This is a genomic window from Kitasatospora sp. NPDC056184, from assembly GCF_042268405.1.
Taxonomy (GTDB): Bacteria; Actinomycetota; Actinomycetes; order Streptomycetales; family Streptomycetaceae; genus Kitasatospora.
In genome coordinates, this window is record NZ_JBHJUI010000001.1 from 414036 (window position 1) to 471487 (window position 57452).

44 protein-coding genes (1 of these 44 only partly in view) are annotated in these 57452 nt (G+C 74.3%); 16 read left to right on the plus strand and 28 right to left on the minus strand.

Going from position 1 to position 57452, the window contains the following annotated elements; all coding sequences use genetic code 11:
• Positions 1-237 precede the first annotated feature (237 nt).
• Entirely contained in the window at positions 238-1167 is a 930-nt protein-coding gene (locus ACFC0B_RS01310; RefSeq protein ID WP_376080464.1) for a Gfo/Idh/MocA family protein, read from the plus strand.
• Positions 1168-1679: 512 nt separating this feature from the next.
• Here ACFC0B_RS01310 and ACFC0B_RS01315 read toward each other — a convergent pair.
• From ACFC0B_RS01315 to ACFC0B_RS01340, 6 genes are all read right to left on the minus strand, one after another.
• Positions 1680-2180 carry a hypothetical protein gene (locus ACFC0B_RS01315; protein ID WP_376080467.1) on the minus strand — a complete coding sequence of 167 codons (501 nt, stop codon included), beginning with the start codon at positions 2178-2180 and terminating at the stop codon, positions 1680-1682.
• 483 nt (positions 2181-2663) lie between these two features.
• Positions 2664-3134 carry a hypothetical protein gene (locus ACFC0B_RS01320; protein WP_376080470.1) on the minus strand — a complete coding sequence of 157 codons (471 nt, stop codon included), beginning with the start codon at positions 3132-3134 and terminating at the stop codon, positions 2664-2666.
• A gap of 3 nt (positions 3135-3137) precedes the next feature.
• On the minus strand, positions 3138-11417 hold the full coding sequence (locus ACFC0B_RS01325; RefSeq protein WP_376080472.1) for a ricin-type beta-trefoil lectin domain protein: 8280 nt from the start codon (positions 11415-11417) through the stop codon (positions 3138-3140).
• A gap of 533 nt (positions 11418-11950) precedes the next feature.
• Entirely contained in the window at positions 11951-12406 is a 456-nt protein-coding gene (locus tag ACFC0B_RS01330; RefSeq protein WP_376080474.1) for a hypothetical protein, read from the minus strand.
• Positions 12407-12662: 256 nt separating this feature from the next.
• The gene (locus ACFC0B_RS01335; RefSeq protein ID WP_376080477.1) at positions 12663-14009 is read right to left on the minus strand and encodes a M14 family metallopeptidase; all 1347 of its coding nucleotides are present in this window, start codon (positions 14007-14009) and stop codon (positions 12663-12665) included.
• Positions 14010-14152: 143 nt separating this feature from the next.
• Positions 14153-15514: a BTAD domain-containing putative transcriptional regulator gene (locus ACFC0B_RS01340; RefSeq protein WP_376080480.1), complete on the minus strand. Its 1362-nt coding sequence runs from the start codon at positions 15512-15514 to the stop codon at positions 14153-14155.
• 153 nt (positions 15515-15667) lie between these two features.
• Here ACFC0B_RS01340 and ACFC0B_RS01345 point away from each other — a divergent pair, with 153 nt between their 5' ends.
• Positions 15668-16201: a hypothetical protein gene (locus tag ACFC0B_RS01345; protein WP_376080482.1), complete on the plus strand. Its 534-nt coding sequence runs from the start codon at positions 15668-15670 to the stop codon at positions 16199-16201.
• 27 nt (positions 16202-16228) lie between these two features.
• Here the strand turns inward: ACFC0B_RS01345 and ACFC0B_RS01350 are convergent, their stop codons facing one another.
• The 4 genes from ACFC0B_RS01350 to ACFC0B_RS01365 all read right to left on the minus strand — a co-directional run bounded on the left by ACFC0B_RS01350 (position 16229) and on the right by ACFC0B_RS01365 (position 20980).
• Positions 16229-17515, minus strand: a complete 1287-nt coding sequence (locus tag ACFC0B_RS01350) for a VWA-like domain-containing protein (protein ID WP_376080484.1) — start codon at positions 17513-17515, stop codon at positions 16229-16231.
• Positions 17512-18753, minus strand: coding sequence for an AAA family ATPase (locus tag ACFC0B_RS01355; protein WP_376080487.1), 1242 nt, complete (start codon positions 18751-18753; stop codon positions 17512-17514). Before ACFC0B_RS01355 ends, ACFC0B_RS01350 begins: the two co-directional genes overlap by 4 nt.
• A 41-nt stretch (positions 18754-18794) precedes the next feature.
• Entirely contained in the window at positions 18795-20078 is a 1284-nt protein-coding gene (locus ACFC0B_RS01360) for a hypothetical protein (protein WP_376080490.1), read from the minus strand.
• A gap of 194 nt (positions 20079-20272) precedes the next feature.
• Entirely contained in the window at positions 20273-20980 is a 708-nt protein-coding gene (locus tag ACFC0B_RS01365) for a Tat pathway signal sequence domain protein (protein ID WP_376080492.1), read from the minus strand.
• Between the two features lie 275 nt (positions 20981-21255).
• Between ACFC0B_RS01365 and ACFC0B_RS01370 the strand changes: the two genes are divergently transcribed.
• On the plus strand, positions 21256-22539 hold the full coding sequence (locus tag ACFC0B_RS01370) for a YncE family protein (protein ID WP_376080495.1): 1284 nt from the start codon (positions 21256-21258) through the stop codon (positions 22537-22539).
• A gap of 9 nt (positions 22540-22548) precedes the next feature.
• Here the strand turns inward: ACFC0B_RS01370 and ACFC0B_RS01375 are convergent, their stop codons facing one another.
• From ACFC0B_RS01375 to ddaH, 3 genes are all read right to left on the minus strand, one after another.
• Entirely contained in the window at positions 22549-23727 is a 1179-nt protein-coding gene (locus tag ACFC0B_RS01375; RefSeq protein WP_376080497.1) for a hypothetical protein, read from the minus strand.
• Entirely contained in the window at positions 23724-25172 is a 1449-nt protein-coding gene (locus ACFC0B_RS01380; RefSeq protein WP_376080500.1) for a hypothetical protein, read from the minus strand. Before ACFC0B_RS01380 ends, ACFC0B_RS01375 begins: the two co-directional genes overlap by 4 nt.
• 189 nt (positions 25173-25361) lie before the next feature.
• The gene (gene ddaH / locus ACFC0B_RS01385) at positions 25362-26180 is read right to left on the minus strand and encodes a dimethylargininase (protein ID WP_376080502.1); all 819 of its coding nucleotides are present in this window, start codon (positions 26178-26180) and stop codon (positions 25362-25364) included.
• A 397-nt stretch (positions 26181-26577) separates the two neighbouring features.
• Between ddaH and ACFC0B_RS01390 the strand changes: the two genes are divergently transcribed.
• Entirely contained in the window at positions 26578-27399 is an 822-nt protein-coding gene (locus ACFC0B_RS01390; protein ID WP_376080505.1) for a class I SAM-dependent methyltransferase, read from the plus strand.
• A gap of 33 nt (positions 27400-27432) precedes the next feature.
• Here ACFC0B_RS01390 and ACFC0B_RS01395 read toward each other — a convergent pair whose 3' ends face one another.
• On the minus strand, positions 27433-28431 hold the full coding sequence (locus ACFC0B_RS01395) for an aldo/keto reductase (protein WP_376080507.1): 999 nt from the start codon (positions 28429-28431) through the stop codon (positions 27433-27435).
• 280 nt (positions 28432-28711) lie between these two features.
• Here ACFC0B_RS01395 and ACFC0B_RS01400 point away from each other — a divergent pair, with 280 nt between their 5' ends.
• Positions 28712-29221 carry a GNAT family N-acetyltransferase gene (locus ACFC0B_RS01400; protein WP_376080510.1) on the plus strand — a complete coding sequence of 170 codons (510 nt, stop codon included), beginning with the start codon at positions 28712-28714 and terminating at the stop codon, positions 29219-29221.
• 29 nt (positions 29222-29250) lie between these two features.
• On the opposite strand, the gene ACFC0B_RS01405 is transcribed toward ACFC0B_RS01400, so the two are convergent.
• From ACFC0B_RS01405 to ACFC0B_RS01420, 4 genes are read right to left on the minus strand one after another with little or no spacing between them, the layout of a single operon-like run.
• Positions 29251-30318, minus strand: a complete 1068-nt coding sequence (locus tag ACFC0B_RS01405; RefSeq protein WP_376080512.1) for a hypothetical protein — start codon at positions 30316-30318, stop codon at positions 29251-29253.
• A 9-nt stretch (positions 30319-30327) separates the two neighbouring features.
• Entirely contained in the window at positions 30328-30810 is a 483-nt protein-coding gene (locus ACFC0B_RS01410; RefSeq protein WP_376080515.1) for a DUF3291 domain-containing protein, read from the minus strand.
• A gap of 33 nt (positions 30811-30843) precedes the next feature.
• Positions 30844-31515, minus strand: coding sequence for a helix-turn-helix transcriptional regulator (locus ACFC0B_RS01415; protein WP_376080518.1), 672 nt, complete (start codon positions 31513-31515; stop codon positions 30844-30846).
• Positions 31516-31563: 48 nt separating this feature from the next.
• Positions 31564-32328: an SOS response-associated peptidase gene (locus ACFC0B_RS01420; RefSeq protein WP_376080520.1), complete on the minus strand. Its 765-nt coding sequence runs from the start codon at positions 32326-32328 to the stop codon at positions 31564-31566.
• A gap of 764 nt (positions 32329-33092) precedes the next feature.
• Here ACFC0B_RS01420 and ACFC0B_RS01425 point away from each other — a divergent pair.
• Complete coding sequence (locus ACFC0B_RS01425; RefSeq protein ID WP_376080522.1) at positions 33093-34046, plus strand: glutathione S-transferase C-terminal domain-containing protein; 954 nt, start codon at positions 33093-33095, stop codon at positions 34044-34046.
• A 75-nt stretch (positions 34047-34121) separates the two neighbouring features.
• Here the strand turns inward: ACFC0B_RS01425 and ACFC0B_RS01430 are convergent, their stop codons facing one another.
• Entirely contained in the window at positions 34122-34496 is a 375-nt protein-coding gene (locus tag ACFC0B_RS01430) for a peptidoglycan-binding protein (RefSeq protein WP_376080525.1), read from the minus strand.
• 165 nt (positions 34497-34661) lie between these two features.
• Here ACFC0B_RS01430 and ACFC0B_RS01435 point away from each other — a divergent pair, with 165 nt between their 5' ends.
• The 9 genes from ACFC0B_RS01435 (at position 34662) to ACFC0B_RS01475 (ending at position 48636) form a co-directional block, all read left to right on the plus strand.
• On the plus strand, positions 34662-36035 hold the full coding sequence (locus ACFC0B_RS01435; RefSeq protein ID WP_376080527.1) for an FAD-dependent oxidoreductase: 1374 nt from the start codon (positions 34662-34664) through the stop codon (positions 36033-36035).
• A 176-nt stretch (positions 36036-36211) separates the two neighbouring features.
• Positions 36212-36706: a hypothetical protein gene (locus ACFC0B_RS01440; RefSeq protein WP_376080530.1), complete on the plus strand. Its 495-nt coding sequence runs from the start codon at positions 36212-36214 to the stop codon at positions 36704-36706.
• Positions 36707-36978: 272 nt separating this feature from the next.
• On the plus strand, positions 36979-38640 hold the full coding sequence (locus ACFC0B_RS01445; protein WP_376082338.1) for an acyclic terpene utilization AtuA family protein: 1662 nt from the start codon (positions 36979-36981) through the stop codon (positions 38638-38640).
• On the plus strand, positions 38637-40235 hold the full coding sequence (locus tag ACFC0B_RS01450; RefSeq protein WP_376080532.1) for an acyl-CoA carboxylase subunit beta: 1599 nt from the start codon (positions 38637-38639) through the stop codon (positions 40233-40235). The genes ACFC0B_RS01445 and ACFC0B_RS01450 overlap by 4 nt, the downstream gene beginning before the upstream one ends.
• Positions 40236-40245: 10 nt before the next feature.
• A complete protein-coding gene (locus tag ACFC0B_RS01455; protein ID WP_376080535.1) occupies positions 40246-42222 on the plus strand; it encodes a biotin carboxylase N-terminal domain-containing protein in 1977 nt (658 codons plus the stop codon).
• 13 nt (positions 42223-42235) lie between these two features.
• Positions 42236-43408, plus strand: a complete 1173-nt coding sequence (locus ACFC0B_RS01460; protein WP_376080537.1) for an acyl-CoA dehydrogenase family protein — start codon at positions 42236-42238, stop codon at positions 43406-43408.
• A gap of 276 nt (positions 43409-43684) precedes the next feature.
• Positions 43685-45277, plus strand: coding sequence for an AMP-binding protein (locus ACFC0B_RS01465; protein ID WP_376080539.1), 1593 nt, complete (start codon positions 43685-43687; stop codon positions 45275-45277).
• 127 nt (positions 45278-45404) lie between these two features.
• On the plus strand, positions 45405-46025 hold the full coding sequence (locus tag ACFC0B_RS01470; protein WP_376080544.1) for a TetR/AcrR family transcriptional regulator: 621 nt from the start codon (positions 45405-45407) through the stop codon (positions 46023-46025).
• 145 nt (positions 46026-46170) lie between these two features.
• Positions 46171-48636, plus strand: a complete 2466-nt coding sequence (locus tag ACFC0B_RS01475) for a SpoIIE family protein phosphatase (RefSeq protein WP_376080547.1) — start codon at positions 46171-46173, stop codon at positions 48634-48636.
• 101 nt (positions 48637-48737) lie between these two features.
• Here the strand turns inward: ACFC0B_RS01475 and ACFC0B_RS01480 are convergent, their stop codons facing one another.
• From ACFC0B_RS01480 to ACFC0B_RS01520, 9 genes are all read right to left on the minus strand, one after another.
• Positions 48738-50321: an MFS transporter gene (locus ACFC0B_RS01480; protein WP_376080549.1), complete on the minus strand. Its 1584-nt coding sequence runs from the start codon at positions 50319-50321 to the stop codon at positions 48738-48740.
• Between the two features lie 48 nt (positions 50322-50369).
• Positions 50370-50924 carry a TetR/AcrR family transcriptional regulator gene (locus ACFC0B_RS01485; RefSeq protein WP_376080552.1) on the minus strand — a complete coding sequence of 185 codons (555 nt, stop codon included), beginning with the start codon at positions 50922-50924 and terminating at the stop codon, positions 50370-50372.
• 147 nt (positions 50925-51071) lie between these two features.
• Entirely contained in the window at positions 51072-51464 is a 393-nt protein-coding gene (locus ACFC0B_RS01490; RefSeq protein WP_376080555.1) for a cell division protein SepF, read from the minus strand.
• 352 nt (positions 51465-51816) lie between these two features.
• Complete coding sequence (locus tag ACFC0B_RS01495; protein WP_376080558.1) at positions 51817-52593, minus strand: TVP38/TMEM64 family protein; 777 nt, start codon at positions 52591-52593, stop codon at positions 51817-51819.
• A 67-nt stretch (positions 52594-52660) separates the two neighbouring features.
• On the minus strand, positions 52661-53167 hold the full coding sequence (locus ACFC0B_RS01500) for an RICIN domain-containing protein (protein WP_376080560.1): 507 nt from the start codon (positions 53165-53167) through the stop codon (positions 52661-52663).
• Between the two features lie 43 nt (positions 53168-53210).
• Positions 53211-53738, minus strand: coding sequence for an RICIN domain-containing protein (locus tag ACFC0B_RS01505; RefSeq protein ID WP_376080563.1), 528 nt, complete (start codon positions 53736-53738; stop codon positions 53211-53213).
• 132 nt (positions 53739-53870) lie between these two features.
• Positions 53871-54407, minus strand: a complete 537-nt coding sequence (locus tag ACFC0B_RS01510) for an RICIN domain-containing protein (protein ID WP_376080566.1) — start codon at positions 54405-54407, stop codon at positions 53871-53873.
• Positions 54404-55201, minus strand: a complete 798-nt coding sequence (locus tag ACFC0B_RS01515) for a dienelactone hydrolase family protein (protein WP_376080569.1) — start codon at positions 55199-55201, stop codon at positions 54404-54406. The genes ACFC0B_RS01510 and ACFC0B_RS01515 overlap by 4 nt, the downstream gene beginning before the upstream one ends.
• A gap of 93 nt (positions 55202-55294) precedes the next feature.
• Positions 55295-56542, minus strand: a complete 1248-nt coding sequence (locus ACFC0B_RS01520; RefSeq protein WP_376080571.1) for an MFS transporter — start codon at positions 56540-56542, stop codon at positions 55295-55297.
• Positions 56543-56694: 152 nt separating this feature from the next.
• Between ACFC0B_RS01520 and ACFC0B_RS01525 the strand changes: the two genes are divergently transcribed.
• Positions 56695-57452: the 5' portion of an ROK family transcriptional regulator gene (locus tag ACFC0B_RS01525; protein WP_376080574.1), read on the plus strand. It continues 451 nt past the right edge of the window; only the first 758 of its 1209 coding nucleotides appear in the window; it begins with the start codon at positions 56695-56697; its stop codon lies off the right edge, out of view.

Genomic DNA, 57452 nt, shown 5'->3' on the forward strand with positions numbered 1-57452 from the left:
GGACCGATCCGGAGCAGCAGGAGCTGGAGGAGCGGGTCGAGGCCGCCGAACTCGCCCAGGGCACCGGCCGTTTCCAGGAGCCACCCCGTGCGGCCCTTGGGGCACGCCGCCTCCCGGACCCTCGGCCGCGGCCCGCGACGCGGCGCTGCGCCCGCTCACCGTGGACGGCCCGCACCCGCAGGTCTCCCGGCTGCATAAGGTGGGGGTGAAACCGGCTCACGCACCCGTGGAGATCTGATGAGTTCGACCGCTGTTCCCGAGGCCGCGCTTCCGGTCGGGGTGATCGGGCTGGGCGACATCGCGCAGAAGGCCTACCTGCCGGTCCTCGCCGCGCTGCCCGGCCTGGACCTGCGGCTGATGACGCGCGACGGCGCCAAGCTGGACCGGATCGGCGAGACGTACCGGATCGCGCCCGAGCAGCGCTTCACCGATCTCGGCCGGCTGATCGACAGCGGCATCCGGGCGGCCTTCGTGCACGCGGCGACCGACCAGCACGTGCCGATCGTCGAGCAGCTGCTCACGGCCGGCGTCGACGTCTACGTGGACAAGCCGCTCGACCACACCCTCGACGGCGCCCGCCGCCTGGTCGACCTCGCCGACCGCACCGGCCGCTCCCTGGCGGTCGGCTTCAACCGCCGCCACGCCCCCGGCTACAGCCAGGCCCTCGAACGGCCGCGCGACCTGATCGTCCTCCAGAAGAACCGCGAGGGCCTGCCCGAGACCGCGCGCACCCTCGTCTACGACGACTTCATCCACGTCGTCGACACCCTGCGCTTCCTGGCCCCCGGCGAGTTCGACCACGTCGACGTCCGCGCCCGCGTCCGCGACGGCCTGGTGGAGCACGTCGTCCTCACCCTCGCCGGCGACGGCTTCACGGCCCTCGGCATCATGAACCGGCTCTCCGGATCGACGGAGGAGATCCTGGAGGTCTCCGGCGGCGACTCCAAGCGCGAGGTCCACAACCTCGCCGAGGTGATCGACCACCGTGGCCAGCCCACCGTCCGCCGCCGCGGCGACTGGGTCCCGGTCGCCCGCCAGCGCGGCATCGAGCAGGTCGTCCTCGCCTTCCTCGACGCCGTCCGCACCGGCCGGACCCTCGACGCCCACGACGCCCTGCGCACCCACGAACTGTGCGAACTGATCGTGGAGCGCATCGAGGGCCCCTGACGCCACATCAGCGCATTGAATCCGACCGCCGCGTGAACCGGGACGGGGGAATCATGAGCGATGCGGGACGTCGGCTGCCGGCGCCGGCCGCCGGGCGGAAGCCCGCCGGCCTGGCGCTGCTCGACCTGCTGGACGATCAGAGGGCTCCGAGGCTCTCTGTGTGGTCTCGGGACCACCGGGCATCGGCAAGTCCCACCTCCTGACCTGGTTGGGGGAAGCCTGTGGTGTCCCCGGTGTCGCACCCTCCCGGCGGTCCGATGCGGCGTTCTCCCTGGCGGGGATGACGGCGGAGGCCGTGGTCTGGCGGCTGGCCGCGCGGCTGGGCGTGACGGCGGACGGACCGGCCGATCTCGTCCGGGCACTGCGGAAGAGCGCTCGCCGCCGGCCCCCAACCCTCCGACAACCCGCCACCCTACCGACCGGTCCACCACCCCAGGGCGCACCTCGGCCGCGGAGAGAACCTTCTCCGCGGCCGAGGGCGAGCCGGGGACGCGTACCTCATTCATGGCAGGTCAGCAACCGATCTTCGAACCGTCCATCGCAGCCTCGGCGGAGGCCTGGAAGGTTCCGTCGGCCTCCGCTCCCTGCCTGAACGTTATAGTCAGTGTCTCCCAGCCCGATTCGGACCTCCTCGTGAAACACGTCCGCACGTCCGCCGACCCGCGACCCGGCCCTTCCCTCTCCCAGCCCAGCCGGGAGAGTTCCCTCGTGTAGAAGTCGATCAAGTCCTCGCGATTCCCGCCGTAGGTGTACAGCCGACTGCCGGACAACCAGGCATCCGTGGAATCCTCGCCGACACACTCGGCCGTATCCGCCGAGCCCTTGACCTCCTGCGATCCACTCGGCGTCACGGCGAACGCGTCCAGCCTGTCGAGCGCGGCCAGGCGAGCACCCTGGCCCGAGCACTGGTCACCCGCCCCACCCAGCAGCGACCCGAACGCGACCACGAACGACCCCCCGACCACCATGACGAGAACGAGGACAGCTATCTCCAAGCGGGTCACGATCCGCATTCGTCGGGCATCCATCACGAACTCACCTTGCCATCCTGTCCGGCACTGCTCGAACGGAGACAAGGCCGACCGACGCCCTCGGTGACGACTCTCTCCGCGGACCATTTCAATTCTGATCATCCAGTCTTCGGCGGTGGGCGGCGTCGGCGGCCCACTCCTGCTCGGGGTCCTCCTCCTCCTCGGCGGCGACACTGCTGTTCGTCCATCAAGTGTTGGTCGCGCCGGCCCGCCCGGGGACCCGCGGCCACTGACGGTGCGCCTGGAACGGACCGGCACGGCTGAACGGCCACGCGCCTGCACCCTCGAACTCGACGGGGCCGTCCACCCGATGGAGGAACGAACCGAGTGCTGATCCTTCGCGCCGGCCCCCCGCCCGCCGCCGCGCCTGTGTGGACGACGGTCGGCGCTGCAGCCAAAACGCCACCGGGGTGCCCTCCTCGATCGAGGAGGGCACCCCGGTGTTCCAGATTCCGGAGCCACCGACTACGTCAGATACGGCGACTCGAAATCATCGACGAAGAGGCCGGACTTCCTGACCGACAGAACAGCGTCATCCGACGGGTTCGCGATACCGATGTACATGTAGTAGTCGTAGCCGAAGTGCACGAAGAACTTGCCGTCGTTGACGAGCCTGCACCAGACGGATTCTCCGCGAAGGATTGATCTCGCCAATTCGAGCGCCTGCTCGAACGACAGTCGGTCGCCCTCGTCGATGCGCTGCCACCACGGGCTTTCGGAGTAGATCTCCAAGCCGTCGACCCGAAGGGTAGTCACACCTTGTGTGGCCGCGAACCGGCGAGCGGCCTCAAGGTACCGCCGTTCCGTCTCCTCGTATTCCGAGCGGGTGAGCACCTCCCCGCCGAACGACTCCCCGATGTCGGAGTATCCGATCCAGGACGGCATCGTTCCGGCCCGCTGCTCCGGCGAGTGCTTCACAACCCGGTACTGGAACATGTGCTACTTTCCGATCCGATGGCACAGATGCTTGCAGTAGGTACCGGACCTGGTCTTTTTGGATCCCAGGTTCTTCACTGAAGAGGCAGCCTTCCAGCCACCACCCGCATGCCCGTCCTGGTCCCGAGAGATGTACACCGTGCCCTTGCGGTAGACATCCGCCCCATGGGACTTCCCACCGACCTTGACGAACCCCATCCTGGTCGCGATCTTGCGAGCGTCTTCCTCACTGAGCTTGTTTCCAAGCCTACAGCTCACGGGCAGCTTGGCGTTGTCATTGTGCGTCAGGACTTCGTCACCGCCGGCAGTGACGACGACGAACGTGTGCACATTGCCGACGTTGAGGTTGTAAACGAGTTCGTCGGCCATGTCACCGAGGTCGCGGGTGTAGGCGACCTCGGCAGTGTTTCCATCGGGTGAGAGGAGTTCCTCCCCGACGACCACATTGGCCGCCTCGACCCAGCCGCGGTCAACCACCCACATCGGGTGGTTGGCGGTGGCCTCAAGAGGCGCTGTCGCGGGGTCCAGGTCGGTGTCGATCAGGACCATATGCTTGGTCCCGAAGCCGACCACGACATCGAGAACCGGCTGGGCCGAGGACTCACCCGTCGCCGGGTCGACGGCCACGACGACATCGCCGATCCTGATGTCGCTGATCGGACGGTAGGCACCGTCAGCCATCCGAACCAGCGTGTCCGGAGCGAAGGAGTTCTTTCCAGCGCACCCACAACTGCAACTCTTGGCAACGGACTTCACCTTGGATGCGGTGGTCCGGTACACAGTCTTGGCCTTCACCGTCACGCGTTGGGCCCTGACCGCCGCGCGCGTCGCCTTGACCGTGGTGACGGCGGCCTTCACGACCGGGCCGGCACCGACAGTGGCGGCGACCGCCGTCGCGGCCATCTCGGCAGCCTTCTCCCAGTTCCCGGTGGCCGCGTAGGACACCGCTGAGACGACTGCGGCGACAGCGCCGATCGGGCCCGGGATGTAGGACGCCACCTCGGCGACCTTGGCGACGACCTGGACGGCCTTCTTCGCCCACTTGGGCATGCCCCAGTTGCCGTCGAGGTCGGTGCAGTTGACGGGGTCGCCGGTGCAGTAGTCGTACGGGCTGGCGTTGCCGCCGGGGATCGGGTCGATCTGAAGGAAGCGACCGAGGGCGGGGCTGTAGAGGCGGGCGCCCATGAGGATGTCGCCGTCCTGGGCCTCGGCGGAGCGCTGCTTGCCGCCGAGCCAGCCGTAGCGGACTGCGGCCTGGCCGTCCTGGGGGATGCCGAACTCGTCGAAGTCCAGGACCACCGGGTTGGTCAGCGCCGGGTTGGTGGTGATGACGACCGAACCGAACAGGTTGGTGAGCTGGAGCTGGACGTCACCGGTCCTGCTGGTGGTGGCGGTGAGGTCGCCGTCCGGGCCCGAGACGTTGCGGGTCAGGGTGCCCTGGGTGGTGTCCTCGATCGTCCAGCGGACCTCGTCGCCGTCGTCGCCGTAGTGGTTCAGCTTCGACGTCGCGCCGGCCCAGGAGCCGTCGGCCTGCTTCTTGCTGGTGGTGAACGCGGTCAGGCGGTGGGCGGCGTCGACGGCCCACTCCTGCTTGGTGTCCCCCTTCTCCTGGGCGGCGACGCGGTCGTTCGCCCAGTAGGTGTTGGTCGCGCCGGTCGCGGTGGTCACCGTGCGCCCGAAGGCGTCGTAGGAGAAGCCCGCGTCGGTGAGGCGATCCGCGCTGTCGTAGGTGTGGTTCTCGGCCGTCGCCCCGCCCGTGGCGCACTCGCCCGATGAACCGTTCGGGGAGGTCTGCTTGGAGAGCCGGTTGGAGTGGGCGTCGAAGGCGTACTGGCGGGTGACGCAGCCGGTGGCGACCGTGGACTGCTCGGCCTTCACCAGCCGGCCGAGCCGGTCGTACTGGTAGGAGCGGGTGGCGGTGGAACTGCTGTCCTTGGCCACCTGCCCCTGGGTGGAGATGTCGGCGGCCTGCGCCCAGATGACCTTGTTGTCGCTGGTGCGGGTGTAGGTGCGGCCGGTGGCCTCGCCCACGGCGTTGGTGGTGTCCTTGCGGACGATGCCGCCGGGGTAGGTCTGCTCGACGAGCTGGCCGTCCGGACCGTACTTCGCCGTGAACTCGCCGGCCACGCTGTCGTTGACGGAGGTGACCAGCCCGCGCGGCTCCTTCGCGCGGTCGTAGGTGTAAGTGGTGGAGCCGGTCGGGTCGGTGACCTTCACCGGCTTGCCGAACCGGTCGAACTCCGAGGTGGTCGTCGAACCGTCGGCGTCCGTGTAGGAGATCAGCCGGCCGAGCTGGTCCAGCACCCGGGTCAGCGACTTGCCGCCGGCCGTGGTCCGCACGAGGTCGCCGGTGGCGGGGTCGTACTCGGTGGTGACCTTCGGGAGCGGCTTGCCCTCGTCCGAGGTGATCTCGGTCGAGGTGATGCGGTCCGCGCCGTCGTACGTGGTGACCGTCTTGCGGGACTTGCCCGCGTTGGTCTCGGTGGTCTCCTCCGCCTCGCCGAACGGCGAGTAGCGGGTGACCCGCTTGACCGGCAGGGTGGTCGGCATCCGCGACGCGTCCGCGCCGGTGATCGCACCGCCCGGCAGAGTGACACAGGGCAGACCCGCCCACTCGGGGCGGTTGGCGCACGCGGCGTCGTCCGGGTTGGCACCGGCGGTGTAGAACACCGACTTCACCGTCCCGGCGTCCGAACCGGTGGAGCCCGGCTTGCGCGACTCCAGCGCACGCCCCGACGCGTCGTACTTGACCGTCGAGGTCAGATTGGCGCCGAGCCCGTCCGTGGTGACCGACGTCGAGGCCTTCAGCGTCCAGCCGGAGGTGCCGCCGATCGGCGTGTCGTAGCCGGTCCTTGTGACGCGCAGTTCGACGTCGTCCGCGTAGCCGTCGAGGCGGGCGCCGTCGGTCCCGGTGGTGAGCAGGTGGTAGGCCTGGCCGTCGGGCTTGCCCTCGTCGTAGGTGTTGGTGTTGTGGTCGCGCGCCACCACCGAGGTGCCGGCCGGGAGGGTCGGGTTGACGGTGGTCTTGGTGAGCGTGACGGTGTCCAGACCGGCGTGGTAGCGCTCGCCCTGGCTCGCCGGGTTGGTGCCGGTGATGGTGAGCTTCAGCTCGTGGTCACCGCGCGCCAGGTGGATCGACTGGCCGACCGCATAGGGGGCGATGGAGCCCGCGGGGTTGGCGTCGAAGGTGTCGATCGGCTGGCCGAGGTTCTGACCGTCGATCGCGAACTGGATGATGCCGTGGTCACTGAACCGGGTCAGCTGACCCGAGAGCCGGTAGTCGCCCTCCTCCGGCACGCTCACCCGCATGGCGTCGAACGCGCCCGCCTGGGTGCCGGCCAGGCCGAGCTGCGCTCCGCCTGACCAGGAGAGGGCACCGTTGTTGTTGATCACCCGCACCGGCGCGCTGGCGCCGAGCTGCGGCAGCTTCTCGGCCTCCGCGGCGACGGTGGCCGGGGCGGTCTGGCCGTTGACCTGCTCGGACAGCGAGGCGCGGTAGACCGGGCCGAGGGTCTCGACGACGTCCAGGCCGTCGGGGCTGTAGACGGTGCGCGAGTCGAGCAGGCGCGCCCGCGACACCGAGTCCGCGGGAAGGTTCAGCTCGGCGACGAACCGGTCCGCCTCGGGGTGGGTGCCGAGCGCGATCGAGCGGTTGGTCGCCTCCAGGGTACGGACGGCATGCCCGTAGCGGTCGTACTCCTTCGTATCGATGTCACCGCCGGGGGTGATGGACGGGCTCGCCGTGTTGACCTCGTTGCCGGAGGCGTTGAGGTAGTGGACGGTGGCCGGTTTGTAGCCGTCCTTGCCCGGCTTCACGGCCGTGGCGGTATTGGTGCCCGGGTCGTCCTCGGGACCGAAGACGGCGGTGGCGTCGGTCGGCGCGTCGGTCTGGGCCCACTTGGCGACATCGGTGCCGCCCATGTCGTACGGGCCGCCGGCCGTACCACCGGCAAGCGGAACGTCGTAGACGACGCTGGTCGCGACCTCGCCGTCGACCTGGTCCTTGCTGCCCTGCACGAGAGCGGCGCGGCGGACCTTCAGCAGGCGGCCCGGGTCCTGGTCGGCCGCGGCCTTGCCGTAGTCGAAGTTCCACGGCAGCTCGCCGGCGGCACCGATCCGGGTGACCCGGCCGTCCGCGTCGTAGCTGTAGGAGGTCTTCAGCGGCTGGGCCAGGCGCGGGTCCCAAACCTGCGCCAGACGCCCCTTGTCGTCGTACGCGTAGTGCGCGACCTCGACGGCCTCCTCCTTCGAGGTCGCCGGGTTCCACGACCACACCTTCGCCGTACGGATGCGGTCCAGGAAGTCGCCGGGCGTCGTCGCGGTGGCCGTGGTGACCTTGGCGTAGTCGTACTCCATGACCTCGCAGCCGCGCGGCAGCGGGTTGACGGTGCAGTGGTTGACGTCGTCCACGCCCGGTTCGACCGGCGGGATGACGCGCTTGACGAGCGAGCGGCCGTCGGTGGTGTCGTACTGGTACCGGGTGGCCGAGGCGGCCTCCGGACCGATGTCGGCGAAGACCTGGTAGATGTCGGAGCCGCCGTGACGGACGAACACCGTCTTCGAGCCGTCCAGCTCGCTCAGCTCATAGATGGTTCCGGCGGACTGCACGTCCCAGACCTGGTTGGCGCCGCTCCGGCAGGTCCAGATGGTGCCGCCGAGATTCGCGTCCAGGCACTTGCGCGAGTACTGGTTGACGACCTGGCCGTCGGCGAGGACGTCCCACTTCTGGTTGGCGAAGGAATGACAGTCCCACAGCACGACCTGGGTGTTGTCGGCGGCCACCTCCCAGGGGTTGTCCAGGCACTTGCCGAGGATCTGGAAGCGCTGCTGGTCGTCGCGGGTCCACTGCTGGTTGACGCCTCCGGTGCACGGAGCCGCCCGCACGGCGATGCCGCTGACACCGCCGGGGACCTCCAGGCACTGCCCGGTCGCGGCCAGCACGAGGGCGCCGCTGGTGGCCGGCACGGCCTTCAGTGACAGCGACTCGGCACCCGGCTCCGGGAAGAAGCTGCCGTCGGTACCCCGGGCGAAGGTGAGCGAGCTGTCGTCGTTGCCCTTGATCTCGACCAGGTCGGACTGCAGGAACGACAACGACCGGTAGTCCGAGCCGGCGCCCGCATCCGAGCCGCCCGCCCACTGCGGACCGAACGGCGCGACGATCTCCTTCACCGACAAGTCGTCGAAGAAGACCTGCTTGTCCGCTGCGGTGAAGCCGTTGTAGAGACGGAAGAACGCCTCGGTGGCGCCCTGCGGGACGGCCAGGTCGACGCTGAGCTGCTGCCAGCCGTCGGTGAAGCCGGCCTTGCCGGAGGTTACCTCGGCGTAGCCGGCCGCGGTCCGGGTGAACCCGACCAGACGCAGGCCGCGGTGGGCGTAGTCGGGGTTCAGTCCAGTGGTACCCGGCACGTAGATCCAGCCGGTCAGCCGGTAGGTGCGGCCGGGCTTCATACCGAGGGCCATGGTCATTTCGGGGCCGACGCCCGTGTAGGAGTCGCTCTGGCCGGTCGGCGTGATCAGCAGCGAGTCGGTCGAGCTGTCGTGGCCGCGCGCGGTGGAGCGCGACAGCGTCACCGGACCGGCCGAGAACCCGTTGGTGTCGGTCCCGATCTGGCGCTGGTTGGCCGTCAGCCGCTCGCCCTGCGGCTGCCAGCCGCGGTCCGTGCCCCGGGAGGAGGAGGTACGGGCCACTGACATGCCGAACTCGTCGGCGTCCGTGACGTCGGTGGAGAAGTCGCCGGTCAGCAGGTTGACCGACCCCGGGCCGACCTCGGCGCTCGCCGCGCCGTCGGCGTTGCGGTCCACCGTGATCGTGTTCCAGACAGTGGTGTAGCCGGCGCCGGAGCCGTCCTCGGGGAAGAGCCTGGCGCGGATCTGGACGACGCCGCCGACGTTGCCGAGGGTGTCGAGCACGTTCCAGTCGGCATGCGGGCCGAGGTCCGCGAGCCGCGGCTTGTCCTCGGTCACCGGGGTGTTGTCGGCCTTGGTCAGGTTGGTCCGGGGGACGGCGTACTCGGTGGCGCCGGGGCCGCGGCGGTACTCGTAGACGACGCGCTTGAACTGCTCCTGCGCGTCCACGGCCAGCTTGACGCGCTTGGCCGCCTGGGTGCCGTTCACCGGCGAACTGATACCGGCCTGGCCGACGTGGAACACGTACTCGGCGGGCGGGGAGAGATTGCCCGCGCGGTCCTTGGCCTGCACGCTGAGCACGCGCCGGCCCTCGGTGGTCGGCGTGATCGACGCGGTCAGCGCAGCGGTGGCGTTGACCGTCACCGGCGCGCCGCCGTCCAGGGTGTAGACGTACGCGGCCAGGTCGTCCGTCCCGGCCGGGACGGAGAAGGTGAACGAACCGGCCTGGTTGGCCGCCCCGTGCCACAGCCCGTCCGCCGGGTAGTCGGCGGAGGTGACGAACGGCGTGCCCGGTTTCACGGTGTCCACCGTGAACGGCGTGTTCACCCAGCCGGACCGGATCTTGCCGTCGTCCACGATCGAGGTCATCGAGTACTGGACGCCGTCGTCGAGCTTGGCGAGGCCGAAGTCGGACGCCCGGACGGAGGCCCACGCGCCGTTCGGCGTGTACCTGGAGATGCTGCCGAAGAACGAGCCGGCGCGCCACAGGTCGAAGAAGACCGTGACCGGCTCGCCGTCGTCGTCCGCCCCCTGCACCAGGAAGCGCGGGTTGGCGTCCGCGACGACCTTCGGGTCGCCCGGCGGGGACGGCTGGATCTCCACCGTCGCGGGGGTACGCGGGATCGAGTTGTAGGTGATCGAGACGTACGGTGGGGCGCCGCTCTGGGCGGAGGCGAACTTCTTCCAGGAGAGGTTGCTGTTCTCGTCCGTCGCCTTCAGCAGCAGGCCGTAGTCGTTGTAGCCGAACTGCGTGAGGTGCCGGATCATCTCGGTGACGTCGGTGTTCGTCCAGCCGGAGCCGTCCGGGGCGGTGCACTGGTGGGAGTCCCCGCCGTCGTCGTCGTAGGTCTCGTACGTCCGTTTCCACTGCTGGCCCCACTGGGGCTCGTTGCCCCATCGGGTCCACCAGCCGGCGCCGCCGGCGTCCCAGACCTCCCACTGCTTCGGGGTGCAGGAGGAGGAGTGGAAGTTGTACAGGTGCAGCTTGGCGTCGATGATCTGCTTGCCGTTGAAGTCGGCACCCGGGATCGTCAGGTACGAGCGCGCCTTGACGCTGCCGTTGTAGCTGCCCAGCTTGATTTCGTAGGAGCCGGACGCGTCGATGTTCTCGTTGTTCTGGACGTAGGTGTCGTAGCTCGTACCGATGTCGACGACCGGGTCGATGGTGACCGGGTACTGGGTCTTCTCGTCCGCCAGGAACGCCGCGTCCGGGGTGAACACGAGCTCGGTGTCCGCACCCTCACCGCGCACCCGCATCGTCACCGGCGCGCGGTTGAGGTGCTCCTGCGAGGCCTCGTCGAGCGCCGCGTCCCACATCACGGGGGCCGGGATCTTCACGGCCTGCTTTCCGGTCGCCTTGTCCAGCAGCTGGATCGAACCGTCCTGCTGCGGGGCGACGTTGAGGCCGGTGGTGTCCAGCGGGATGGTGACCGTGCCGGTCTGCGACACGGCGGAACGGTTCTTCACGATCAGGAACTGCTCGAAGCCGGTCCGGGTCGCCTGGAGGACCAGGTCGACGCCGGGGCGGGCATCGACGTAGGTGGCCTTGTCGCCCTCCAGCTTCGGCGCGGGGAGCTTTCCGAGCCAGCCGAAGGAGACCTGCTGGTCACCGGACCCGATGGTGGCCAGCGGCCGCTCGGCGGGCGCCCGCTCGGCCTCGGCCGGGCGGGCCAAGGGGCTCGACGGGGCGGCGGGGGCGGCCTTCGCGTCGGGCGAGTCGGGCGCGGCGCCGGGAGGCGTCGGCAGGCTGTCGCCGACCGTCACCCCGGCGTCGCCGCCTGCCAGCACCAGCCCACCGGGGTGCGCCTTCGGCGCCACCTTCCCGTCCGGCGTCCGCACCAGCGTGGTGTCGACCGGCACCCAGGCGTCGCCGACCTTCATGCGGAGCGGGCCGGTGGACCGCTCCGAGGTCAGCGTCCCGTCCGGATTCGCCCACAGCGTGGTGAACTCCGTCCGGGCCTTGGTGACCTCGATCCGCCGGCCCTGGAGGCGGGCCGCCAGCAGCGCCGACGCCTCGTCGGCCGCCTCCGCCGCAGGAGACGGAGCGGTGGGAGGAGTTCCGGGCGCGGCCGCGGCCGGAGCCGCCGTCAGTGCGTCGAACGCGACACCGGTCTGCACCAGGAGCCCGAGCGTCAGGGCGCCCGATATCCGGCGCAACCAGCGCGATGACAAGGCCCCGCCCGCGAACGCGGACGAGACTGGGGTGTGAGGAGACATCGGCCCTTCCGAAATGTCGTCAAAGAGCTTGAACGGCTTGTTCGGATCTGCAGCACAACGTCTCACTCCCGGCGGCTCCCCAGGGAGTACTTAGGTGACAATCACATAACAGATGGCACATGTCATATGGCACTGAGTGACTTTTCCTGCTAATGCCAGGTTTTTGACATGATCATCATCATTGCCGCACTTTCGTGCGCTTTGGCGGATCAGCCTCGGAGTGACCACGTTTCCACCGGATCCACCGGGAGGGCGGCCACCCGACTGCGCGCTCGAACCCGGCAAGGCCGCCCACCCGCTGGAGGAGCCGAATAACTGTCAGGTTTGATCTTGGGTGGAGGTGGCTTCGCGGACGGTGGAATCGCCCAACGAGCGAACCTGGCGAACATCACGGTAAGCACCGTTGCAGCGCTGGAGGGCGCGGCCCGGCCCGGTGGACGGGTCGGGCCGCGCGGGTGGGGCCGGAAGCGGGATCAGCAGGGGATGACGACCGAGACCGTCGCCGGCGAGGGCGGCCAACCGCCGTTGTCCACGCTGAAGTTGGCGGTCACCGTGCTGCCGCAGGTCGCGGTGGTGGTGATCCCGCCGACGTAGGTGCCGCCGGAGGGCACCAGGGCGCTGGTGTAGAGGGGCGGGCCCGGGGGCAGGCCGGGAGCGGTGCCGGAGATCTTGAAGCCGACGGTCTGCGGGACCCAGGCCGGGTTGGTCGAGTAGGCGTGCCCGTAGAGGTGGACCTGGAGGCCGTTGACGTCGATACAGGCCCGGGTCTGCAGCAGGCCGGGCGCACCCGGGGTCCCGCAGGTGGTGAACGGTCCGGGCGGGCCCGCCGGACCGTTGGTGGCGGCGACGGCGGACGGGGCGGCGGTGGCGGCCAGCGCGGCGAGGACCGCGGTGCCGGCCAGGGTGGCGGCGGTGCGACGACGGTGCATGGGTGGGTTCCCTCTCTGTGGCAGCGGGTGCGGTGGGATGCCGGACACGCTGTGACATGTCACATCGTTCTTGAGGGAATGGTGCCACCCGAACGGCGGTCCGGTCCGTCCGCCGGCCCGAATGACCGGAGGGCAACCGTCCGTTGGCTTGAACGAGGCGTCATGTTCCGTTTCCCGCAACGGCGGAGCGGCCCGTCCGGATCCGAGGAATCCGGACGGGCCGCCGCGATGTCGCCGAACAGGGTTGCCGGGAAGGTCAGGTGGCGATGCCGCAGTACTGCTGCTGCTTGCCGATCGCGCGGTAGACGCAGTCGGCCGTCTCCACCAGCCGCAGCACGGCCTCGCGGTTGCGGCTGGTCTCCCGCCCGATCACCTCGTCGGGCGGGTAGAAGCCGCTCGCGCCGTTCGGCCCGGGGTACATCTCGAAGGTGTAGGCGAAGACTCGCTGGGCGCCCCACAGCCAGTCGTCGATCGACCCGTCCGTGATGTAGAGGTCGCTGGACTGCTCGGGCGTGTAGTTGTTGGTGGCGGCCATGGACCGGCCGAGGGTGGCGAAGGTGTTGTACTCGTCGGCGGTCATGCCGGTGGTGGTGTTGGCGGTGGTCCAGCCGAACGGCCAGAGCACCAGCTCGCTGTAGGTGTGGAAGTCGATGGCCGCGGTGATCTGCTGCTTGCCGCCGACCACCCGGCTGCGCACGAAGTCGGCGACCACCTTGGTCTCCTTGGCGGACTCCGGCCCGGTGCCCCGGTAGGTCTCGCTGGAGGTGGAGCCGGAGGAGCCGCCGCAGCAGCCGAACTTGTAGTCCCAGTTGCGGTTGAGGTCGGTACCGGTGTAGCTGCTGCCCGGGTTCGGCTGGCGGTCCTTGCGCCAGCTGCGGTAGCGGCCGGTCGCGATGTCGTACTCGCCGCCGTCCGGGTTGAGGTCCGGGACCACCCAGATCTCCCGGCTGTTGACGGCGTTCGCGATCCGGCTGTCGGTGGCGTACTTGTCGCCGAACTCGTGCAGCAGGTAGAGCGACATCTCGACGGTGAGGTGCTCCCGGGCGTGCTGGTGGGCGGTGAACAGCACCTCGGGCTCGTTCTCGTCGGTGCCGACGTTGTCGCTGATCTTGACGGCGACGATCGGCCGGCCCTCGTAGGAGGTGCCGATGACCCGCTTGCTCATGATGTCGGGGTGGGCGGCGACCACGGCGTCGATGTCGGCCGCGGCCTCCGCGTAGTTGTGGTAGCCGGAGTCGGCGGACGGGAAGTCGTAGAGCGCCGCGCCGACGCCCTCCAGGCCCGGCTCGGCGCCGTACCGGGGACCGGGCAGCGGGACGGGCGACCAGCCGAGCGCGCGCAGCCGGGCGGCCTCGGCGGGGGTGGCGGTGACGGTGAGCGAGTCGGGCCGGACGGCGTCCACGGAGGCGCCGGTGGCGGCGATCCCGGTGCGCTCGGCGACGGTCCGGGGGCCGTCGAGGCGGTACTGCCGGGCGGTGTCGGAACCGGCGGCGGAGGCGGGGGCCGGCTGGGCCGTGGCCTGGGTGGTGAGCGGGACGGCGAGGGCGAGGGCCAGCAGGACGGCGGTGGCCGTGGCGGGCTTCCCTCGGCGGGGCAGTCGCATGACTGTCCTCCTGTGGGGGTCCGTAGGGACGGAACGGTGGAGGAGGCGGGTGCGGCGCCGCGAGCTTGATGGTCCGTCAATGTCATGCAATCGTCAAGGAGTTGGGGTGGAATAGCGGCTGGGCGACTCGGCCGGGTGCCGGGTCAGGGGGTCGGTGTGCCCCGGTCCGCGGCCGCTCCGCAGGTCGCCAGACTGCACCAGCGCCGCCGCCCGCCCGCGTCCAGGAACAGCCAGCCGCAGTCCGCGCTCGGGCAGCGCTGGACGGTCAACCGGCGCGGGTCGGCGAGGAGTTCGGCGGCGGCCCGGGCGGCCGCGTACAGCGGCAGCCGCAACCCGGCCGACGGCGGCAGCCGCCACTGCGCCAGACCGTCCTCGCCCCGGCTGAACACCGCGGCCCGGGTCGCCAGTTGGACCACGGCGGCGACCTCCCCGAAGGCCGCCCCGTCCTGCGGGTCGGTCAGGCACGCGTACAGCGCGGAGCGGAACGCGCGGGCCTCGGCCAGGACGGCCGCCGCCTCGTCCGGGCACCGCTCGGCCTGCCGGAGCAGCGCCTCGACCAGCGGCGGCGCCGCGAGGTCCTGGTGCCCGGCCCACACCGCGAGCGTCGAGTAGTGGCGCAGCCAGTCCGATCCGGGCGGCGGGGCCGGGACGCCCCAGCCGGCGAAGGTGTTGCAGAACTCCAGCGCCGGGTGCCCGCCCGCGCTCCACGGCAGCCACTCCTCACCCACCCGCACCGCGTACAGCGGCGCCGGGGGCCGGTCCAGCCGGGGGTCGGCGCGCAGGATCCGCTCGTGCAGCGCCGTCAGCTCCGCGCCCGGTTCCACGCCCAGCGTCTCCACCAGCGTCCGGCGGGTGTGCCGGTAGAGGGCGAGCGCCTCGCCCTGCCGGCCCGCCCGGTACAACGCGGTCATCTCGGCGCGCACCAGCCGCTCGCGCGGCGGCAGGCCGGTCAACTCCTCTTCGGGGAGCGGAAGACCGGCGAGCAGGCGGTCGTGCCGCCCCATCGCCAGCAGGAGCTCCGCCCGCTGCTCCAGGGCCGACAGCCGCAGCTGGAGCAGCCGCCCGCCGAGCCGTCCGCGCAGCGCGTCGTCGGCCACGTCGGCGAGCAGCGGCCCGCGCCAGAGGCTGAGCGCCCGGTCGTGGCAGCGCAGCCGCTCGGCCGGGTCGCCGGTCGCCGACGCGCGGGCCGTGAGGTCCAGGAACTCCCGGACGTCGAGGCCGTGCGGGCCGGGCACGATCGCGTACCCGTCGTGCCGGGTGGCGAGCAGCACGCCGTGCGGGCGCAGCCGGGCGCGCAGCCGTCCGACGTACGTGTGCACGGTGCCGCGCGCCGAGGCGGGCGGGCTGCCGTGCCAGAGCAGGTCGATCAGGCGCTCGGTGGCGACCGCCCGGCCGTCCTCCAGCAGCAGGACGGCCAGCAGGCAGCGCTCCTGGCGCCGGGTACCGGCCAGGACGGGCTCGCCGAGGTGGTCGGCCTCGAAGGGGCCGAGCAGTCGGAACTCCATGGCGGGCCACCCTACGGTGCCCGCCCCGCGGTGGTCCCCGTCCGGCCGAGATGCCCCACCCGTCCGGATCCGGCCGGGTGGTGGTGAGAATCCGGTGAGCGGCCGCTGCCAGGCTGGCGGCCGAACAGTCCGCGCCCCGTCAGGAGACCGACCATGCGCCGCAGCCCGCTCCGCCTCGCGACCACCGCCGCCACCACCGTCCTCGCCGCCCTCGCCACGGGTCTGGCCGCCGCCCCGGCGGCCGGCGCCGCCGGACGCGGCGGCTGGGAGCCCTGGCCCTCGCCGTCCTTCGACCTGCCGGCCGGCTCCCGCTGCGACTTCCCGGTGCACCTCGAACCCGTCGTCGACCGCGTCGAGCGGCACGTGCTGGCCGCCGACCCCGACGGCACCGTGCGCCGCGTCGCCTACCGGGGCGCCCTCGTCATGCGGCTCACCAACACCCTCACCGGCGCCCACCACGACGCCGACGCCGGCGGCCGCTCGCACGTCGAGTACCGCCCCGACGGCTCCCAGACCTGGCGCGCCAACGGCCCGATCCTGCTCGGCTTCGGCGCCGGCGCGGGCACCCTGCCCCGCGACCTCTACACCGTGGACGGCGTCTACACCGTCGACATCAGCGCCACCGGCTACCGCACCCTCACCATCGCCCACGGCTCCGCCGAACCCCTCTGCGCCAAGGTCGCCTGACCCGCCGTCCGGCCCGGCCCGGGGCCGTCACCCGCGCCCGAGCGCCACCACCCGCGCCCAGGCGGGCGGCTCCGGCCTCCGGTACCCGGAGCCGTCCTCCCGCCACCCGGTGGACCGCCCGAACAGGCCCACCACCGTCCGGCACGACGGCCGGGCCGCCGGCCACGGCGTCTGGCCGTCCGTCAGCACCACGACGACGTCCGGCCGCGGCCACGCCCGCAGCGCCGCGGCGAAGCCCTCCCGCAGATCCGTCCCGCCGCCGCCCACCAGCGGGATCTCCGCGGCCGCGCAGACCCGCTGCGCCGCCTGCGCGGCCGCGTCGCAGGACACCACGGTGACCAGGTCGCGGCGGCCCCCCACGGCCCGGCAGATCGCCGCGACCTCCAGCAGCGCGGTGCCCAACTCGGCGTCGCTGACCGAGCCGGAGGTGTCGACGACGACGCCCACCCGGGGCGGCCGCCGCCGCAGCGACGGCAGCACCGCCCCCGGCAGCGCGGCGGACCGGCGGGCCGGGCGGCCGTACGCGTAGTCCTCGCCGGCGCCCGCGCCGGACACCGCCGAGCGCACCGCGGCCCCCAGCAGCTCCCGCCACGGCTGCGGCGGATGGAACGCCTCCTCGGCCCACCGCCGCCACCCCGCCGGGGCGTCGCCCGGGCTGCCGCTGATGGCCTGCGCCACCCGGAAGCGCACCGCGTCCCGCTGCTGGGCGCTGAGCCCGTGCGCGCCGTCCGGTCCCAGCTCCCAGGCGCGCCCCAGGCCGTCGGCGCCGCTGCCGCAGTCCAGCCAGGCGAAGTCCTGGGTCAGCGGTCCGAGCCGGAACATCCGCAGGTAGTCCTCCATCAGCTCGCCCGGCGGCAGGTCCAGGCACTCGGGGGTGACGGCGCCCTCCGGCCGGACGAGCCCGTCGCCGAACACGTCGTCGTTGATCTCGCAGTCCGCGGCGATGTTCATCCGCAGCCGGTCCGCCGGGCCGGAGAGCCCGCGCACCCGGGCGAGCCGGTCCCCCCGCCCGTGGTGGTCGCGCAGCAGGTGGGACACCTCGTGCACCCAGACGCCGGCCAGCTCCTCGACGGGCGTGCGCGCGACGAAGGCGGGGGAGGCGTAGCAGCGCCAGTGCCGGTCCACGGCCATGGTCGGGACGTCCCGGGACTCGACGACGTGCAGCGCGAACAGCGCCGTCGCCAGGTACGGGCGGACCCGGACGGCGTGCAGCCGGGCGGCGTACAGCTTGCCGGTGTCCAGTGTGCCGCTGCCCGGCGTGCCGGTGTCCGGCCGGGCGGGCGTCGGCGGGGCGGCCGTCGGCGGGGCGGTCACCGCCGGACCCCGTGGCCGGCCGGGGCGCCGGCCCCCGCGACCCGCGCCACCGAGCGGTCCGCCCGCCGGGACAGCGCGACCACCCCGCCGAGGCGCTCGATGGCCGCCGGCACCTCCCAGTCCTCGCGCCGGAGCGAGGCGAGCGTGGTGGCCGGGACCACCACGACGTCCGGCGGCCCGCTCTCCAGCGCCCGCGCCAGCAGCTCCCACGCCGCGTCCCAGCGCGACCGGTCCGGACGGCGGCGCACCGCGTCCACCACGCCCTCCAGCGCGGCCTGCCGGAGGTCCCCGCGCTCGGGCAGGACGGCCGCGGCCGGATCGGCGAGCAGCGTCTCCGGGTCGGGCAGGTCCATCCGGTCCATCGCCGCGAGCAGTTCCAGGCCGGGACCGTCCCCGACGGTGCCCCGGACCAGCAGGGCCAGCACCTCGCGCGGGGACCCGGCGGCGGTCGCGAAGGCGATCAGCCGCACCGTCATCTCCCAGCTCCGGGGCGAGGGCCAGGCGCCGCCGCGGCGGGCCTCGCTCTCCGGCAGCCGGTGGACCAGCGGCGGTCGGACGGCGAGGAGTTCGCAGACCGCGCGGCGGGCGAGAGCCACCGCCTCCGGCAGCCGCGCCGGGTCGAGCTCCGGCAGGACGGCGCGCGGCCAGGTGCCGCCCAGGCCGCGGACCACCACCTCGTGGTCGTGCTCCCACGGGAGGTGGACGAACCGGTTGGCCAGCGGAGGGCTCAGTTCCCAGCCGTCGGCGGCCGAGGAGCGCGGGTTGGCGGCGGCCACGATCCGCACACCGGGCGGGAGTTGCAGCGCGCCGATGCGCCGTTCGAGGACCAGCCGCAGCAGTGCGGCCTGCACGGCGGGCGGCGCGGTGGACAGTTCGTCCAGGAACAGCAGGCCCCGGCCGGCCCGGACCAGCCGGACCGCCCAGTCCGGCGGGGCCATCGGGACGCCCTGCACCGCCGGGTCGGCGCCGAGGACGGGCAGTCCCGCGAAGTCGGACGGCTCGTGGACGCTCGCGATGACGGTGGTGAGCGGCAGCTCCAGCGTCTCGGCGAGCCGGGTGAGCGCGGCGGTCTTGCCGATCCCCGGCTCGCCCCACAGCAGCACCGGCAGGTCGGCCGCCACGGCGAGGGTCAGGGCGGCCAGCCGGTCGTCGGGGCGCGGTTCGGTGGTGGTGTCGTTCAGCAGCTCCAACAGGTCGTGGGCGATGTCGAGTTGGGACAGAAGGGGGACAGCGGGCATGCGTGAGGGGCCTTTCGTGACGAGGGGAGGGAATGGTGGCGTCAGCGGCGCTTCGCGCGACGCGGGCGGGAACGGCGCTCCTGCGGACGCGGCCCGGCCGGGTGAGCCCGGAGCGGGGAGCGGCCGGCGAGACCGGCGCGGAACAGCCCGTAGGCGATCCGCCGTTCGGCGGCCGCCGCGAGCTCGTCCCGCAGCGCCCCGGCGCGCAGCAGGGCGTCCGGGCCGAGCAGTTCCTCGACGACGGCCAGCGCGCCGGCGGCGTCGCCGTGCCGCAGGCGTGCGCGGACGTCGGCGAGGTTCTCCGGGCGGCGGTGCGCGTCGTCGACGGCCTGCAGACAGGGGAGCGGGGTGCCGGTGAGGGCCATCAGCAGCTCCTCGCGGCGGATCTCCGCGGGGGTGTGGTCCAGAGCCGTCAGCACGCCGTCGACCAGGCCGATCCGGTGCCGGTCGCCGCGGCACTCGACGAGGCGCGGTCCACCGGGGGCCGGGCCGGGGCCGGGTTCGGGCCCGCCGCCGGTCGGCGGGTGGCCCGGGGCCAGCGCCTCGGCCACCAGCGGGTGCAGGCGCCCGGGCCCGATCAGCCCGGCCCGGAGCAGCTCCAGGTCGGGCGGCACCCGGACCGCTGGGTCCGGCAGCAGCGGCATCGGCGGGGGCGCCGGCGGCGCGTCCCGCGCGGTGGGCCCGCCGGTGCCCGCCGCCACGATCACCTGCCGCCGTGCCCCGAGCCGGACGCGCACGGTGCCGGCCTCCTCGGGGTGCCCGTCGGCGCGGAGCAGGATCCGCGCCTCGGCCGCCCACCGCTCGGGGCCGCCGAGACGGAGGGCCAACTCGCCGCTGCGGCGGGCGTCCCACAGGTGCCGGTGGAGGTCGAGCCGGAACCGTCGGCTGGGGCGAGGGTGCGGGTGGGCGTCCGCCCGGCCGGCGGTGGCGTCGTGGAGCGCGAGCCCGAACCGCTGTCCGCCGCTCGCCCAGGCGGGCGGTGTCCGCACCACCAGGTGCACGTCGCCGTACCGGGCGAGCGGAACGGTCAGGCCGGGCCGCAGCAGTCCGTCGGGTGCGATCCGCGGCAGGTGCCAGCGCAGCAGGTCCGGTGCCAGTCCGCGGAGGTCGCTCCGGATCCGGGCGGCGAGTTCGCGCCCGTGCCGGCGTGCGGCGGTGCGCAGATCGAGGTCGACCTCGACTCCGGCGGCGGCGCAGGCCCCCGCCCAGTCCCCGGCGAGCCGCCGGGCCGTCGTCGTCTCGATGACCGAGGCCGGCACGGCGAACTCGCGCACGTGCAGCCAGAAGGAGAGCCGGGAATCCCCGTGCGCGGAGTGCGTGGACATCAGCACTCACCTTGCGCGGACGGGACCCCCACTTCGTGAAGAGAAGGAATCATCATCGGGCGCGAGCGTAGCCGCCACGGGGATCCCGGCGCCACACCTTTTCGCGCCGCACGTCCGGCGACGGCCCGTTCGGCCCGCGAGCGGTGGGCGGGGGCGCACCGCTCACGGGCTGGCGCGGGCCGCCGCCGGGCCGGTCAGTTCACGGAGACCGCCGGGCCGCCGGGCTGGGTGGAGTCGGTCATCGGGCCGTAGGTGGCGGAGAAGTAGCCCTCGCCGGGGCAGAGGGCCGATCCGCCGCTCTTGACGAAGTGCGCGTTGCGGAAGACCAGGGCGTGCGCGGTGTTGTCGGCGGTGCCGGTGAAGGCGCCGCTGAGCTGGTAGGTGCAGGTGAGGGTGCCGAACCAACTGTTCAGCACGGCCGAGGCCTGGATCGGTCCGGCCGGCCCGGCGCTGAGGGTGACCGGCAGGCCGGCGGAGTCGGCGACCGTGACGTTGTACGCGAGGTTGCCGACCGTGAGGCTCTTGACCGAGGTGACGCCGGTGACGTTGGCCGTACAGGAGCCGAAGGTCAGGCCGGTCAGGGACGCGGTGGCGGTGCCCGGCGCTGCGGGGTTGCTCAGGACCTTGGCGGTCAGCGGCGAGGTGCCGCAGAAGACCCCGGTCGAGCCGGTGGTGTCCGAGGAGAAGGTGGCGCGGGTGCCCGCGGCGAGTGGTGCGAGCAGCACGTCGCCGACGCCGACGGCCGATCCGCCGGCGGTCAGCACGGGTCCGGCGGCGGTCGGTCCGGCGGTGGTCGGGCCCGCGGTGGTCGGGCCCGCGACGGGAGCGGCGGCGGCCGGGAGGGCGCCGACGGCCAGGGTGGCGGCGGCCGCGGCCAGGGCAAGGCAGGGGTGCAGGCGCATGGGGGTGCCTCGTTCTCGGTGGGGGGCGAGCGGGCGGACGTCCCGGAGCGCCGGGGACGTGGGGCCCGGCGCCGGGGAGTTGACTACGTTGTAGAGCGGTGTCCGGACACCGTCAAGGAGTGGCGCGGCAGTTGCTGACAATTAGTCAGCAGGAGCCGCCCGAGGTCTTGCCAGGCCGCCGGACGCTCCCTACCGTCGAGTAGCGCCCACGTCGACCGTCCGCCGTCCCGGACCGCGTGCGCCCTGGTGGGCCGCGCACGCGCCAAGGAGTCGCGATGTTCCCGCCCCGCCCCCGGCACTCCCGCCGCAGCCGCCCGCGGACCCTCCTCGCCGTCGCGGCCGCGCTCGGCCTGGCCCTGCCCGCCGCCTCCGCGGCCGCCGCCGGCCCGCCCGCCCCGGGGTCCGCCGCCGCCCTGCGGGAGGTGATGTTCGTGGGCAACAACTGGGACGGCACCGCCGACGTCATCACCTCCCGCGGCGACCTCGCCCGGATCGGCCGGATCAACGTGATCCCCGACAAGGACCAGCGCCTCGCCGAGATCTACCTCAACCCCGTCAAGCTCGGCTACTTCCTCGGCGTCCGGCTCGGCCCCGGCGAGGGCCACGACCAGTTCGTCGACGACATGTACACCACCCCGGACGGCACGGCCGTGGTCGTCTCCCGGCCGAGCTTCGCCGACGTGGTCTCCCTGGACCTCGCCACCGGCCGGATCAACTGGCGCTTCCCGGTGGCGGGTTACCGCTCCGACCACATGGCGGTCTCGCCCGACGGCACCCGGCTCGCGGTCTCCGCCTCCACGGCGAACACGGTGCACGTCCTCGACATCGCCACCGGCCGGCGGATCGGCTCCTTCGGGACCGGCGACAAGCCCCACGAGAACCTCTTCACCGACGGCGGCCGGCGGATCTGGAACATGTCGATCGGCGAGGTCACCACCGCCCTCGACGCCCCCTGGCTGGACTGGACGAAGGGCGACCGCCGGATCACCGTCGCCGACGCCGACACCTTCGGGACGGTCAGGATCATCGACATGCGGGAGCGCCTCGACGCCTTCGGCCGCTCCGACCTCTCCGACGCCGTCCGCCCGGCCGCCTTCACCCCGGACGGCTCGACGCTGTACTTCCAGGTCTCCTTCTTCAACGGCTTCGTCGAGTACGACGTCGCCGCCGACCGGATCACCCGGGTCAGGACGCTGCCGAAGAACCCCGCGACCGACGAGGACCGCACCACCTGGGTCAACGACTCCCGCCACCACGGCCTGGCCATGAGCCCGGCCGGCGACCGGCTCTGCGTCGCGGGCACCATGGACGACTACGCCACCGTCGTCGACCGGGCCACCCTCCAGGAGGGCCCGCTGGTGCCCGCCGCCAAGCCCTACTGGGCGACGGTCAGCGGCGACGGCCGCTCCTGCGTCGTCTCCGAGAGCGGCGCCGACCGGGTCACCGCCATCGACTTCGCCACCGGGCTGCGCACCTCCTCCGTGGACGTCGGCGACCACCCGCAGCGGGTCCGCCTCGGACGCGTCCCCGCCGCCTGGACCGGCCCCTCCGCCTCCTGAGACCGGGTGCTACCCGCGCGCCGCCCGGCGGTAGTGGTCGAGGACGTCCTGGCGCAGCAGTGCGCCGAAGCCCGCGCCCTCCAGACGGAGGGCGAGCTGGGGCTCGGTGAGGCTCAGGGCGGCCGCGGTGGCGGGCAGGTGCCAGTCGTGCGCGGCGAGGCGGTCCAGCAGGTAGCCGCGGCGGACCTGGGGTTCGGAGAGCCGGAAGGTCTTGAGGTAGGCGACCCGGCCGTGCTCGTCGGTGATCGCCTCGCCGATGTGGTTCTCCTCGCGGGGCCGGAAGTCCGGCAGGAAGCGGGCGAGGGTGAAGCGGCCGAGGCGGCGGACCGTGCGCGCCCGGTAGGCGGGTTCCAGCAGGCCGCCCGCCATGGTGCCGTCGTGGAAGGCCGCCCAGGCGCGCTCCTGCTGGGCGACGGCGGCGCGCAGGTCGGCGGTCGAGGTGATCGGGCCGGCCGCGCGCAGGTCGGCGCGGAAGTCCGGCACGGGGGCGGACAGCAGGGCGTAGTGGTGGATCAGCTCGCCGTAGAGGTCGAGCAGCAGGGTGCGGTGCAGGGCGCGGTAGTCGTCGGGGTGCGGGACGACGAAGGCGGCGGCGAGGGCGTCGGCGACGTACACCACCAGGCCGCACTGGCCGGGGTGGAGTTCGAACACCCGCAGCGCGTCGGCGAGGCCGCGCACCCGCGCGCCGGCGTAGGCCTCCTCGGCGCGCGGGGACAGGCCGTGCCGCAGGGCGCGCTCGGACCACTGCTCCCAGGTGACGGCCGGACCGCCGAAGTGCAGCGCGAGGTAGCCCTCCAGGGCGAGGTGCAGCGGCAGGAAGCGCAGCCGGGTGCGCCCCTCGCGCTTGGCGAGCCGGCGCGGCACCCGGACCCGGACGCGGTCGGGCGGCGTGGCGGCGGCGTCGGCCGCGTCCAGCCGGGTGCCGTACGCGGCCGCCGGGGTGCCGTCGCCGGTCCAGTCGGCGACGAAGCCGTGCGGGAGGTAGGAGTGGTAGGAGGCGCGGCGGCCGACCGGGACGGCGGCGTACTCCTCCTCGTACAGCTCCTGGTGCAGCCGCAGGTCGGCGATCGGCTCCGGGCGCACCAGCGGGACCAGGCGCACACCGCCCCACACCTGGGCGGGCCGGGTGTCCAGACCGGTGAGGTCGAGGCGGAGGGCGGACGGGGCGGCGGGCGGCGCGGAGCTCATCGGACGGCCACCTCCGGAGCGGCGGACAGGAAGCGCGCGGTGCGGGCGGCCAGGTGCGCCGTCAGCTCCGCGAGGTCGGTGCGGCCCTCGGCGAAGCGGGCGAACTCGACCAGCGCCGGCAGGTCCTCGGCGTCGCGCAGCCCGGCCGTGGGCACCGTCGGGGCGAGTCGGCGCACGTCGAAGCCCTCCGCGTCGTAGACCGGGTTGAGGTGCACGATGCTGGTCCGGCGCTCCGGGTCCAGCCGGGTGCGCCACACCCGCAGCACCTCGGCGGCCAGGCCCGGCGGGGCGTTGTCCCAGCCGTCGGAGACGATCAACAGGCGCTGCGGCGCGGTGTCGAGGGCGTCCAGGATCCGGCGCCCGAGCGGGGTCGGGCCGGACGGGCGGGCGAGCAGCGCGTCGGTGCGCCCGGAGGTCCACAGCGCGGTGTACTCGCCGGCCAGCGCCTCCAGCAGGAAGTGGCAGGCGAGCGCGGCAGCCAGCGGCCGGCGGCGCTTGACGCCCGAGCCGTACGCCGACCAGCTGTCGTCCAGCACGGCCGTGACCCGGCCCCAGCCGCCCTCGGCCGCCCCGGCGGCGCGCGCGGCCCGGCGAGCCGAGGCACGCAGGGCGTCGGTCAGCTCCGCGCGGCGGGCGATCCGGTCGGCGGGCGGCAGGCCGAGCACGTACGAGGCGAGCCGGGTGAGCGGCATCCGCGCGAGGTCCGCGGCGACGGCGCCGGCCCCGTGGGAGCGGGCCGACTCCTGGAGGCGCAGCCGCTCCAGGGCGGTCAGCCGGGGCGCGATCCGCTCCAGGAAGGCGGCCCGCGGGATGCCGTGCCGCTGCGCGAAGGACTCGGCGACGGTGTAGGGGAGTTCGAAGACCGCGGCCTGCTGGTGGTGGGCGCGCCGCCAGGCGTCCAGCAGCGGCGCCCGGTACTTGGGCCGGCGGCCCGGGGCGTACAGGAAGTCGCCGGTCTCCGCCTCGGCGGGCCGCAGGTGGGCGTGCCGCAGCGCCCGCTTGAGCCCGGCGCGGTACTTGACGGCGTCGAGGGTCTGGTCGGGGCGCGCGGCCAGCCAGTCGCGCAGGATGGCGCGGGTGCGGCGGTTGTTGACCTTGGCGCGGCGCAGCTCGCCGATCAGCCGGTAGACCCGCTGCGGCGGCAGCAGCGCCAGCCGGCGGGCGATCAGCCGGCCCTCGGTGCGCCGCTGCTCCGCGGTGGCGTCCCGGGAGGTCTCCAGCAGGCGGCGGACGATCAGGGCGGCGTTGTGGTCGTTGATGTCGAGGGCGAGCGCGGCGGCGTACGGGCCCCGGTAGTTGACGCACATGTACGCGTGCAGGAAGTCCAGCGAGAGCTGCTGCTCGGCCGCCCCGCCGTGGAACTCGCGCTGGCCGGTGCCGGTGATCGCCGCGTTGACGAACAGCAACACGTCCTCGGCGGCGACCAGGTCCCCGTACGTCTCCACCCGCCCCGCCCCTTCGCCCGTGTCGTGATCGTGGGGCCGGCCGGGGAATGGGGGCACGAACTGCGAATCATTGCGGTAAGGGCACGTTCCGGAAGTCGCACCGGAGTCCCGCGGCCGGCCGCACGACCCTAACACCGGCCGGCCGGGGGAGCGCATCCGGTTTTTCCCGGCGGCCCCGGGCAGGGCGGGTCAGGCCGGGACGCCGCGCAGCTCCAGGGTGCAGCACTTCACGCTGCCACCCGCCTTGAGCAGTTCGGTGACGTCGATCCCGACCGGCTCGAAGCCCCGCGCGCGCAGCCGGGCCGCCAGCCCGACCGCCGCCTCGGGCAGGACCACCCGCAGGCCGTCGGAGACGGCGTTGAGCCCGAAGACGGCGGCGTCCTCGTCCGAGGCGAGCACGGCGTCCGGGTACAGCGCGGCGAGCGTGTCGCGGCTCTCCGGCGAGAACGCGGCCGGGTAGTACATGATCTCGTCGTCGCCGAGCACCGCGAGCGCGGTGTCCAGGTGGTAGTAGCGCGGGTCGACCAGTTCCAGGGTGACCACCGGGCGCCCGAGCACGCGCTGCGCCTCCGCGTGCGCCCGGCGGTCGGTGCGAAAGCCCGTCCCGGCCAGGATCCGCCCGCCGACCAGCAGGTAGTCGCCCTCGCCCTCGTTGGTGAACCCGGCCTGCTCCACTGTGCGGTAGCCGCGTGCCCGGAACCACTCCAGGTACGCGGGGGCCTCCTCGGCGCGCTCGCGGTGCCGGAACCGGGCCACCAGGGCGGTGCCGTCGACGACGGTGGCGCCGTTGGCCGCGAACACCATGTCGGGCAGGCCGGGGAGCGGCTCGATCAGCTCGACGGTGTGCCCGAGCTCCCGGAAGAGCGCGTGGAGCTGCTCCCACTGGGCGACGGCGCGGGCGGCGTCGGTCGGCTTCGCCGGCTCCATCCACGGGTTGATCGAGTAGTCGACCGTGAAGTGGGTCGGACGGCACATCAGGTAGTGGCGGGGGCGGGCGGTACGGGACACGGGCGGTCGTCTTCCTTCCGGCGGGGTGGTGCGGAGGGGTGGTGCGGCGGGGGGCGGGCGGGGGGGGCCGCCCCCCCCGGGGGGGGGGGCGCCCCCCCCCGGGGGGGGGGGGGGGGGGGGGGGGGGGGGGGGGGGGGGGGGGGGGGGGGGGGGGGGGGGCGGGGGGGGGGGGCCCCCCCCCCGCGCCGGGTGTGGCGGCAGCCCCGAGCGTGGCGGGCGCGGCGATCGCGGACGTGGCCGCGGTGTGCACGGCCGGCGGACGGCGGCGGTCCAGCGGGGGTCGCGCGGCGCCCCGGCCGCCGCGCGACACGCGGGCAGGAACGTGCCTGCACCGGCACCGCGCCGCGCCGCGGTGCACTGGCCGGGCCGCACACGCCGTCGAGGAGGAGGCCGCCGGATGGGGACGGGAACGGGAGCGGAAACGGGTGCGGGGGCGGCGGGAGCCGGTCCGGTCCGGGTGCTGGACGTCTCCGGACCGGACTACCGCCGGGCGTTCGAGCTGTTCCTCGCGGGCACCGACGAGAAGCCGCTCACCCACGCCCGCCTGGGCGAGGTCGTCGCCGGGCTGGGCCGCCGCCGGATGCTGCTGGACGTCGGCGCGGGCGAGGGCCGGACCACGGCCTACCTGGCGCGGCACTTCGAGCGCACGGTGGCCGTCGAGCCGAGCGCGGCGATGCGCGAGAAGCTGCGCCTGGCCTGCCCCGGGGCGCTCGTCCTGCCCGAGCCGGTCGAGGCGGCCGAGCCCCCCGGACCGGCGGACCTGGTCCACCTCTCGCACGTGCTGTACTACGTGCCGCCGCAGGAGTGGCTGCGCACCGTGCGCCGGGTGCGGGGCTGGGTGGCGCCCGGCGGGACGCTGCTGGTGGTGCTCCAGAACCCGGAGAGCCCCTGCATGCGGATGGCCGCGCACTTCACCGGCGTGCGCTACGACCTCGCGCCGCTGGCCGAGCAGCTGGCGGCCCAGGACGCGGACGGGTCCGCCCCGGAGTTCGCGTACGGGCTGGAGGCCCTCGACCTGCACTACCGGACCGACCGGCTGGACGAGGCCGTGGACGTCGCCGAGTTCATGGTCAACGTGGCCGACCTGGCCGCCATGGACCCGCTGCCCGACCGGGCCGAGCTGACCGCCTACGTCGAGGACCACTTCACCCGGCCGGACGGCGGCTACGCCATCGGCCACACCCAGGACATGCTGACGGTCCGCCGCGCCCCGCACTGACGGGGCGGCGGCCGGGCGCGGGTGCGGGTGCCGTCAGGCCCAGGGCAGCGCGGAGCGGGTGCGCCAGTACTCCTCGGCCGGCTCGGCGAGCGCCGCGAGGCCGGCCAGTGCGGCGGCGTCCAGGGCGAGCCCGACGGCCTCCAGGTTGGAGGCCAGCTGGCCGGTGGTGGCCGCGCCGGAGAGCACCACGTCCGCCCAGGGCTGCGCGGCGACGGCGGCGAGCGCGAGGGCGTCGCAGGACGCGCCGGTGCGGGCCGCGAGGGCGCGCAGCGCGGCGGTGTCCGGGCCGGTGGCGTTGCGGTCGGCGAGCCGGCCGTTGGCCATGCCCTCCTTGACCACCACCAGCCACCCGGCCTCGTTGGCCTCGGCGAGCGCGGGCCCGGCCGAGGGCTCCAGCAGGTTCCAGGTGGACTGCACGGCGGCGAACAGCGGCCGGCCGTCGACCGCCACCTCCAGAGCGGCGCGCACCGCCGCCGCCTGCGCCGGGCCGCTGGTCGACAGGCCCACCCGCACGCCCTCGGCGGCCAGCGCGGCGAGCCGCGCGTGCAGCACGGGGTCGGTGAGCGCGGGGCTGTCCGGCGTGACCGAGTGCACCAGGTAGAGGTCCGGCAGCCCGCCCAGCAGCGCCCGGCTCTCCGCCACCTGGCGGTCGAACACCGCCGGCGAGTGCTCCTTGACCTCGTGCACCGGCACGCCGGAGGTCCGCCAGTCGGCGGTGTAGGTGTAGCCCCACTTGCTGCCGACCGTCACCTCCCGCGCCGCCTGCGGGCGGGCGGCGAGCCAGGCGCCGAGGAACTCCTCCGCGCGGCCGTACGAGCGGGCGGTGTCGAAGTAGCGCACCCCGGCCGCGAAGGCGGCGTCGAGCAGGGCGTGGGTGCGCTCGCGCAGGGCGTCGACGGTGCGCTCGGCGGGCAGGTCGAGGTCGCGGCCGAGCGTGATGTACCCGGGCCGGCCGACGGCCGCGGTGCCCAGCCCGAACCGCGCGATCGACGGTTCGGCGGCTTCGGCGGCGGTGTCGGCGGCGGTCGGCATGGCGGGCTCCTTCGAGGGCTTCGGCGGCTGGGGGCCGGGGCACCGCGGGTGCTCGCCCCTCCCGCACCCTATCCGCCGGGCCGCCGCTGACCTGCGCCGACGCCCGGTGGGTGGCCTTCCCTCCGGTCTTCCCTCCGGCTCTCCCGGCGGCCTCTCCAAGGGCCTCTCCGCGTCCGGCCGGTGCCCTGCCAGAGCCCTGCCGGAGCCCTGCCGGAGCCGGCCACCGGTGGCCTATGCTGCTGAACCGCGAGAACGATGATCACCACGGGGAGGCGCGGCCATGGACTACCGGATCGAACGGATCGGCGTGGCGGACTGGGAGCGGCTGCGGGAGGTGCGCCTCACGCAGCTGCTCGACACCCCCATGGCCTTCCTGGAGACCCATGAGACCGCGCTCGCCCACGGCGAGGAGGAGTGGCAGGCCCGGGTCCGCCGGGTGAACGAGCCCGGCAGCATCGGCCTGGTCGCCGTCACCGGGACGCCGGGGGAGTGGATCGGGACGATGATCGGCTTCACCCCCGAGCCCGGCGCGGCCCTGCTGGTCGGCGTCTGGGTCGCCCCGGAGCACCGCGGTCGCGAGCGCGGGGTGACGGACCTGCTGCTGGACGCCCTCGTCACCTGGGCGCGCGACGAGGCCGGGGCGCGGCGCCTGCTGCTCACCGTGCACGAGGACAACACCCGGGCCGCCGCCTTCTACCGCCGCCGCGGCTTCGACTTCACCGGCACCACCAGGCCGTACCCGCTCGACCCGGCCGCGCGCGAGCTGGAGATGGCCCTCCCGCTGGCCTGACGCGCCCTCCCCTCTCCGGCCTGACGCGGTCACACCTCTGCCGCGCTCCAGCGGTCGAGCGTCCCGTTCGCGTCGTCGTAGGTCAGCCAGGTGCCGTCCCCGAGCGGGCGCACATAGCTGTCGACGGGGCCGGCGGGGTAGTCGACCGTGCCCCGTATGCCCAGGGTGCGGGCGTCCAGCAGCCAGTGCCGGGCGCGCTCCGGAGCGCCGTCGGAGTCGACCGTCGAGGCGATGACGGTGTCGGCGTCGACGAAGCCGCAGCCGTGGTCCCAGCAGGGCGGGTCCTCGTCCTCGCCCTGCTCGGGCTCCCGCTCGGCGAGCACGGTGCGGTCCAGCCCGTGCAGTCGCAGGTCGGCGCCGTTGTCCTCGACCGTCAGGAACCCCGGGTGGCCCGGGTGGACGTCCGCGAGAATGCGGTCCAGGTGGTGGCTGACGACCCAGCCGTCGAGCTCCGCGCCGTCCCAGCGGGCCCAGTGGACCAGGACGCCGTCCTGTCCCATGCCGATGTCGAGGGCGACGTGGACGCCGTCCGGGTGGGCGAGCTGGTGCGAGCCGAGGGCCGTGCTGTCCCGCAGCGGCAGGCGGGCCGACTCCCCGCCGTCCCCGGCGTCCAGGACGACCCAGTGCTCGCGGGAGTGCTCCGCCGCCGACACGGAGGCGATGTGGGCCCAGACGAATCGGCCGTCGTCGGAGACCAGGCAGGAGCCGTGCTCCGGGCCGGGGCACACCTCCGGCCCGCCGTCGGTGTGCGCCTGGCTGCTCCCGCACCCCCAGCACGCGTGCGGGTACTCCCACAGCAGTGACCCGTCCCGCGCGACCGCCCGCACGGCGCGCTGGTCGGTGAACACCGCGAACGAGCCGTCGGGGCTCACCGACTGCCGGCCGTGCTCCCACCCGGTCCGGGGCACCGGGAAGACCGCGGCCGGCGCGCGCTCCCCGGCGAACAGCTCCTCCAGGTCGTGGACCTCCAGCTCGGACCCGTGCCGGAGCAGGGCGCGGAGCGATCCGTCCCCGCGGCGCTCCAGGGCGAAGCCGTTGACCAGGGCGGCGCCGCTCGGCAGCTTCACCGAGGCGCGCAGGTGTGCGGTGATCGACATGCCCCGACGTTAGCGCGGGGCACTGACAACGCCGTCGGCCGCCGGGTACGCCGAGGCGAAGGTGAACGCGCGCGGGGAGGGCCCGTTCGCCCGCAGGTCCGCCAGCCGCTCCAGCGCCTCCCCGACGCCGGGCCGGTGCCCGGCGGGGACCCACCAGAGCACCAGGTGCGCCTGGACGTGCCGCTCGAACCACTCGCGGCGCCGCCGCACCACGTCCAGGTGCCCGCTGCGGTAGGTGAAGTCCCACAGGGCCTCCGGGCTCTCCCACACCGACAGGTTGACGATGACGTCCTCGCCCGCCGGACGCAGCCCGGTGGCGTCGGCGGCGCCGTCCCCGACCAGCCGCCAGACGAAGCCGGGCGCGCCGTCGGCGGCGGCGTTGACCGGGTCCAGCAGTTCGACGAACGGGGCGATCCGCGGGTCGTCGAGCGGGTGGCTGAGCGTGGCGACGTTGAGCTGGGCGAGGTGGGCGGCGGGCGCGGGTGAGGTCATGTCCCGCATTCCAGCACGGCCCCGTTTTCTATGTCAATCATGATTGTTTTTAGAAGCCTCGACCACCACGCAGCACTCGCCGGGGCGGGGGTCCATCCGCGCGCGCAGCGGGCCGTCGGCGCCCAGCAGCCCCTCCAGCAGGGCCAGGTTCATGCCGCAGACCAGCGGCGGGAAGTGTTCGGCGACGGCGTGGAACGGGCAGTTGCGCATCCGCAGGGCCTCGCGGCCCGAGTCCTCGGCCCGCTCCGGGTACGGCTCGTAGCCGCGGGCGGCCAGCAGGTCCGCCGCCCGGGCGAGGTCGCCGCAGGGGCCCGCCGCGGCGCGCAGGGCCTCGCCCCGGCGGCGCGCGGCCGCGCCGAGTCCGGCATCCAGCCCGGCCTCCTCGGCGGCCTCGGCGAGCAGTTCGGCGGCGGTGCGGTAGTCGCGCGCGGGCAGCGACACCGACCGCTCCGCCCCCGCCCGGGTGTACACCTTGGCCGGTCGGCCCGCCCCCGGGCCCGAACGGCCGGTCAGCCGGCGGCTGCCGGTCTCCAGCAGTCCGGCCTCGGCCAGCCGGTCCAGGTGGTGCGCGGCGAGCGTGCGCGCCACCCCGGCCGCCTCGGCGGCCTCGTTGCGGCCGACCTCGCGGCCCTGGGCCGCCACGTACTCGTACAGCCGGCGGCGCACCGGGTCCTGCAGCAGCGCGATCGCGTCGATGTCGTTCATCCGGCCAGTCTAAGAACGACGCGGATTGGCCATAGAGCGGCGGGCCGCTCAGGTGTAGTGGCCCCCGGTGACCTCCGGCAGCGGGTCCTCCACCGGGTCCAGCAGCCGGGGGCCGTCGTTGCGGACACTGTTGACCGTCGTGGCCACCGGCCGCACCAGCAACTCCCCGGCGGGCGCGTGCAGCAGGCCGCGCACCTCGCCCGGATCGGTGACGACCGGGTCCAGCCAGGCGTCCACGGCGTCGGGGGCGAGGGTGACCGGCATCCGGTCGTGGATCCGGCCGGCCGCGTCGGTCGCCTCGGTGGTCAGCACCGTGCAGGTGACCAGCCACGCGGCCGGGTCGTCGTCCTCCGCCACCGCGCGGTCGCGCCAGAACTCGTAGAGCCCGGCCATCAGCAGCAGACCGCCGCCGGGCCGGTGCAGGTAGTACGGCTGCTTGTACGCCTTGCGCCCCTCGGCCGCCGCGACCGGGCGCCACTCGAAGTACCCGTCCGCGGGCACCACGCACCGCCGTTCCTTGAACGCCTTGCGGAACGCGGGCTTCTCGTGCGCCGTCTCGACCCGGGCGTTGATCATCCGCGCCCCGGAACCCGGGTCCTTGGACCAGGACGGCACCAGGCCCCACCGCAGCGACCGGACCTGCCGGGTGATCTCCCCGGTCTCCCGGTCGACCCGCTCCAGCACCCCGGCCACCTGGTCCGTCGGTGCCACGTTCCAGGACGGCGCCAGGGCCTCCGGGGCGGGCCACACGGACGCGCGCAGCAGGTCGGCCAGATCGGACGGGGTGGTGGTGGAGACGAAGCGACCGCACATGCGCCCCATCCTGCCGTCCGGCCCCACCGCTCGTCACGCGCACCGCCGCGACGGACGACCGCGGAGCGGGCCCGCGGTCGCCGGACGGCCGGGATGCGGCGATGGCGCCGGACCGCCGAGGAGCGGCAACACCCGTGACACAACGCCGTGCTGTCCCTCGGTGCGGGAGGAGATCGGTCCGGGGACGGGGGGCGGGCAAGCGTTCCGCCGGCTGCACGGTTCCGCGGCAGGCCGCCGCGACCCGGTCGAACCGGGCCGCCCCGGGGCGGACCCTGCGCGCACCGCGGACCACGTCCGGGGGCCGGGGCCGGGCCGGCCGCGGCGGTGACCCGCCGCCCTCGCGCCGGGACGGGCAACTGCCCCCTGCGCGGGGCCGATCGGGGGGTAGGGTGGGCCTCCACAGCTGTCGGATCTTCGACGAACGAACGGACGGGCGATGCACGTACGCCGACCGCGGGACGGACGGGTGGCCTCCGGGCACCCGTCGCGGTCGCGCGCGGCCGCGTTCCGCCCGTCGGCCCCGCGGTCCCTCGGCGTCGGCCGCGGCGCCCGTCTGGTGACGCGGCGCTGGATCGACGGCGTCGGCTCGCCGACCGGCCTCTGTCGCCCGTAACACCCCGGCCTCCACGCGCGTCCGCGCCCGCCCCGCCACGGCTGTCCGCCCGACCGGCCTTCACCGCGTCCGCCCACGGGGCGGACGACCGCGGTGCCCGACGCGCGTGCTCCCGCCACACCGCCGTGCCTTCACCTCCAAGGAGCCAGACGTGAGTGAGACCCTCCAGCACACCGAACCCGGGACCGGGAACGACGCCGCGAAGGCGGCGTACGCCGGCCCGGCCGACACCGCCGCCCACGGCGAGTACCGGATCACCAGGACCCCGGGCGACGAGCGCCCGCTCTACCGCTTCACCGGCCGGATCACCGCCGACGGCAGCAGCGGTTTCAAGGCCGAGCCCGGCCGGTACCACGTCTACGCGGGCTGGTTCTGCCCCTGGGCGCACCGCGTCACCATCCAGCTCGCGCTGAACGGGCTGGAGGACGTCGTATCGGTCTCGTACGTGGACGGCGAGCGCGACGGCCGGGGCTGGGCGTTCCGCGAGACCCACGGCCCGGACCCGGTCAACGGCTTCACCCTGCTGCGCGAGGCCTACGACCGGACCGAGCCCGGCTTCGACGGGCACGTCTCGGTGCCGACGCTCTGGGACCGGCACACCGGCCGGGTGGTCAGCAACGACTTCACCCTCATCGGCATCGACCTGGCCACCCAGTTCGGCGAGTGGAGCAACGGGGCCGACACCTACCCGGAGGACCTGCGCGCGGAGATCGACGCGCTCGACGCCGAGCTGCACCTGGCGGTCAACCACGGGGTCGGCGCGGCGGCGGGCACCGACGAGGCCGGGCTCGCGGCCCGCGCCGTCCTGCTGGACGCCTTCGCGAAGCTGGACGCCCGGCTGGCCGACCGCCGCTACCTGCTGGGCGACCGGCTCACCGAGGCGGACGTGCGGCTCTGGGTGACGCTGGTGCGCTACGACGCCAGGTCCAACCACGACCGCTCGATCAACCCGGGTCTGGCCGAGTACCCGCACCTGTGGGCGTACGCCCGCGACCTCTACCGGCTGGAGGCGTTCAACCGCACCACCGACTTCGCCACCTTCACCCTGCCCGGCGCGCAGCTGCCGGACTGGAACGCCCCGGCCGAGCGGCCGCAGGCGCGCTGACCCCGCCCACGGCCCCGGAAGGGCCCGGTGCCGCGCGGCACCGGGCCCTTCCGGGGAGGACCTGTCAGCACGGCGTCACTTGAGCGTGGGCAGGTTCCAGTAGCAGCCGTACTCGTCCTTGGTCGCGGTGATGATGTAGTCACCGGTCTTCGGGCCGACGACGCCGTCCTGGTCCAGGCCCGCCCAGCGCTGGAGGGCGACGATCGCCCCGTAGGTGTCGGGGCCGAACGCGCCGTCCACCGCGACCGTGTGGTAACCGGTCTGGTAGTGCAGGCTGTTGGAGATCTGCTGCACGCAGCGGACGCTGTTGTAGGCGTTGGCCTTGCCGTAGCCGACCCAGAGCGAGCCCGAGTTGGGCACGGCCTGGGCGCTGCCCGCGACCCCCGCCGTGGCCAGGGCGGTGGCCGCGAGCAGGAAGGCGCCGCGCCGCTTGAGGGACGTGCTGTTCATGAGAACCCCCGTTGGTCGTGAAAGACGATGATCTTCGAGCCCCTGCACTATACGGGTGAACCCCTGACGGTCCGCCAGTGCCCGGGTCGGCCCAGGTCGGCGCTTGCCAACCGGTGATCGCCGACCAGTAAGATCATCTTGCAACACGACGCGAACGGGGAGCTCATGGCGCGGGTTGCGGTGATAGGCGCGGGCATCAGCGGGCTGGGAACGGCGCTCATGCTCGGGCGGCGGGGCCATGCGGTCACGGTGTTCGAACAGGACGCCCGGGAGGCCGGGGACGACCTGCACGACGACTTCTTCCACTGGGGCAGGCCCCGGGTCCCGCAGGCCGTCCAGCCGCACTCGTTCCTCGCCCCGGTGCGCACCGTGCTGCACGCCGAGGCCCCCGACGTCCACGCGGACCTGCTGGCGCGCGGTGCCCGGGAGTACCACGACTTCGACTGGTTCGGCGAGCATCCCCCGTACCGGGCCGGCGACGAGGAGCTGGTGACCCTGCGCACCCGCCGCATCGTGCTGGAGGCCGCCCTGACCTCGGCCGTTCGGCGCGAACCCGGCGTCGAGGTGCGGCGGGGCGTCCGGGTGCGGGGCCTCGACCTCGCGCCGGGCCGCCCCGCCCGGGTCACCGGCGTGCGGGCGGGCGGGGAGGCGCACCGGGCGGACCTCGTCGTCGACGCGTCCGGCCGGCGCTCGCCGGTCCCCGGCTGGCTGGCCGAGGCCGGCTGCCGCCCGCCCGTGGTCGAGAGCCACCGCGCGGGGATCGCCTACCTCTGCCGCTGGTACCGGCTGCGGGCCGAGGGCCCCCGCGACCCCGGACGGGTGAAGGCGGGCTCCTCCGCACCGTTCGCGCTCGCCGGCGTCTTCCCGTCCGACAACGACACCGTCGCGGTGAACCTGGTGCTCTCCACGGCCGACCCGACCCGCGGCGCCCTCACCGACCCCGCCGTGTTCGAGGCCGCCGCCCGCCGTTTCCCCGCCACCGCCGCCTGGCTCGACCTGGCCCCCGAACCCCAGTCGGCCGTGCTGGCGATGGCCGGCCTGGACAACCGCTGGACCTCCCTGGCCGACGACGACGGACCCGTCGTCACCGGCCTGGTCAACGCCGGGGACAGCCTCGTCCACACCAACCCCACGCTCGGCCACGGCGTGGCCCTCGGCCTGCGCGCCGCCCAGCACCTCGCCGCCCACGCCGACGCGACGGCGGCCGACCCCACCGGCTACCACACCTGGACGGCGCAGGCCCTCCGCCCCTGGTTCGACGCCCAGGTGGCGGCCGACCGCGCCAACGAGCAACGCCTCACCGACAATCCGCCGCCCCCGGACCGCCGCGCCGCCGCCCTCGCCGCCTGCGCCTTCGACGACCCCGTCGTCATGCGGGCCCGCGCCCAGGTCCGCCACCTCCTCCGCACCCCCGACGACGCCTACGGCACCCCCGAGGTCGACCGCCACCTCACCACCTGGCTCGCCGCCCGCCCCGACTTCACCCCCCACCACGACGGCCCGACCCGCGCCCAGTGGGACACCCTCCTCCCGGCCTGACCCCCCGCCGCCGGCACCGACCGCTCCCGGACACCGATCCGGACACCGATCCGGACAGGCCGCCGACCAGGCCGGACGGCCCCGGGCCGTCCGGGACACCGCCGGGCCGTTGCCCCGGTCGCCCCCGGGACGCCAGCCTCGGTGCGATCGGCAGCGGAGCCGACGAAGGAGGAATCGTGGTGCGGAACATCCTGGAGCGGGCCCGGATACTCGGCGCGGTGGTGACGGCCCTGATGCTCGTCTGCCTGGCGACCTCGGCGAGTTCGGCGGCGGCGAGTTCCGGCCCGCCGGCCGCGGCGGCCGTGGCGGCGACGGAGTACAACCAGGCGGTGCTCGGGGGACCGGTCTACAGCACGGGCCCCTGCGCGGAGTCCGGCGCGGGCGAAGCGTGCTTCCAGATGTACGGGGACCAGATCTACCTGGTCGCGAACACCGCCGGGGCGTACGCCCGCTGGAGCAACTACCTGTGGAACGGAAGCTCCTGGCAGCTGTACCGGCAGGGCGAGTGCTCCATCTCGGTCGTGGGGACGTGGGGCCACTGCAACAAGGACTTCTACGAGGACAGCACCAGCCCCAATGCCTACGGATCCCAGGGCAGCGGCATCCGGGTCGCCATCTGTACCGCGAGCGGAAACTGCTCGGCGGAGACCTGGGCCCGCAACAACGGCTGAGGCGCACCTCTCCCGGCCCCGCGGCGCGAGCCGCGGGGCCGGGCGACGTTCGTGCCGAGGGGAACCGGGCTCGCCGGCCGGCCGTCGTCGACAAAACAAGCACGCGTGATTGCTTTTCCTCCCGGAGGGTGCCAACCTGCTCGCTGTCGGCGAACGTTGGGCCACCTCCGGGGGTAGGCGTGCACGTGGGGTCGGAGACGCGGGCGGTGGGCGGTGGGCCGGTGCTGCGGGTCGGGAACGCCTCGGGGTTCTACGGGGACCGGTTCTCGGCGATGCGGGAGATGCTCACCGGCGGGCCGCTGGACGTGCTCACCGGGGACTACCTGGCGGAGCTGACCATGCTGATCCTGGCGCGGGACCGGCTGAAGGACCCCTCGCTCGGGTACGCCAGGACGTTCCTGCGGCAGTTGGAGGAGTGCCTCGGCCTGGCGCTGGAGCGCGGGGTGCGGATCGTGGTCAACGCGGGCGGCCTCCAGCCCGCCCGGCTGGCGGACGCCGTACGGGAGTTGGCGAGGAGCCAGGGGCTGGACGCGGCGGTCGGACACGTCGAGGGCGACGACCTGCTGCCGCGCAGGGCGGAACTCGGACTGCCCGAGGGGCTGTTGGCGGCCAACGCCTATCTGGGGGCGTTCGGCGTCGCGGAGTGCCTGCGGGCCGGGGCGGACGTGGTGGTGACCGGGCGGGTCACCGACGCGGCGCTGGTGGCGGGGCCGGCGATCGCCCGGTTCGGCTGGGGCGCGGGGGACCTGGACGCCCTCGCGGGCGCCGTGGTGGCGGGGCACGTGCTGGAGTGCGGGGCGCAGGCCACCGGCGGGAACTACGCGTTCTTCCGCGAGCACGACGTCGCCCGGCCGGGCTTCCCGCTGGCGGAGCTGCACGCGGACGGCTCCAGCGTCATCACCAAGCACCCGGGGACCGGTGGCGCCGTGACCGTCGGCACCGTCACCGCCCAACTCCTCTACGAGACCGGCGGACCGCGCTACCTCGGGCCGGACGTGACGGCCCGCCTGGACACCGTCCGGCTCACCGAGGAGGGGCCGGACCGGGTGCGGATCGACGGGGTGCGCGGCGAGGCGCCGCCGGCCACCCTCAAGGCCGGACTGAACCGGCTCGGCGGCCACCGCAACGAGGTGGTGTTCGTGCTGACCGGGCTCGACATCGAGGCGAAGGCGGCGCTCGTCCGGCGGCAGTTCGAGGACGCGCTCGCGCCCGGGCGCCGTCCCGCCGAGCTGCGCTGGACCCTGGCCCGCACCGACCGTGCCGACGCCGCCACCGAGGAGGCCGCCTCGGCGCTGCTGCGGCTCACCGCCCGGGACCGCGACCCCGGCCGGGTGGGCCGGGAACTCGGCCGGGTGGCCGTGGAACTGGGGCTGGCCGGGTACCCGGGCTTCCACCTCACCGCGCCGCCCGGGCCGGGCGCGCCGTACGGGGTGTTCGAGGCCGCGTACCTCGACGCGGCGGCCGTCGGGCACACCGCCGTGCTGCCGGACGGCCGGCGGGTGGACATCCCGCCCGCACCCGTCACCGCACCGGAACCGGATCCGTCGGGGGAACCGGATCCGCGGGAGGAACCGGCCGACGACGAGGCCCCCGTCCCCGGCCCCACCCGCCGCGCCCCGCTCGGCCTGGTGGCCGGCGCCCGCAGCGGCGACAAGGGCGGCGACGCCAACCTCGGCGTCTGGGCCCGCGACGAGCCGGGCCGGCGCTGGCTCACCCGCACCCTCACCACCGACCTGCTGCGCGAACTCCTGCCGGAGGTGGCCGGACTGCCGATCACCCGGCACCTCCTGCCGAACCTCCGCGCGGTCAACTTCACCATCACCGGCCTGCTCGGCGAGGGCGTCGCCGCCCAGCACCGCTTCGACCCGCAGGCGAAGGCGCTGGGGGAGTGGCTGCGCTCGCGCCACCTCGACATCCCGGAGGCCCTGCTGTGACCGTCCTGCCCACCCGCCTCGACCCGGGCGGCGCCGAGTACACCGCCCACCGGGAGGCGATGCTCGCCAAGCTCGCCGACCTGGACACCGAGCACGCCAAGGCCCTGGCCGGCGGCGGCCCCGGCTACGTCGAACGCCACCGCGGGCGCGGCAAGCTGCTCGCCCGCGAGCGGATCGAGCTGCTGGTCGACGAGGACTCGCCGTTCCTGGAGCTCTCCCCGCTCGCCGCCTGGGGCAGCGAGTACCCGGTCGGCGCCGCGCTGGTCACCGGCATCGGCACCGTCGAGGGCGTCGAGTGCGTGATCACCGCCAACGACCCGACCGTGCGCGGCGGGGCCTCCAACCCGTGGACCCTGCGCAAGGCCCTGCGCGCCAACGAGATCGCCCTCGCGAACCGCCTCCCGCTGGTCAACCTGGTCGAGTCCGGCGGCGCCGACCTGTCCGGCCAGAAGGAGATCTTCATCCCCGGCGGCGCGCTCTTCCGCGACCTCACCCGGCTGTCCGCCGCCGGGATCCCCACCGTCGCCGTCGTGTTCGGCAACTCCACGGCCGGCGGCGCCTACGTGCCCGGCATGTCCGACCACACCGTGATGGTCGCCGAGCGGGCCAAGGTGTTCCTCGGCGGTCCGCCGCTGGTGCGGATGGCGACCGGCGAGGAGTCCGACGACGAGTCGCTCGGCGGCGCCGAGATGCACGCCCGGACCTCCGGCCTGGCCGACCACTTCGCGCTCGACGAGCCGGACGCGCTGCGCCTGGCCCGCCGGATCGTCGCCCGCCTGGACCACCGCAAGCCGGGACCGGGCCCCGACCCCGCCGCCGAGCCGCCGACGTACCCCGAGGAGGAACTGCTCGGCATCGTCCCCGGCGACCTCAAGGTGCCCTTCGACCCGCGCGAGGTGATCGCCCGGATCGTCGACGGCTCCGACTTCGACGAGTTCAAGCCCCGCTACGGCACCAGCCTCGCCACCGGCTGGGCCCGGCTGCACGGCTACCCGGTCGGCGTCCTGGCCAACGCGCAGGGCGTGCTGTTCAGCCAGGAGTCGCAGAAGGCCGCCCAGTTCATCCAGCTCGCCAACCAGCGCGCGGTCCCGCTGCTGTTCCTGCACAACACCACCGGCTACATGGTCGGCCGGGACTACGAGCAGGGCGGCATCATCAAGCACGGCGCGATGATGATCAACGCCGTCGCCAACTCCACCGTCCCGCACCTGTCCGTCCTGATGGGCGCCTCCTACGGCGCGGGCCACTACGGCATGTGCGGGCGGGCCTACGAACCGCGGTTCCTGTTCGCCTGGCCGAGCGCCAAGTCGGCCGTGATGGGCCCGCAGCAGCTCGCCGGGGTGCTGTCGATCGTCGCCCGGCAGTCCGCCGCCGCCAAGGGGCGCCCGTACGACGAGGAGGCGGACGCGGCCGTCCGGGCCATGGTGGAGCAGCGGATCGAGGCAGAGTCGCTGCCGGCCTTCCTCTCCGGGCGGCTCTACGACGACGGGGTGATCGACCCGCGCGACACCCGCACCGTGCTCGGGCTCTGCCTCTCCGCGATCCACAACGCGCCGGTCGAGGGCGCCGCCGGCTACGGCGTCTTCCGGATGTAGGGGGAACCACGTGATCACCAACCTGCTGGTCGCCAACCGGGGCGAGATCGCCCGCCGGATCTTCCGCACCTGCCGCGACCTGGGCATCGCCACCACCGCCGTGTACGCGGACCCGGACGCCGACGCCCCGCACGTCCGCGAGGCCGACGCCGCCGTGCGGCTGCCCGGCGCCGCGCCCGCCGACACCTACCTGCGCGGCGCGCTGATCGTCGGGGCCGCGCTCGCCGCCGGCGCCGACGCCGTCCACCCGGGCTACGGCTTCCTCTCCGAGGACGCCGCCTTCGCCCGCGCGGTGCGGGCGGCCGGGCTGCTCTGGGTCGGACCGGAGCCGGCGGCGATCGAGGCGATGGGCTCCAAGACCGCCGCCAAGCGCCTGATGGCCGCCGCCGGGGTGCCCGTCCTCGACGCGCTGGACGCGCCCACCGAGGCCGATCTGCCGCTGCTGGTCAAGGCGGCGGCCGGCGGGGGCGGGCGCGGCATGCGGGTGGTGCGCGACCTCGCCGACCTGCCGGCGGAACTCGCCGCCGCCCGCGCCGAGGCCGCCAAGGCCTTCGGCTCCGACGAGGTGTTCTGCGAGCGCTACCTGCCCACCGGGCGGCACGTCGAGGTCCAGCTGCTCGCGGACGCGCACGGCACGGTCTGGGCGGTCGGCGACCGGGACTGCTCGCTCCAGCGGCGCCACCAGAAGGTCGTCGAGGAGGCCCCCGCGCCCGGGCTCGACCCGGCCGTGCGCGCCGCCCTGCACGCGGCCGCGGTCGCCGCCGCCAAGGCGATCGGCTACACCGGCGCCGGGACGGCCGAGTTCCTGCTCGGACCGGACGGCCGCTGCTGGTTCCTGGAGATGAACACCCGGCTGCAGGTCGAGCACCCGGTCACCGAGGCGGTCACCGGCCTCGACCTGGTCGCCCTCCAGCTCGCCGTCGCCGAGGGCCGGGCGCTGCCGGGGCCCGCCGCCCCGCCGGTCGCCGGCCACGCGATCGAGGCCCGGCTCTACGCCGAGGATCCGGCGCACGACTGGCGGCCCGCCACCGGCACCCTGCACCGCCTGGAACTCACCGTCCCGCACGAGGAGTTCACCGGCCGGGGGGTGCGCCTGGACTCCGGCGTCGGGGACGGTACGGAGATCACCCCGCACTACGACGCGATGCTCGCCAAGGTGATCGCCTGGGCGCCGACCCGGGCGGCCGCCGCCCGGCGGCTGGCGGACGCGCTCGCCCGCGCCCGGATCCACGGGCCCGTCACCAACCGGGAGCTGCTGGTCCGCGCCCTGCGCCACCCGGCCTTCCTGGCCGCGCGGCTGCACACCGGCTTCCTCGCCGAGCACGCCGAGACCCTGACCGCCCCGGACCGGGGCGGAGCCGACCGCGCGGCCCTGGCCGCCGCCCTGGCCGACGCCGCCGCCCGCCGCACCGCGCTGCCCTCCGGCTGGCGCAACCTGCCCTCCCAGCCGCAGCTCAAGCGCTACCGGACGGAGGACGGCACCGAACGGGAGGTCCGCTACCGGCTCACCCGCACCGGCCTGCACGCCGAGGACCACCCGGACGTCGACCTGGTCGAGGCCGCCCCCGACCTGGTCGTGCTGCGCGAGGGCGGGCTGCGGCGCGCCTACCGGGTGGCCCGCTACGGGGACCGGGTGCACGTCGACACCCCGGCCGGCGGCACCGCGCTCACCGCCCTGCCGCGCTTCCCCGACGCGCCGGTGCGCACCGACCCCGGCGCGCTGCTCGCCCCGATGCCCGGCACCGTCGTCCGCGCCACCGCCGCCGTCGGCGACACCGTCACCGCCGGGCAGCCGCTGCTCGTCCTGGAGGCGATGAAGATGGAGCACCGGATCACCGCCCCCGCCGACGGGATCCTGGCCGAACTCCGCGCCGTCCCGGGCCGGCAGGTCGAGACCGGCGCCCTGCTCGCCGTCGTGAAGCCCCTCGATCCGCCCGCCGCACAGACCGCCGCACAGCCTCCCGCACAGTCCCCCGAAGAGGTCTGAGGAAGGACCGCGCATGTCCGCCATCGGCAGCCAGCTCCTCGAAACCCCCGAACGCCGCGCCCTGCGCGGCGCCGTCGCCGGCCTCGGCGCCCGCTACGGCTCCGCCTACTACCTCGCCCGGGCCCGCGCCCACCGGCCCGCCGACGAACTCTGGGCCGAGGCCGGCAAGGCCGGCTACCTCGGCGTCAACCTGCCCGCCGAGTACGGCGGGGGCGGCGGCGGGATCGCCGACCTCGCGATCGTGCTGGAGGAGCTCGGCACCGCCGGCTGCCCGCTGCTGCTGCTGATCGTCTCCCCGGCGATCTGCGGCACCGTCATCGCCCGCTACGGCACCGAGGAGCAGAAGCGCCACTGGCTGCCCGGACTCGCCGACGGCAGCCGCCGGATGGCCTTCGGCATCACCGAGCCGGACGCCGGCTCCAACGCCCACCGGATCTCCACCGTCGCCCGCCGCGACGGCGGGGACTGGCTGCTGACCGGCCGCAAGGTGTTCGTCTCCGGCATCGACCACTGCGACGCCGTCCTGTTCGTCGCCCGCACCGAGGACGCCCGCACCGGGAGGCTGAAGCCCGCGCTGTTCGTCGTCCCGCGCGACACGCCCGGCTTCGAGTACCGCCCGATCCCGATGGAACTCGTCGCCCCCGAACGACAGTTCCAGGTCTTCCTGGACGACGTCCGGTTGCCCGCCGACGCGCTGGTCGGCGACGAGAACGCCGGGCTGCTCCAGCTGTTCGCCGGCCTCAACCCCGAGCGGATCATGACCGCCGCGTTCTCTCTGGGCCTCGCCCGCCAGGCGCTCGGCAAGGCCGTCGAGTACGCGCGCACCCGCACCGTCTGGTCCACCCCGATCGGCGCCCACCAGGGCCTCGCGCACCCGCTCGCCCGGTGCGCGGTGGAGGTCGAACTGGCCCGGCTGATGACCCAGAAGGCCGCCCTGCTGTACGACGCGGGCGAGGACGCCGCCGCCGGGGAGGCCGCCAACATGGCCAAGTACGCGGCCGGCGAGGCCGCCGCCCGGACCGTCGACCAGGCCGTGCAGACCCTGGGCGGCAACGGCCTCACCCAGGAGTACGGGCTCGCCGCGCTGCTCGCCGCCACCCGGGTCGGCCGGGTCGCCCCGGTCAGCCGCGAGATGGTCCTCAACTACGTGGCCCAGCACACGCTCGGCCTGCCGAAGTCCTACTGAGCGGGCCGGGGAGCGCAACGGCTCGAACGTCTCGTCGCATCATCGTTCTGATATCTGACCGGGACCCCGGGCCGGATACCCCGCCGACCCGCCCCGACCTCGGAATTCGCCGGACCGCGCCACCCCTGCGCCCCGCGCGCTCCGCCAAACGTCCGTCACTGGGGCGCACCGGGCGCCCACTGTCCGTATGCTCCTGTCCGCACGCCGCACGGCCGGTCGCCACGACCTCCAGCCGGCCGTCCCGCCCCGCGCCAACAACCGCACAGGAGGCACGCCTTGGTGTTCCACAGCGAGTTCCCTGACGTCGGCATCGTCGACCTCGCCCTGCACGACGCCGTCCTCGGCGAGGCCGAGCGCCACGGCGACCGGCCCGCCCTCATCGACGGGATCACCGGCGAGACCGTCAGCTACGCGCAACTCGCCCACGCGGTGGGGCGGGTGGCCGCCGGACTCGCCGCGGCGGGCGTCCGCCAGGGCGACGTCGTGGCGCTGTTCAGCCCCAACAGCATCCGCTACCCGATGGCCTTCTTCGGCGCCACCCGGGCCGGCGCCACCGTCACCCCGGTCTCCTCGCTCACCACCCAGGGCGACCTCGCCGGCCAGCTGGTGGACAGCGGAGCCCGCTGGCTGATCACCGTCTCGCCGTTCCTGCCCACCGCCCGGGCCGCGGCCGAGAAGCTCGCCGCCGACGGCCGCCCGCTCGCCGGGATCGTCGTGCTGGACGGCGCCGAGGGCCACCTCTCGCTCGCCGACCTGCTCGCCGCCACCGGCCCCGCGCCCGAGCTCGCGCTCGACCCGGCCGAGGCCGTCGCCGTCCTGCCCTACTCCAGCGGCACCACCGGGCTGCCCAAGGGCGTCATGCTCACCCACCGCTCGATCGCCACCAACCTCGCGCAGACCGACGCGGTCTTCCGCCCCAAACCCGGCGAGCGCGTCCTCGCCGTCCTCCCCTTCTTCCACATCTACGGCCTCGCCGCCCTCCTCCACCAGCCGCTGCGCTGCGGCGCCACCGTGGTCGTGCTGCCCCGCTTCGACCTGGAGCAGTTCTGCCGCACCGTCCAGGACCAGCGCGTGCAGTCCGTGCTCGCCGCCCCGCCGATCGTCATCGCCCTCGCCAAGCACCCGGTGGTCGAGCAGTACGACCTCTCCTCGGTGGAGTACCTGCTGTGCGCCGCCGCCCCGCTGGACCTCGAACTCGCCGAGGCCTGCGCCCGCCGGCTCGGCCTGTCGCACATCCTCCAGGGCTACGGCATGACCGAGCTCTCCCCGGTCAGCCACGTGATGGACCCGACCGACCCGGACCCCTCCCCGGGCTCGGTCGGCCGGATGGTCCCCTCCACCGAGCTGCGGGTCACCGCCCTCGACGGCACCGGCGCCGACCTCGGCCCCGGGGAGCGCGGCGAGCTGCTGATCCGCGGCCCGCAGGTGATGAAGGGCTACTTCGGCCGCCCCTCCGACACCGCCGCCATCGTCGACGCCGAGGGCTGGCTGCACACCGGCGACATCGGCTTCGTCGACGAGCGCGGCTACCTGCACATCGTCGACCGGGTCAAGGAGCTGATCAAGTACAAGGGCTACCAGGTCGCCCCCGCCGAACTGGAGGCGCTGCTGCTCAGCCACCCGCAGATCGCCGACGCCGCGGTGATCGGCGTGTGCGACGCCGAGGGCACCGAGTGCCCCAAGGCCTTCGTGGTCCGCGCCCCCGGCAGCGTGCTGACCGAGCAGGAGGTCGCCGCCTTCGTGGCCGGCCAGGTCGCGCCGTACAAGAAGGTGCGCGCGGTGGAGTTCCTGGACGCCGTGCCGAAGTCCCCGGCCGGCAAGATCCTCCGCCGCGAGCTGCGCGAGCGCGAGGCCGCCGCCGCCCGCTGAACCGGCCCACCGGCGTCCACGGGTGCGGCCGTCCCACCGGCCGCACCGGTCCCCGCCACCGTCCGCCCGGCCGTCTGCGAGGATCGACCAGCCGCCAGCCCCGCACGGACAGGAAGCGCCGCCGCAGATGACCACCCACCCGGCCGCCCGCACCCCCCAGCAGGACCGCAGCCGCGCGACCCGGGCCAGGCTGCTCGCGGCGGCGGTCGACTGCCTGGCCGAACTCGGCTGGAACGGCTCCACGGTCGCCGTCGTGGCCGAGCGGGCCGGCGTCTCCCGGGGCGCCGCCCAGCACCACTTCCCCACCCGCGAGGACCTCTTCACCGCGGCCGTCGAACACGTCACCGCCGAGCGGCTCGCCGCCGTCCGCGCCCACGCGGACGCGCTGCCGGGGGCCGGCCCGGCCCGCACCGAGGCCGTCGTGGACATGATCGTCCGCCTCCACACCGGCCCGCTGTTCCGCGCCGCCCTCCACCTGTGGGTCGCCGCCGCCACCGAGGAACCGCTGCGCGAGCGGATCATCGGCCTGGAGGGCCGCGTCGGCCGCGAGGCCCACCGCGCCGCCGTCGAGTTCCTCGGCGCCGACGAGACCCGGCCCGGCGTGCGCGAAACCGTGCAGGCGACCCTCGACATGGCCCGCGGACTCGGCCTCGCCAACCTGCTCACCGACGACAGCACCCGACGATCCGGGGTGATCCGGCAGTGGGCGAGCCTTCTGGAGAGTACGCTGCGGCCGGTAGGCCCATGACGCCCGTACACCTGGACGACCGGCGCCCCTCACCAAGGGGTCGCCGGGCGGACGATGTCCGTGCAGTCTGGAGGAGAACCCCGGCCGCACGGACCCGCGAGGCCCGCCCGGCCGGGCACGAGCCGAACCGGGATGCAGCCTGATCATGCGGAGAGACGAGTGGGACGCCACCAATGCCACCGGCCCCGGAGCCGGCGCCAGCCCCGCACGCCTGGACGGCCATCGCCTCGTCCCGCTCGCCACCGCCCTGCTCCAGGACGACGGGCTGATCCTGCACTGGAGTGAGGACGCCGAGGCCCTGCTCGGCTGGACCGCCGAGGAGGCCGTCGGCAGCCACGCCGCCCAGCTGCTCACCGACGACAGCGACCGCCCCGAGGTCCTCGAACTCTTCGAGCGCATCCTCGGCGGCAAGGGCTGGTCCGGGGTCTTCCCGGTCCGCCACCGCGACGGCCGCACCGTCGAGCTGGAGTTGCGCACCTACCCGATCGCCGGGCCGGGCGGTACCCTGCTGCTGCTCGCCACCGCCTCCGACATCGCCGCCCTGCAGCGGGTGGAGGCCGACCTCGCCGTCCTCGACGGCATCTTCGGCCAGTCCCCGATCGGGATGGCCGTCTACGACACCGAGCTGCGGTACGTCCGGCTCAACGAGTCGCTGGCCCGGATGAACGGCCTCCCCGTCGCCGACCACCTCGGACGGCGGATCAGCAGCATCCTTCCCGGCATCAACAGCACCGAGATAGAACAGATCATGAAGCAGGTGCTGGCCACCGGGCGCCCGGTGGTCGACGCCCGCTCGCACGGCAGGGTCCCCGGCGACCCGCGCCGCGACCGCGCCTGGTCCGCCTCCTACTTCCGGCTGGAGGACTCCACCGGCCGGGTCTTCGGCGTCTGCTCCTCGATCATCGACGTCACCGAGCGCTTCCAGGCGGAGGCCCGCGCCGCCCGCGCCCAGGAGCGCCTGGCCACCATCGCCGAGGCCACCGCCCGGATCGGCACCACCCTCGACCTCCAGCGCACCGCCGAGGAACTCATCGAGGCCGTCGTCCCGCGGTTCGCCGACTTCGCCACCGTCGACCTGCTGGAAACCGTGCTCCGCGGTGCCGAACCCACCCCCATCCCGGAGGACCGCGGCGTCCAGCTGCGCGCCGTCGCGGTCGGCGAGTCCTACGACACCGGGCTCGTGCACGCCGTCGACGTCGTCGGCGAGGTCTCCGAGTACGCCCCCGAGCGCAGCTACACCCAGTGCCTGCGCAGCGGGCGCCCGCTGCTGCGCGCCCACGTCGACGCGGAGGTGCTGCGCGGCCTCGTCGCCAGCCCCGACCGGGTCGCCCCCGGCCTCGCCGCCGGCATCCACTCGTACCTGATGCTGCCGGTCACCGCCCGGGGCATGGTCCTCGGCGGAGCCGAGTTCATCCGGATGCGCAACCCGGAGTCCTTCACCGCCGCCGACGTCGCGCTCGCCGAGGAACTCGTCGCCCGCACCGCCCTGGCCATCGACAACGCCCGTCTCTACCGGCGCGAGCGCGAGACCGCGCTCACCCTCCAGCGCAGCCTGCTGCCGCAGGAGATCCACCGCACCCTCGGCCTGGAGATCGCCTACCGCTACCTGCCCTCCAGCGTCACCAGCGAGGTCGGCGGCGACTGGTTCGACGTCGTGCCGCTCTCCTGCGGCCGGGTCGCGCTGGTGGTCGGAGACGTCATGGGCCACGGCATCCGGGCCGCCGCCACCATGGGCCAGCTGCGCACCGTCGCCCGCACCCTGGCCACCCTCGACATGCCGCCCGAGCAGGTGCTCACCCGGCTCGACGAGACCGCCTCCGGCATCGGCGAGGGCCAGTTCGCCACCTGTATCTGCGCCGTCTACGACCCGCTGGAGCGCACCCTGCAGGTCGCCTCGGCCGGGCACCTGCCGCCCGTCTGGGTCGCCCCGGACGGCACGCCCCGCCGGGTCGAGATGCCGCCGGGCGTGCCGCTCGGCGTCGGCGGGGTGGCCTTCGAGTCGATCGAGTTCGCCCTCCCCGAGGGCGGCATGGTCACCCTCTACACCGACGGGCTGGTCGAACGGCGCGGCCAGGACCTCGACGACGGCATCGACCTGCTCGCCCGCACCCTGTCCGGCCCCGGCCGGACCCTGGAGGAGAACTGCGACGCCGTGCTCGGCGCGCTGGTCAGCGGCGGCAGCGACGACGACATCGCCATGATCATGGCCCGGGTGCTGCCGCTGCCCGCCGACCGGGTCGCCACCCTCCCGCTCACCGGCGGCGGCCGCCTGCCCGGCAAGGCCCGCCGCTTCACCCGCGCCACGCTCGACGGCTGGGGCCTGGGCGCGCTCTCCGACTACGCCGAGCTGCTGGTCAGCGAGCTGGTCACGAACGCCCTGCTGCACGCCGACGCCCCGCGCCGGCTCCGGCTCTTCCGCGACCGGGTGCTCACCGTCGAGGTCGCCGACGCCGGCGGCCAGACGCCCCAGCTGCGCCCCTTCGCGGAGCAGGACGAGGGCGGCCGGGGGATGTTCCTGGTCAGCGAACTCGCCCAGCGCTGGGGCAGCCGGCTGACCCGGGACGGCAAGGTGGTCTGGGCGGAGCTGGAACTGCCCTTCGGCACCGGCTGACCCGCCCGGGATCCGCCGGGCACGACGGTTCCCCGCCCCCCGGGTGCGGGGGTGCGGGGAACCGCGGTCCCGGGCGCTTACCTTCTCCGACGTGCGCGTCCTCAGGCGTGGGCCTTCTCGGACGTCCGCTCCTGCTCCCGGTTCTGCTCCCGCTCCTTCGCGGACTCCGCCGCCGCACCGCGGGGGAGGCCCCGCAGCAGCCGCCAGGCCAGCACCGCCGCGCCCAGCAGCAGCGCGCCCGCCATCATCCCGGCCACGTTCACGCCGTGCACGAACGCCTCCTTGGCGCTCGCCAGCAGCGGTCCGGCCAGGGTGTCCGGCAGTCCGTGCGCCGCCTCCACCGCGCCGCCCAGCGACTCGCCGGCCTGCGCGGCCGCCGCCGGGTCCGTCCCGGCCGGGACCACCAGCCGGTTCGCGTACATGGCGCCGACCAGCGAGCCGACCAGGGCGATGCCGAGCGCGGTGCCCAGCTCGTAGGCCGTCTCGGAGACCGCCGAGGCGGCGCCGGCCCGGTCGCCCGGCGCGGCGCTCAGCACCAGGTCCGCGCCGAGCGTGTAGACCACGCCCTCGGCCGTGCCGACCAGAAGGAAGGCGGCGGCCAGCAGCAGGTACGTGGTGTCCTGCTGGATCCAGCCGAGCAGGCCGAGACCGGCGCCCATCGTCAGCAGACCGAGGGTGAGCGCGGTGCGGGCGCCGGTGCGGCGCACCAGCCGGGCGGTCAGCAGACCGCCGGCCATCGCGCCGGCGAAGGCCGGCAGCTCGGCCAGCCCCGCCTTCAGCGGCGGGAAGCCGCGGACCAGCTGCAGGTACTGGGACGTCACGAAGACGATGCCGGAGAGCCCGATCAGCGCGATCAGCGAGGCCAGGACGGCGGCGGTGAAGCGCCGGTCGCCGAAGAGCCGGACGTCCAGCAGCGGGGTCTCCAGCCGCAGCTGGCGGCGGACGAAGACGACCAGCGCCAGCGCCCCGAGCAGGCCCGCCACCGGCACGTCCCAGCGGTCGGCGCCGTTCGCCGCGGCCTCCTTGATCGCGTAGACCACGCCGATCACACCGGCGAGCGACAGCAGCACGCTCAGCACGTCCCAGCGGCCCGGCTTCGGGTCCCGGGACTCCGGCAGCAGCCAGGCGCCGAAGACCAGCAGCAGCAGGAGCACCGGGATGTTCAGCAGGAACACCGAGCCCCACCAGAAGTGCTCCAGCAGCACCCCGCCGACCACCGGACCGAGTGCGGCGCCGGCGGACGCGGCGGCGCCCCAGATGCCGATCGCGGTGGCCCGCTCGCGGTCGTCCGGGAAGAGCGTGCGGATCAGCGAGAGGGTGGACGGCATGATGGTCGCCCCGGCCACGCCGAGCAGCACGCGGGCCAGGATCAGCCAGCCGGCGCTGGGCGCGTAGGCGGCGAGCAGCGAGGCGGCGCCGAACGCGGTGGCCCCGGCCAGCAGCAGCCGCTTGCGGCCGATCCGGTCGCTGAGCGAGCCCATCGAGACCAGCAGGCCGGCCAGCACGAAGGAGTAGGCGTCGCCGATCCAGAGCAGCTGGGTGCCGCTGGGGCGCAGGGTCTCGCTGATCGAGGGGATGGCCAGGGAGAGGACGGTCGCGTCGACGGCGACCAGGGTGACGGCCAGGACGAGGACGGCGAGGCCGGTCCAGCGCTGGCGGGGCTGGAGGTGGACGGTGCTGCTCATGGGTATCGGTGTCCGGTTTCCGGTCCGGGGTGCGCGGGTGGGGGAGGGTCAGTGCGGGCGGGGCGTCCGCAGGGCGCCGCCGAGGAACAGCTCGGCGAGCGAGAAGGTGGCGTCGCGCGAGGCCAGCCGGCCGTCCTGGACGGCCCAGCCGATCCCGGCGAGCAGGTCGAAGAACGCCTCGCTGAGCCAGGCCGCGGAGAGCTCGATGCGGAAGACCCCCTGCTGCTGCCCGCGCAGGAAGAGCGCGTGCAGGCGGGCGATCTGGGCCTCCCAGAGGTCGTTGACCGCCTCGTCGTCGTAGAGCTGGCTCTCGCCGGTCAGGTAGGCGCAGAGCATGGCGTCCGGGACGATCTCGTCGATCAGCCGGCGCAGCGCGGCGTGCGCGTCCCCGTCCTCGACGGCGGCGGTGTCGAGCGCGGCGGCCAGGCGCTGCAGCGCGAGCATGCCGACCTCGCGGATCAGCGCGTCCCGGCCCGGGAAGAGCCGGTGCAGGGTGGCGCGGCTGATGCCCGCGGCGCGGGCGATCTCGTCGAGGTGGGCGGTCGGGCGGCGGGAGAGCACGCCGACGGCGGCTTCGAGCACGGAGTCACGGTCGGTGGCCATGGAACGAGGGTACATCGCATGAGACGTCCATGTCTCAGAATTAATTCCGGCGTCTCGTTCGAGGCGTGCCCGTACCGGTTCCGGACAGCAAAGAACCGGGGACGGCGGGTGCCGTCCCCGGTTCTCCTACCGGCCGGTCGTGGCCGGTCAGCTCTGGTTGTAGAAGCCGGTCTCGTCCAGCGGGCGGTCGATCACCATCACCTCGACGTCCGCCGGGGTGAGCAGGAACACCCGGCGGGCGATCCGCTCGATGCCGCCGCGGGTGCCGAAGATCAGCCCGGAGGCGAAGTCCACCATCCGCTTGGCCTCGGCCTCCTCCATCTCGGTGAGGTCCATGACCACCGGGGTGCTCGCCCGGATGTGCTCGCCCACCGTGCGCGCCGCCTCGAAGCCGGTCGGCCGCAGGGAGACGATCCTCGTCGGGGCCGGGGAGGACGGTACCGTCTCCTGCTCGACCCACTCGTCCTCGTACACCGCGGCCGGGTAGCTCCCGGAGGGCATCAGCCACCCGTTGTGGTGCTCGTCGCGAAGTGCTCCCATGCCGCGCCTCCCTGCCTCTGTTCCGTACAGGTCCCCCGGTGCGCGTGCCCTTTTGACACGTCATCCACTCGTCGGAACTGTCCGAGTATCGCACTGATCACCGGTCTCGTGCCCGCTCGCGCCCCCCGTACGAGTCGCGCCGCGCCGACGGCCCGGGCGGACCCGGGCATCAGAAGCGACGCGGCGGAACGGCGTACGGTTGCGCGCGTAGAAGATATCGGTCGCGGTCACCGCGCAATTGACCTTCTGTCAACAATGCGGGAACGATTTCACGCGGCACCGACAACGGACCCGCTCGGCCGAGCGGGTCCAGGTGTTGCGCGCCCGGCGCGTCGGCTCGGGCGCCCGGCGCTCAGCCCATGGCCGCGCGCCGGCGCCGCAGCACCCCCCGCACCGCCGAGACCAGGCTCACCAGGCCGAGCAGCACGATCGCCCCGGCCGAGAGCAGGAAGCCCGCGGACCCCGGCTCGCGCGCGGTGGCCGCCGCCGTGACGTAGACGGCGGTCAGCGGGGCCGCGCCCAGCGCGGTCGCGACGACGAAGGGCAGGAACCGCACGCCGGAGAAGGCCGCGCCGACGTTGCCGGCCTGGAACGGCAGCCCGGGCAGCAGCCGCAGCAGGAACACGCTGCGGAACCCCTGCTCGCTGAAGCGCCGGTCGAGCGCGAGCAGCAGCCGCCCCCGCAGGTACGGGCGCAGCGCCTCCCGGCCGAGCCGGCGGCACAGCCAGAACGCGAGCGCGGCGCCGATCGCGGTGCCGAGGACGGCCAGCACCGTGCCCTCCCGCACGCCCAGCAGCAGCCCGGCCGCCGCGTTGAGGGCCGGCCGGGGGAAGAACGCCGTCGTGGCCACCGCGTACACCGCGACGAACAGCGGCACCCGGATGTGCCACGGGGTCCCGGCCGACAGGCCGCCGTCGAGCAGCGTGGTCGGGCTCCACAGCAGCAGCGAACCGGCCGCCGCCGCCAGGATCACCAGCAGCAGCGCGAGCCGCAGCCACGCCGACCGCGGCACCTGCGGGCGCGCCGCGCCCCCGGCCCCGTCCGGCGGCGCGGCCTGCGGTGCGGGCTGCGGTGCGGGCTCCGGGGCGGCCAGGTCGGAGGGCGGCGGGGGTGACCGGGCGGCGGCCACGCGCCCCGCCTACCCGGCCCCCCGGGGGGGCCCGGCCCGGGGGCGGCCCCCCCGGGGGGCGCGGGGCCTAGAACCAGACCTGGTTGAGGCCGCCGTTGGGCTCCCACTGGCCGACCGGGGCGCCGTCGTCGCGGAGGAAGCCGAAGAGGTCGAGTACGAGCAGGCTGTGCTGGTTGGTGAGGGTGTGGATGCCGCTGTGGTGGACGACGGTCTCGGTCCAGGCCTGGTTGAGCCCGCGGTTGCAGCTCCACTGGACGGCCCGGGTGCCGGGCGCGGCGCTGTACCCGGGGATGTCCAGGCACTTGCCGCTGTGCACGTTCACGTACTCGTGGGCGTCGGTCCGGATCCACTTCTGGTTGTCGCCGCCGGTGCAGGTCCACTGGCGGACCGGGGCGCCGTTGTCGGTGCGCCAGTCGGCGACCTCCAGGCACTTGCTCGTGGCGGCGTTGTTGACGCTGGTGAGCAGCCTGTCGGCGGCTGCGGCCGGAGCGGCCGGCAGTGCCGGGGCGAGGGCCGCGGCGAGGACGGCGGCGGTGCCGAGACGGGCGGCGAGGGCGCGCCGGGGCGTGGTCATGGTTTCCTCCTGCGTGGGGTGTGCGCGGAAGGCGGGGCGGTGCTCAGCGCGGGCCGTCGGTGAAGTCCGACGGGAACCAGATCTGGTTGTAGGAGGCGCCGGAGGGGCCCATGGGCCACTGGATGACGGGCGCGCCGTCGTCCTTGGAGCCGCCCGCGACGTCCAGGGCGAGCTTGCTGACCTCGTTGAGGTAGTAGCGGCTCCCGGAGTGCGCCAGGACCTCGGTCCACTTCTGGTTGGTGCCGGCGTTGCAGTCCCAGATCACCGGCCGGGTGCCGGGGACGGTGCTGTACCCGGGGTTGTCCAGGCACTTGCCGCTGTGGACGTTGACCAGCTCGTGGGCGGCGGTCCAGTACCACTTCTGGTTGTCGCCGCCGTGACAGCTCCACTGGCGCACGGCGGCGCCGTTGCCGGTGCCCCAGTCGGCGACCTCCAGGCACTTGCCGGAGTTGAGGTTGGAGACGGTGAACGGCGCGGTGTACGGCGCCGGCGCGGCGGACGCCGGGCCGGCGAGGGCCAGCCCGGCGGCCAGCGCGAGGACGGCGGCGGAGGAGGTGGTGCGGAAGGACATGGTGGTTCCTCGGGGTGACGTGGTGACGGGAGCGGGTGGCGGCCCGCCGGGCGGGCCGCCGGATCAGAGGGTGACAGAGGGCTGGAGCCCGATCCACTACCGATTGGTGGCGCGGTCGCCGGTTCGGTCCGGTCAGCGCGGGACGGCGTACCAGAGCTGGTTGGCGCCCCCGTTGGCTCCCCAGGTGGCGACGGTGGCGCCGTCGGCGGGGTCGAAGCCCGCCACGTCCAGGACCAGACCGAGGCTCGACAGGTAGCCGGGCAAGGGCGCGCTCACGTCCGGAACGAGCCAGCGCTGGTTGTCCTGCTGCGAAGTGCAGGTCCACTGGATCGGCCGGGTGCCCCAGACGGTGCTGAATCCGGGGATGTCCAGGCACTTGCCGCTCCAGAGGTTGATGAGCGAGCTGCCGTAGACGGTCCACTTCTGGTTGTTGCCGCTGGTGCAGGTCCACTGGCGGACCGGCGCGCCGTCGTCCTTCCGCACGTCCGCGACCTCCAGGCATTTGCCGGTGGCGGCGTTGACGAACGCGACGAGGGGGTACGTCGGGTGGGAGTGCTCCGCGTGGGCCGTGCCGGTTCCGGCGATCGGGAGTGCGGTGGCGAGGGCGGCGGTGAGGGCGAGCAGGGCGGCGCGGGTGCGGCGTCTGTGGGTGGGGGCGGGGTCGGTCACGGGTGTCCTCCTGAGGTGCGGCGGGTGGTGCGCTCGGACAGGAAGTCGAGGAGTCGGTGCCATGACGCCCGTGCGGCGTCGAGGTGTTGGACCGCCGCGAGTTCGAAATAGTTGTGCGGAGCCTGAGGAAAAGTCATGAACTCGTGCGCACAGCCGGCTTCGGTCAGCGCGGCGTCGAAGGCGGCGACCGCGGTGGGCGGGATGTGCTCGTCGGCGCCGCCCCAGAACGCGAGGATCGGCGCGGTCAGCTCGGCGGCGAGCTGGGTCGGTCCCGGGGCGCCGTTGAGGGTGTCGGGGTAGCCGTAGAAGCCGACCGCGCCCGCCAGGCCGAAGCGCGGCGCGGCGGCGCGGAAGGCCTGGCGGCCGCCGAAGCAGAAGCCGAGCGCGACGACCTCGGCGGCGCCGAGCGCGCGCAGGTGGCCGGTGCCCGCGGCGAGGTCGGCGTCGAGGCCCCCGGGGGTGAGCGCGAGCAGGTGCGGCAGCAGGTTCGGGAGCTCGCCGAATTCCGGTGCGCGGCGCTCGGGGTCGGCGCCGGCGGTGCGCCCGTAATAGTCGACGGCGAGTGCCGGGAATCCCTGTTCGGCGAGTCGGACGGCGGTCTGCCGGTAGAAACCGGAAAGGCCCTTGTTGTCCGGCAGGACGAGCACGCCCGGTCCGGCGGGGTGCTCGGGGCGGGCCAGGAAGGCGCCGACCGCGGTGCCGTCCGCCGAGGTCAGGGTGAGTGCGGCGGCCTCGGCGACGGCGTGGGTGGCGGGAGTGAGGAGCGGCGGGGCGGCGTCGGCCTCGTAGCACATGGGAAATCCTTCGCGGTCGCGGAACCGCCGGGCACGCGGTGTGCGGGCCCGGCGGTCCGAGATGCTAGCGAGAATTCCCCAAGGAATTCATGATCATATCGCAGACGTATTTTTTTCGAAAGACTTTTTCGATTCCGGAGTGGTCACGCTTTCCGTCGCGTGCTCCTCGGCGCGGCGCAGCGCGCCCGCGCTCAGCATCAGGGCCGCCGCCAGCGCGGTGACCACGCCGAAGGAGGCGGTGAGCGAGGTGGCCTGGGCGAGGCCGCCGACGATCGCGGGGGCGATCAGCCCCGAGGTGTAGGTGACGGTGGCGACGCCGGCGATGGCCTGGCTGGGGTTGCTGCCGATCCGGCCGGCCGCGGCGAAGGCCAGCGGGACCACCACGGCGACGCCGACGCCGATCAGCGCGAACCCGGGGATGGCGAGCGCGGGGCGGTCGGCGGCGACCACCAGCACGCCGCCGGCGGTGGCGATCGCGCCGCTCAGCCGGGCGGCCCGGACGGCGCCCAGGCCGCGGATCACCGCGTCGCCGGCCAGCCGGCTGACCGCCATGGTGAGCGAGAACGCGGTGTAGGCGGCCGCCGCCACGGTGGGCGAGGCGCCGGTGACGTCGCGCAGGTAGACGCCGCTCCAGTCCATCGAGGCGCCCTCGGCGAACACGGCGCAGAAGCCGACCAGCCCGATCACCAGCGAACTGCGCGGCGGCAGCGCGAACCGCGGCGGCGCCTCGGCCTCCTCGGGCGCGCGCAGGTCCGGCAGCGTGCGGCAGACCAGCTGGGTGAGCGCCAGCAGCACGAAGGCGGTGACGCCGATCTGCACCCGGGGGTCGAAGTCCTGGTGGGCGGCAAGGATGGCGACGCCGGCCGCCACCAGCCCGCCCGCGCTCCACATCCCGTGCAGGCTCGACATGATGGAGCGGCCGAGCCGCTGCTCGATCTCCACGCCCTGCGCGTTCATCGCCACGTCCGACATGCCCGCGGTCGCGCCGTAGGCCAGCAGGACCAGGCAGAGCACCGGCAGCGAGGGGGCGAGCACGGGCAGCGACAGGCCCAGGCAGCAGAGCGACAGCAGCCCGGCGACCGCGGCGCGCCCGCCGAAGCGGTGGACGACCCGGCCGGCCAGGGGCATCGCGAGGGACGAACCGATGGCCGGCATCACCAGGGCCAGGCCGAGCTGGCCGGGGGAGAGGCCGAGGTGGTGCTGGATCCACGGGATCCGGCTGACGAAGGTGCCGCCGACGGCGCCGTGCACGGCGAAGACGAGGGCGACGGCGACGCGTGCGCGGCGTGCGTCGCTCGCGCCGCCGAAGGGTGGTTCTGCTGGGGTCAGGCTGGTGGTCATCAGGCTCTTCCCTCCCGGCCGCGCGCGGCGCGGCGGTGCCCTGGGGTGGTGTGGTGGGTGCGGCGGTGTCCGTCGGCGTGGCAGTGCGGCGACGGTTCGATAAATTATCAGGAAGGGACCCTAATAGAAACACTCTGGAAGGATGTCCGGCCATGACCACCGCGCGAACGGCCACGCCGAGCACTGCCCGGGCGATCAACGACCGGTTGGCGCTCAACCTGTTGCTCGACCAGGGACCACTCACCGCGACCGAGCTGCGCGACCTCACCGGCCTCTCCCGGCCCACGGTCGCCGACCTGCTCGACCGGCTCCGGCGGACCGGCCTGGTCGCCGTCGTCGGCGAACGCGGCGAACAGCGGCGCGGCCCCAACGCCAGGCTGTACGCCCTGGTCGCCTCCCGTGCCCACCTCGGCGCCGTCGACGTCCGCTCGGGCGGCGTCACCCTGGTCGTCGCCGACCTGGCCGGACAGACCCTGGGCGCCGCCGAACTCGCGGTCGCCGAGCCCGGCAGCGACCCCGCCGCCCACCGCGCTGCCGCCGGCCGGATCGTCCGCACCCTGCTCGACACCGCCCGCCGGGCCGGCGTCGAGCACCTGCACACCGTCGCCGTCGGCGCCCCCGGCCTGGTCGACCCCGCCACCGGCCGGCTCCAGTCCACCGGCGACCTGCCCTCCTGGCACGCCGAACTGCTCGTCGCCCTGGACGACCTGCCCGGCACCGACGTGATCCTGGAGAACGAGGTCAACCTCGCCGGGCGCGCCGAGTACCGGATCGGCGCGGCCCGCGGCCGGGACGACTTCGTGCTCGTCTGGCTCGGCCACAGCGTCGGCGCCGCCGTCGTGCTGGACGGCAAGCTGCGCCGCGGCGCCCGCGGCGGCACCGGCGAGATCTGCTTCCTGCCCGTCCCCGG

What these genes read in the sequence shown, in the direction of transcription:
- ACFC0B_RS01310 (WP_376080464.1), top strand. Translation starts at nt 238, where the DNA reads ATGAGTTCGACCGCTGTTCCCGAGGCCGCGCTTCCGGTCGGGGTGATC.
- ACFC0B_RS01315 (WP_376080467.1), bottom strand. Translation starts at nt 2,180, where the DNA reads ATGCGGATCGTGACCCGCTTGGAGATAGCTGTCCTCGTTCTCGTCATG.
- ACFC0B_RS01320 (WP_376080470.1), bottom strand. Translation starts at nt 3,134, where the DNA reads ATGTTCCAGTACCGGGTTGTGAAGCACTCGCCGGAGCAGCGGGCCGGA.
- ACFC0B_RS01330 (WP_376080474.1), bottom strand. Translation starts at nt 12,406, where the DNA reads ATGCACCGTCGTCGCACCGCCGCCACCCTGGCCGGCACCGCGGTCCTC.
- ACFC0B_RS01335 (WP_376080477.1), bottom strand. Translation starts at nt 14,009, where the DNA reads ATGCGACTGCCCCGCCGAGGGAAGCCCGCCACGGCCACCGCCGTCCTG.
- ACFC0B_RS01340 (WP_376080480.1), bottom strand. Translation starts at nt 15,514, where the DNA reads ATGGAGTTCCGACTGCTCGGCCCCTTCGAGGCCGACCACCTCGGCGAG.
- ACFC0B_RS01345 (WP_376080482.1), top strand. Translation starts at nt 15,668, where the DNA reads ATGCGCCGCAGCCCGCTCCGCCTCGCGACCACCGCCGCCACCACCGTC.
- ACFC0B_RS01355 (WP_376080487.1), bottom strand. Translation starts at nt 18,753, where the DNA reads ATGCCCGCTGTCCCCCTTCTGTCCCAACTCGACATCGCCCACGACCTG.
- ACFC0B_RS01360 (WP_376080490.1), bottom strand. Translation starts at nt 20,078, where the DNA reads ATGTCCACGCACTCCGCGCACGGGGATTCCCGGCTCTCCTTCTGGCTG.
- ACFC0B_RS01365 (WP_376080492.1), bottom strand. Translation starts at nt 20,980, where the DNA reads ATGCGCCTGCACCCCTGCCTTGCCCTGGCCGCGGCCGCCGCCACCCTG.
- ACFC0B_RS01370 (WP_376080495.1), top strand. Translation starts at nt 21,256, where the DNA reads ATGTTCCCGCCCCGCCCCCGGCACTCCCGCCGCAGCCGCCCGCGGACC.
- ACFC0B_RS01375 (WP_376080497.1), bottom strand. Translation starts at nt 23,727, where the DNA reads ATGAGCTCCGCGCCGCCCGCCGCCCCGTCCGCCCTCCGCCTCGACCTC.
- ACFC0B_RS01390 (WP_376080505.1), top strand. Translation starts at nt 26,578, where the DNA reads ATGGGGACGGGAACGGGAGCGGAAACGGGTGCGGGGGCGGCGGGAGCC.
- ACFC0B_RS01395 (WP_376080507.1), bottom strand. Translation starts at nt 28,431, where the DNA reads ATGCCGACCGCCGCCGACACCGCCGCCGAAGCCGCCGAACCGTCGATC.
- ACFC0B_RS01400 (WP_376080510.1), top strand. Translation starts at nt 28,712, where the DNA reads ATGGACTACCGGATCGAACGGATCGGCGTGGCGGACTGGGAGCGGCTG.
- ACFC0B_RS01405 (WP_376080512.1), bottom strand. Translation starts at nt 30,318, where the DNA reads ATGTCGATCACCGCACACCTGCGCGCCTCGGTGAAGCTGCCGAGCGGC.
- ACFC0B_RS01410 (WP_376080515.1), bottom strand. Translation starts at nt 30,810, where the DNA reads ATGACCTCACCCGCGCCCGCCGCCCACCTCGCCCAGCTCAACGTCGCC.
- ACFC0B_RS01415 (WP_376080518.1), bottom strand. Translation starts at nt 31,515, where the DNA reads ATGAACGACATCGACGCGATCGCGCTGCTGCAGGACCCGGTGCGCCGC.
- ACFC0B_RS01420 (WP_376080520.1), bottom strand. Translation starts at nt 32,328, where the DNA reads ATGTGCGGTCGCTTCGTCTCCACCACCACCCCGTCCGATCTGGCCGAC.
- ACFC0B_RS01430 (WP_376080525.1), bottom strand. Translation starts at nt 34,496, where the DNA reads ATGAACAGCACGTCCCTCAAGCGGCGCGGCGCCTTCCTGCTCGCGGCC.
- ACFC0B_RS01435 (WP_376080527.1), top strand. Translation starts at nt 34,662, where the DNA reads ATGGCGCGGGTTGCGGTGATAGGCGCGGGCATCAGCGGGCTGGGAACG.
- ACFC0B_RS01445 (WP_376082338.1), top strand. Translation starts at nt 36,979, where the DNA reads ATGCGGGAGATGCTCACCGGCGGGCCGCTGGACGTGCTCACCGGGGAC.
- ACFC0B_RS01460 (WP_376080537.1), top strand. Translation starts at nt 42,236, where the DNA reads ATGTCCGCCATCGGCAGCCAGCTCCTCGAAACCCCCGAACGCCGCGCC.
- ACFC0B_RS01470 (WP_376080544.1), top strand. Translation starts at nt 45,405, where the DNA reads ATGACCACCCACCCGGCCGCCCGCACCCCCCAGCAGGACCGCAGCCGC.
- ACFC0B_RS01475 (WP_376080547.1), top strand. Translation starts at nt 46,171, where the DNA reads ATGCGGAGAGACGAGTGGGACGCCACCAATGCCACCGGCCCCGGAGCC.
- ACFC0B_RS01480 (WP_376080549.1), bottom strand. Translation starts at nt 50,321, where the DNA reads ATGAGCAGCACCGTCCACCTCCAGCCCCGCCAGCGCTGGACCGGCCTC.
- ACFC0B_RS01485 (WP_376080552.1), bottom strand. Translation starts at nt 50,924, where the DNA reads ATGGCCACCGACCGTGACTCCGTGCTCGAAGCCGCCGTCGGCGTGCTC.
- ACFC0B_RS01490 (WP_376080555.1), bottom strand. Translation starts at nt 51,464, where the DNA reads ATGGGAGCACTTCGCGACGAGCACCACAACGGGTGGCTGATGCCCTCC.
- ACFC0B_RS01500 (WP_376080560.1), bottom strand. Translation starts at nt 53,167, where the DNA reads ATGACCACGCCCCGGCGCGCCCTCGCCGCCCGTCTCGGCACCGCCGCC.
- ACFC0B_RS01505 (WP_376080563.1), bottom strand. Translation starts at nt 53,738, where the DNA reads ATGTCCTTCCGCACCACCTCCTCCGCCGCCGTCCTCGCGCTGGCCGCC.
- ACFC0B_RS01515 (WP_376080569.1), bottom strand. Translation starts at nt 55,201, where the DNA reads ATGTGCTACGAGGCCGACGCCGCCCCGCCGCTCCTCACTCCCGCCACC.
- ACFC0B_RS01520 (WP_376080571.1), bottom strand. Translation starts at nt 56,542, where the DNA reads ATGACCACCAGCCTGACCCCAGCAGAACCACCCTTCGGCGGCGCGAGC.